Source organism: Oceanisphaera sp. W20_SRM_FM3, from assembly GCF_052119705.1.
Lineage (GTDB): Bacteria > Pseudomonadota > Gammaproteobacteria > Enterobacterales > Aeromonadaceae > Oceanimonas.
In genome coordinates this window covers 1-57,671 of record NZ_JBGQOP010000020.1, presented here as the reverse complement: position 1 = coordinate 57,671, position 57,671 = coordinate 1, and the positions used below count along the sequence as shown (strand labels likewise).

General features: G+C 50.9%; 48 protein-coding genes and 2 pseudogenes (1 of these 50 running past the window's edge). 20 read left to right on the top strand and 30 right to left on the bottom strand.

Annotated elements, in window-relative coordinates; translation table 11 throughout:
• Positions 1-370, top strand: the 3' portion of a protein-coding gene (locus ACEN2G_RS11095) for a LysM-like peptidoglycan-binding domain-containing protein (RefSeq protein WP_442021549.1). Its footprint begins 158 nt before the window's first position; only the last 370 of its 528 coding nucleotides appear in the window; the start codon falls outside the window, past its left edge; the stop codon is at positions 368-370.
• A 74-nt stretch (positions 371-444) separates the two neighbouring features.
• Here ACEN2G_RS11095 and ligA read toward each other — a convergent pair whose 3' ends face one another.
• Positions 445-2,478 (bottom strand): NAD-dependent DNA ligase LigA, encoded by a 2,034-nt coding sequence (gene ligA / locus ACEN2G_RS11090; RefSeq protein ID WP_442021548.1) that lies wholly within the window; start codon positions 2,476-2,478, stop codon positions 445-447.
• A gap of 284 nt (positions 2,479-2,762) precedes the next feature.
• Positions 2,763-3,983 (bottom strand): cell division protein ZipA, encoded by a 1,221-nt coding sequence (zipA, locus tag ACEN2G_RS11085; RefSeq protein WP_442021547.1) that lies wholly within the window; start codon positions 3,981-3,983, stop codon positions 2,763-2,765.
• A gap of 139 nt (positions 3,984-4,122) precedes the next feature.
• On the opposite strand from zipA, the gene ACEN2G_RS11080 reads away from it, so the two are divergent.
• The gene (locus tag ACEN2G_RS11080) at positions 4,123-4,326 is read left to right on the top strand and encodes a hypothetical protein (RefSeq protein ID WP_442021546.1); all 204 of its coding nucleotides are present in this window, start codon (positions 4,123-4,125) and stop codon (positions 4,324-4,326) included.
• A gap of 105 nt (positions 4,327-4,431) precedes the next feature.
• Positions 4,432-5,205: a sulfate transporter CysZ gene (gene cysZ, locus ACEN2G_RS11075; protein ID WP_442021545.1), complete on the top strand. Its 774-nt coding sequence runs from the start codon at positions 4,432-4,434 to the stop codon at positions 5,203-5,205.
• On the opposite strand, the gene ACEN2G_RS11070 is transcribed toward cysZ, so the two are convergent.
• Complete coding sequence (locus tag ACEN2G_RS11070; protein WP_442021544.1) at positions 5,169-5,792, bottom strand: DUF882 domain-containing protein; 624 nt, start codon at positions 5,790-5,792, stop codon at positions 5,169-5,171. The genes cysZ and ACEN2G_RS11070 overlap by 37 nt on opposite strands.
• Before the next feature lie 368 nt (positions 5,793-6,160).
• On the bottom strand, positions 6,161-7,915 hold the full coding sequence (locus ACEN2G_RS11065; protein ID WP_442021543.1) for a L,D-transpeptidase family protein: 1,755 nt from the start codon (positions 7,913-7,915) through the stop codon (positions 6,161-6,163).
• A 313-nt stretch (positions 7,916-8,228) separates the two neighbouring features.
• Here ACEN2G_RS11065 and cysK point away from each other — a divergent pair, with 313 nt between their 5' ends.
• The 6 genes from cysK to ACEN2G_RS11035 all read left to right on the top strand — a co-directional run bounded on the left by cysK (position 8,229) and on the right by ACEN2G_RS11035 (position 15,424).
• A complete protein-coding gene (gene cysK / locus ACEN2G_RS11060) occupies positions 8,229-9,197 on the top strand; it encodes a cysteine synthase A (protein ID WP_442021542.1) in 969 nt (322 codons plus the stop codon).
• A 169-nt stretch (positions 9,198-9,366) separates the two neighbouring features.
• Positions 9,367-9,876, top strand: a complete 510-nt coding sequence (gene crr / locus ACEN2G_RS11055) for a PTS glucose transporter subunit IIA (protein WP_442021541.1) — start codon at positions 9,367-9,369, stop codon at positions 9,874-9,876.
• A gap of 104 nt (positions 9,877-9,980) precedes the next feature.
• Positions 9,981-10,286: an HlyU family transcriptional regulator gene (locus tag ACEN2G_RS11050; RefSeq protein WP_442021540.1), complete on the top strand. Its 306-nt coding sequence runs from the start codon at positions 9,981-9,983 to the stop codon at positions 10,284-10,286.
• A gap of 31 nt (positions 10,287-10,317) precedes the next feature.
• Entirely contained in the window at positions 10,318-12,447 is a 2,130-nt protein-coding gene (locus ACEN2G_RS11045) for a tRNA(Met) cytidine acetyltransferase TmcA (RefSeq protein ID WP_442021539.1), read from the top strand.
• A gap of 120 nt (positions 12,448-12,567) precedes the next feature.
• Positions 12,568-13,911 (top strand): alanine/glycine:cation symporter family protein, encoded by a 1,344-nt coding sequence (locus ACEN2G_RS11040; RefSeq protein WP_442021538.1) that lies wholly within the window; start codon positions 12,568-12,570, stop codon positions 13,909-13,911.
• A 148-nt stretch (positions 13,912-14,059) separates the two neighbouring features.
• Complete coding sequence (locus tag ACEN2G_RS11035; protein WP_442021537.1) at positions 14,060-15,424, top strand: D-serine ammonia-lyase; 1,365 nt, start codon at positions 14,060-14,062, stop codon at positions 15,422-15,424.
• 100 nt (positions 15,425-15,524) lie between these two features.
• Here ACEN2G_RS11035 and ACEN2G_RS11030 read toward each other — a convergent pair whose 3' ends face one another.
• Entirely contained in the window at positions 15,525-16,115 is a 591-nt protein-coding gene (locus ACEN2G_RS11030) for a transglycosylase SLT domain-containing protein (protein ID WP_442021553.1), read from the bottom strand.
• 246 nt (positions 16,116-16,361) lie between these two features.
• On the opposite strand from ACEN2G_RS11030, the gene ACEN2G_RS11025 reads away from it, so the two are divergent.
• The 3 genes and pseudogenes from ACEN2G_RS11025 to ACEN2G_RS11015 form a co-directional block, all read left to right on the top strand.
• Entirely contained in the window at positions 16,362-18,620 is a 2,259-nt protein-coding gene (locus ACEN2G_RS11025) for an Orn/Lys/Arg decarboxylase N-terminal domain-containing protein (protein ID WP_442021536.1), read from the top strand.
• A gap of 146 nt (positions 18,621-18,766) precedes the next feature.
• Positions 18,767-18,859 (top strand): annotated as a pseudogene (locus tag ACEN2G_RS11020) (hypothetical protein); the annotation flags it as partial.
• 12 nt (positions 18,860-18,871) lie between these two features.
• Positions 18,872-19,147: pseudogene (locus tag ACEN2G_RS11015) on the top strand (transposase); the annotation flags it as partial.
• Between the two features lie 25 nt (positions 19,148-19,172).
• Here ACEN2G_RS11015 and ACEN2G_RS11010 read toward each other — a convergent pair.
• Positions 19,173-19,475, bottom strand: a complete 303-nt coding sequence (locus ACEN2G_RS11010; RefSeq protein WP_442021535.1) for a hypothetical protein — start codon at positions 19,473-19,475, stop codon at positions 19,173-19,175.
• 517 nt (positions 19,476-19,992) lie between these two features.
• Here ACEN2G_RS11010 and ACEN2G_RS11005 point away from each other — a divergent pair.
• Positions 19,993-21,048 (top strand): zinc-dependent alcohol dehydrogenase family protein, encoded by a 1,056-nt coding sequence (locus tag ACEN2G_RS11005; RefSeq protein WP_442021534.1) that lies wholly within the window; start codon positions 19,993-19,995, stop codon positions 21,046-21,048.
• Between the two features lie 28 nt (positions 21,049-21,076).
• Here ACEN2G_RS11005 and pbpG read toward each other — a convergent pair whose 3' ends face one another.
• Positions 21,077-22,009 (bottom strand): D-alanyl-D-alanine endopeptidase, encoded by a 933-nt coding sequence (gene pbpG / locus ACEN2G_RS11000; RefSeq protein WP_442021552.1) that lies wholly within the window; start codon positions 22,007-22,009, stop codon positions 21,077-21,079.
• A 744-nt stretch (positions 22,010-22,753) separates the two neighbouring features.
• Here pbpG and ACEN2G_RS10995 point away from each other — a divergent pair.
• The 5 genes from ACEN2G_RS10995 to ACEN2G_RS10975 all read left to right on the top strand — a co-directional run bounded on the left by ACEN2G_RS10995 (position 22,754) and on the right by ACEN2G_RS10975 (position 28,708).
• On the top strand, positions 22,754-24,097 hold the full coding sequence (locus ACEN2G_RS10995) for a hypothetical protein (RefSeq protein ID WP_442021533.1): 1,344 nt from the start codon (positions 22,754-22,756) through the stop codon (positions 24,095-24,097).
• Positions 24,098-24,121: 24 nt separating this feature from the next.
• The gene (locus ACEN2G_RS10990) at positions 24,122-26,335 is read left to right on the top strand and encodes an Ig-like domain-containing protein (protein WP_442021532.1); all 2,214 of its coding nucleotides are present in this window, start codon (positions 24,122-24,124) and stop codon (positions 26,333-26,335) included.
• A gap of 85 nt (positions 26,336-26,420) precedes the next feature.
• Positions 26,421-26,918, top strand: coding sequence for a hypothetical protein (locus ACEN2G_RS10985; RefSeq protein ID WP_442021531.1), 498 nt, complete (start codon positions 26,421-26,423; stop codon positions 26,916-26,918).
• 54 nt (positions 26,919-26,972) lie between these two features.
• Positions 26,973-28,295: a hypothetical protein gene (locus ACEN2G_RS10980; RefSeq protein ID WP_442021530.1), complete on the top strand. Its 1,323-nt coding sequence runs from the start codon at positions 26,973-26,975 to the stop codon at positions 28,293-28,295.
• 44 nt (positions 28,296-28,339) lie between these two features.
• Positions 28,340-28,708, top strand: a complete 369-nt coding sequence (locus tag ACEN2G_RS10975; protein ID WP_442021529.1) for a hypothetical protein — start codon at positions 28,340-28,342, stop codon at positions 28,706-28,708.
• Between the two features lie 59 nt (positions 28,709-28,767).
• On the opposite strand, the gene ACEN2G_RS10970 is transcribed toward ACEN2G_RS10975, so the two are convergent.
• From ACEN2G_RS10970 to ACEN2G_RS10875, 20 genes are all read right to left on the bottom strand, one after another.
• Complete coding sequence (locus tag ACEN2G_RS10970; protein WP_442021528.1) at positions 28,768-29,622, bottom strand: CsgG/HfaB family protein; 855 nt, start codon at positions 29,620-29,622, stop codon at positions 28,768-28,770.
• Positions 29,623-29,662: 40 nt separating this feature from the next.
• Entirely contained in the window at positions 29,663-30,076 is a 414-nt protein-coding gene (locus tag ACEN2G_RS10965; RefSeq protein ID WP_442021527.1) for a curli assembly protein CsgF, read from the bottom strand.
• Positions 30,073-30,444 (bottom strand): curli production assembly/transport protein CsgE, encoded by a 372-nt coding sequence (csgE, locus tag ACEN2G_RS10960; protein WP_442021526.1) that lies wholly within the window; start codon positions 30,442-30,444, stop codon positions 30,073-30,075. The genes ACEN2G_RS10965 and csgE overlap by 4 nt, the downstream gene beginning before the upstream one ends.
• 177 nt (positions 30,445-30,621) lie before the next feature.
• Complete coding sequence (locus ACEN2G_RS10955; RefSeq protein WP_442021525.1) at positions 30,622-31,104, bottom strand: type II secretion system protein; 483 nt, start codon at positions 31,102-31,104, stop codon at positions 30,622-30,624.
• On the bottom strand, positions 31,091-31,459 hold the full coding sequence (locus tag ACEN2G_RS10950) for a type II secretion system protein (RefSeq protein WP_442021524.1): 369 nt from the start codon (positions 31,457-31,459) through the stop codon (positions 31,091-31,093). Before ACEN2G_RS10950 ends, ACEN2G_RS10955 begins: the two co-directional genes overlap by 14 nt.
• Before the next feature lie 3 nt (positions 31,460-31,462).
• On the bottom strand, positions 31,463-31,936 hold the full coding sequence (locus ACEN2G_RS10945; protein ID WP_442021523.1) for a type II secretion system protein: 474 nt from the start codon (positions 31,934-31,936) through the stop codon (positions 31,463-31,465).
• A 26-nt stretch (positions 31,937-31,962) separates the two neighbouring features.
• On the bottom strand, positions 31,963-33,849 hold the full coding sequence (locus ACEN2G_RS10940) for a secretin N-terminal domain-containing protein (RefSeq protein ID WP_442021522.1): 1,887 nt from the start codon (positions 33,847-33,849) through the stop codon (positions 31,963-31,965).
• Positions 33,846-34,382, bottom strand: coding sequence for a hypothetical protein (locus ACEN2G_RS10935; RefSeq protein ID WP_442021521.1), 537 nt, complete (start codon positions 34,380-34,382; stop codon positions 33,846-33,848). The genes ACEN2G_RS10940 and ACEN2G_RS10935 overlap by 4 nt, the downstream gene beginning before the upstream one ends.
• Positions 34,382-34,930, bottom strand: a complete 549-nt coding sequence (locus ACEN2G_RS10930; protein WP_442021520.1) for a GspMb/PilO family protein — start codon at positions 34,928-34,930, stop codon at positions 34,382-34,384. The genes ACEN2G_RS10935 and ACEN2G_RS10930 overlap by 1 nt, the downstream gene beginning before the upstream one ends.
• Entirely contained in the window at positions 34,917-35,462 is a 546-nt protein-coding gene (locus ACEN2G_RS10925) for a hypothetical protein (RefSeq protein ID WP_442021519.1), read from the bottom strand. Before ACEN2G_RS10925 ends, ACEN2G_RS10930 begins: the two co-directional genes overlap by 14 nt.
• A gap of 1 nt (position 35,463) precedes the next feature.
• Positions 35,464-36,276, bottom strand: a complete 813-nt coding sequence (locus tag ACEN2G_RS10920; protein ID WP_442021518.1) for a hypothetical protein — start codon at positions 36,274-36,276, stop codon at positions 35,464-35,466.
• Positions 36,257-37,984, bottom strand: coding sequence for a GspE/PulE family protein (locus ACEN2G_RS10915; protein WP_442021517.1), 1,728 nt, complete (start codon positions 37,982-37,984; stop codon positions 36,257-36,259). The genes ACEN2G_RS10920 and ACEN2G_RS10915 overlap by 20 nt, the downstream gene beginning before the upstream one ends.
• 9 nt (positions 37,985-37,993) lie before the next feature.
• Positions 37,994-38,548, bottom strand: a complete 555-nt coding sequence (locus tag ACEN2G_RS10910) for a response regulator (protein WP_442021516.1) — start codon at positions 38,546-38,548, stop codon at positions 37,994-37,996.
• 219 nt (positions 38,549-38,767) lie between these two features.
• Positions 38,768-39,727 (bottom strand): peptidylprolyl isomerase, encoded by a 960-nt coding sequence (locus ACEN2G_RS10905; RefSeq protein WP_442021515.1) that lies wholly within the window; start codon positions 39,725-39,727, stop codon positions 38,768-38,770.
• Positions 39,724-41,271 carry an ABC transporter substrate-binding protein gene (locus ACEN2G_RS10900; protein ID WP_442021514.1) on the bottom strand — a complete coding sequence of 516 codons (1,548 nt, stop codon included), beginning with the start codon at positions 41,269-41,271 and terminating at the stop codon, positions 39,724-39,726. The genes ACEN2G_RS10905 and ACEN2G_RS10900 overlap by 4 nt, the downstream gene beginning before the upstream one ends.
• Before the next feature lie 26 nt (positions 41,272-41,297).
• Positions 41,298-41,927, bottom strand: coding sequence for an SCO family protein (locus tag ACEN2G_RS10895; RefSeq protein WP_442021513.1), 630 nt, complete (start codon positions 41,925-41,927; stop codon positions 41,298-41,300).
• Positions 41,924-42,583: an SCO family protein gene (locus ACEN2G_RS10890; RefSeq protein WP_442021512.1), complete on the bottom strand. Its 660-nt coding sequence runs from the start codon at positions 42,581-42,583 to the stop codon at positions 41,924-41,926. The genes ACEN2G_RS10895 and ACEN2G_RS10890 overlap by 4 nt, the downstream gene beginning before the upstream one ends.
• A gap of 32 nt (positions 42,584-42,615) precedes the next feature.
• Positions 42,616-44,631 (bottom strand): YncE family protein, encoded by a 2,016-nt coding sequence (locus ACEN2G_RS10885; RefSeq protein ID WP_442021511.1) that lies wholly within the window; start codon positions 44,629-44,631, stop codon positions 42,616-42,618.
• Between the two features lie 57 nt (positions 44,632-44,688).
• Entirely contained in the window at positions 44,689-50,520 is a 5,832-nt protein-coding gene (mnxG, locus tag ACEN2G_RS10880) for a manganese-oxidizing multicopper oxidase MnxG (RefSeq protein ID WP_442021551.1), read from the bottom strand.
• A gap of 373 nt (positions 50,521-50,893) precedes the next feature.
• Positions 50,894-51,496 carry a lytic transglycosylase domain-containing protein gene (locus tag ACEN2G_RS10875; protein ID WP_442021510.1) on the bottom strand — a complete coding sequence of 201 codons (603 nt, stop codon included), beginning with the start codon at positions 51,494-51,496 and terminating at the stop codon, positions 50,894-50,896.
• Between the two features lie 286 nt (positions 51,497-51,782).
• On the opposite strand from ACEN2G_RS10875, the gene gspG reads away from it, so the two are divergent.
• The gene (gspG, locus tag ACEN2G_RS10870; RefSeq protein ID WP_442021509.1) at positions 51,783-52,196 is read left to right on the top strand and encodes a type II secretion system major pseudopilin GspG; all 414 of its coding nucleotides are present in this window, start codon (positions 51,783-51,785) and stop codon (positions 52,194-52,196) included.
• Positions 52,197-52,213: 17 nt separating this feature from the next.
• Positions 52,214-53,404: a type II secretion system F family protein gene (locus ACEN2G_RS10865; protein WP_442021508.1), complete on the top strand. Its 1,191-nt coding sequence runs from the start codon at positions 52,214-52,216 to the stop codon at positions 53,402-53,404.
• A 51-nt stretch (positions 53,405-53,455) separates the two neighbouring features.
• On the opposite strand, the gene ACEN2G_RS10860 is transcribed toward ACEN2G_RS10865, so the two are convergent.
• The 3 genes from ACEN2G_RS10860 to ACEN2G_RS10850 all read right to left on the bottom strand — a co-directional run bounded on the left by ACEN2G_RS10860 (position 53,456) and on the right by ACEN2G_RS10850 (position 57,085).
• Positions 53,456-54,853: a sigma-54-dependent transcriptional regulator gene (locus tag ACEN2G_RS10860; protein WP_442021507.1), complete on the bottom strand. Its 1,398-nt coding sequence runs from the start codon at positions 54,851-54,853 to the stop codon at positions 53,456-53,458.
• Positions 54,835-56,316, bottom strand: a complete 1,482-nt coding sequence (locus tag ACEN2G_RS10855) for a sensor histidine kinase (RefSeq protein WP_442021506.1) — start codon at positions 56,314-56,316, stop codon at positions 54,835-54,837. The genes ACEN2G_RS10860 and ACEN2G_RS10855 overlap by 19 nt, the downstream gene beginning before the upstream one ends.
• 298 nt (positions 56,317-56,614) lie before the next feature.
• The gene (locus ACEN2G_RS10850) at positions 56,615-57,085 is read right to left on the bottom strand and encodes a GlcG/HbpS family heme-binding protein (protein ID WP_442021505.1); all 471 of its coding nucleotides are present in this window, start codon (positions 57,083-57,085) and stop codon (positions 56,615-56,617) included.
• Between the last annotated feature and the right edge of the window lie 586 nt (positions 57,086-57,671).

Genomic DNA, 57,671 nt, shown 5'->3' with positions numbered 1-57,671 from the left:
GATGTGGCAGCCGGCGCCTAAGCAAGAAGCCACGCCCATTACCGGCAGCTTGAACTTATCATTAGAGCCCACAGTCACTCGCGAAATCGTCATACCCGATGGCGGTAAGCGCATCGATCACACCATGGCAGCGGGTGAAACTTTAGCCGCCTTGTTTCGGGAGTGGAAACTGCCCGGCAGCGACTTAATCGCGCTGGTACGCGCCGAACCTTCTTATAAACCGCTCAGCCAGTTACGTGATGGCCAAGAACTGACCTTAGTGCTGAATAACAACGGTCAATTGCATTATTTAGAAGTGACCGACAAAGGCTTGTTGCTCAACGCCTTTCGCCGCATGGGCCAAGAGTTCTCGGTAGTAACGGCGCCTTAAGTGCGCGAGGCGTAAATAGGGCGGTGTGAGGTGTTTACTCATCACGCCCCTCCTCACTATGCTCCGCTCACGATTTACTGATGCTCGGCTAATAGCGCCAGCAGTCCGTCTTCATCCAAGATCTTGAGCCCTAACTCTTGGGCTTTCACCAATTTAGAGCCTGCCGCTTCGCCGGCCACCACACAGCTGGTTTTTGCCGACACTGAACCTGCCACCTTGGCGCCCAGCGCCTGCAGTGCCGCCTTAGCATCATTGCGCGACAATTGAGTTAGGGTACCGGTAAGCACGAAAGTTTGCCCCGCAAGCGGCTGTTCTGCCGCTATCACTGGGACTATCTCAGGCCAGTGCAGGCCACAACCACCTTGATCTTTGGGCGTAACTAACGACTGCACCACAGCTTGGTTGTCGGTTTGACGAAAAAAGTAATACACATGTTTGGCCACTATCTCGCCCACATCGGGCACAGTGAGTAAGGAGTCCACTGGGGCACTCATCACCGCATCCAGCGTTAAATAGTGCTGGGCTAAGTTATTCGCCGTGGCTTCGCCAACTTCGCGAATACCGAGTGCATATAAAAAACGCGACAAGGTGGTGGCTCGCGCCACATCCAATGAGACTAACAATTTAGTCGCCGACTTCTCGCCCATGCGCTCTAAACCCAATAACTGCGCTTGAGTGAGCGAGAATAAATCCGCTGGGGTTTTTATTAATTCAGCATCCACCAGCTGCTCGATGATCTTGGTGCCCAAACCGTCGATATCGAGGGCCTTGCGCGAGGAGAAATGCTTGATGGCTTCTTTACGCTGGGCGGCACAAAACAAGCCACCACTGCAGCGTGCCACCACTTCGCCTTCAATACGCTCTATCTCGGCACCACACACAGGACATGCAGCGGGAAAAACGATGGATCGGGCATCTTGCGGTCGCCTTTCTAATACCACGGCGGCCACTTGTGGGATCACATCCCCGGCGCGACGAATAATCACGGTGTCATTGATCATCACCCCCAAACGCTCAATTTCGTCTGCATTGTGCAAGGTAGCGTTAGAGACGATAACACCCGCCACTGGCACAGGATCCAACTTAGCGACCGGCGTAATGGCGCCGGTGCGGCCCACTTGAAACTCGACATTAAGCAGTCTGGTCAGCTCTTCTTGAGCCGGAAATTTATGAGCCGTGGCCCAACGCGGTGCCCGCGCCACAAAGCCCAACTCGGCTTGCAAGCCTAAGTCATCGACTTTGTAGACCACGCCGTCAATTTCATAAGGCAGTTGCTCACGGCGACTTAAGATATCGTCATGATATTGCTCACAGCCCGCCTGCCCCGTCATCAGCTTAACCTCTGGGCTCATGGGTAGGCCCCAGCTTTTTAAGCGCGCTAAGGTAGCAAAATGGCTATCTGCCAGCGGCGCGCCTTCAACTAAGCCCACGCCATAGCAATAAAAAGATAAGGGGCGCTTGGCGGTAATGCGCGAGTCGAGCTGGCGTAAACTGCCGGCGGCGGCATTACGCGGATTGGCAAAAATTTTATCGCCGCGTTCGCGTGCAGCCTCATTCATGGCCGCAAAGCCGCGGCTGGGCATAAACACTTCGCCGCGTACTTCAAACCGCGCCGGCCAGCCGCTGCCGCTTAAGGTCAGCGGAATGCTTTTAATGGTGCGCACGTTTTCTGTGATGCCCTCACCGGTGCGTCCGTCGCCGCGCGTGGCCGCCTGCACGAGGCGACCTTGTTCATACATAAGGCTGACTGCTAAGCCATCGAGCTTAGGCTCGCAGCAATATACGACGGCTTCGCTACGGTTTAAGCGGGTCAGTACGCGCTTTTCAAAGGCGGCTAGTTCTTCAAGACTAAACACGTTATCTAACGACAGCATAGGCTGAGCATGCTCGATGGCAGGAAATGCCGAAATTGGCGCGCCACCCACTTTCTGGCTCGGGGAGTCGGCATCTAACAACTCGGGGTGCGCCTGCTCTAGGGCTATCAGCTCACGCATAACACGGTCGTATTCTGCATCTGGCACGCTAGGCGCATCCGCCACATAGTATTGCTGGTTATAACGTTCGAGTAGCTTACGCAAGGCAAGGACTTGGCTATGAGCATCAGGCATGTGAAGAATCCGCTGAGTAATAAGTAAAGTGTGATGGGGAAAGAGTGAAGCGTAAAAAAACGATACAACACAACCTAACAATTAACGCGATTTTACCACGCTCTGTGCTAGGACAAACTAACAGAAGCCTATGTCTTGGGTGTAGCTCAGGTTTAGCTCAAAGTTAGGTGTTAACCCCTCACCCTTTACCCTTCAGCCTTACCCTTCAGGCCTGCCTAACGGCTTTAAACAAAAAGTGCGGCCTTAGGCCGCACTGTTATTGCATCTAATACCAGACTAGGCGACTAGGCTTGACTGTCAAAGTCGTTGAGCTGGGAGCGGCAACGTACTAAGTAATCAAGGCTTAGTGGCTGGCGCTGACCATCGAGCAATACCGCATCTAAATCTTCTTTCATATTATCCGCCGCTTGGATCATCATATTAAAATGATTTTTCGCCATACCCGGCTTAGGTAACTGCATAAAGATAGAGACACCCGGCGTGGTAAATTCACTCATGGCATCAGGGGTAAAAGTGCCAGGATTCACCATATTCGCCAAGCTAAATAATGGCTCACCTTGCGTGCTGCTGCCTTGGTAGCGGTGAAAAATATCCATGTCACCAAAGATAAAGCCCACTTGCGTCACGGCGCGTATTAAATCTATGCCCGCTATTGTTTGATTGGGCTTGGCCATCAAGTTAACCACATATACGTCTTGCCACGTCTTGGTGATGGCAGCGACGGGCTTGGCCGCGGCTGGGGCAATAGCCTCGGGTTCAATGTTTGGCTCGGGCGCAATAGGCTCTGCCACTGGCTCTACCTTAGCTGGAGATGGTGAGGCAACGGACGCCGCCGGTCGGTTAAACGCAGGCGCGGGACGATACACGTCTTTTTCGGCGCGTTCATAAGTTTCCAGCTCTGTATCCGCCGGTGGCGCAACCACAGGCTCGTGATTATCAAACAGAGGGTCAATCTCACCTTGGCGATATTGACGGGCACGCAGCTCAGCGGCGCTTTCACCCATCGGCGGCTGGCCTGCGTTGCGCTCTCGGGAAGCTCGAGCACCGTCTGTACCTTGAAGTGCCGCCGTTCTTTTTTGAGCTTCAATGTTTCTTTGCTCGGCACGCTGAGCCACGAAGTCGGGAGTTGGTTTAACTTCATCTTCAGGGTCTTCGGCAAACACGCTGGTCGACAAGGTCGGCGGCAAACCTAAGCTCGGCTCATCCGCGTCGTCACTCAGGCTCGAAAAATGCGAGCTGATTTGCCAATCATCTTCTATCTCATGATCTCGAGATAAAGAGGCTGCCTGATGGTTGCCCACTACTCGGACTCGGCCAATACCATCACTGTCAAATTCGTCGAATTTGCTATCGTTGGCGTCTGGCGTCTTACTGCTCACTTTAGTAAGCGGCTTATCGCGCAAGGGTTTTTGACGTCCTTTCTGGCTGGTCCACAAACCGTGGATCAGTAAAGCGGCAATGGCTACCGCGCCCAGAATGATCAAGATAATTCGCAAATCCTGCATTATCGTTTCTCTAAATATTTTTGCTTATGTTAAGCCGTGTCGCCGTCGCAAGGAAAAATAGCCCACCTTGGCGCCGCACTGTTATTGAAGACAATGACAAGGGTATGTTTCCCATCAGGGTTTGACAAGAGTCATCTGGGTGAGGAATGGAGAAAAAGCCGCATTTTGTGTATTTTTACGCTTACTAGCGGCCTTTATTGTCGCCAAATCGTCACCGGCCGATAAAGTTGTACAAAATTACCTCACCTCTGTATCGGCTGATTTGCGTCGTAGCCCAGACTCTGACTGCACCGTCAGTCGCTATTGGCCTAATGATACAGACCAAGCCACCGATAAAGATTGACTTGTAGCACCACTAAGACAGCGTTTTATGTTCAAGCAGCACCATAACTTGGCAGCGGCTCACTTGACCTCTACTATGCCTGTTTATTTACCAAGGAAGCCCTTAATGTCTGCATCTTCTTCCGCTCCTGCTCACTTAGCTCGCGGCCCGCATTATTTAGTTAGAGGTTTGTCGCTGATTGCAGAGCGAGATTTACGGCTGTTCGTATTGATACCGCTGGCGGTAAATCTGCTGCTGTTTGGTGGGGCATTTTATTTTTTATATCTGCAACTGGATACGCTCTTTGCCTGGTTTAACGAGTCCATTCCCAGTTATCTGCAGTGGCTTAAGTTTGTGCTCTGGCCCTTGGCCATTATTAGCGTGCTGGTGGTGTTTTCGTTGCTATTTACCAGCGTAGCTAACCTGATAGCCGCGCCTTTTAATGGCTTATTGGCCGAGCGAGTGGAGCTGAAACTAACGGGTGCGCCGCTGCCGGATACGGGCTGGTGGGGACTGTTGAAAGATACCCCGCGCATGCTGGCCAGAGAAATACATAAAATAAGCTATTACTTACCGCGAGCCTTGGGCTGCTTGCTGTTATTTTTGGTACCCGTGGTAGGGCAAACGCTAGCGCCGGTAATTTGGTTTGTGTTTAGTGCTTGGATGATGGCCATTCAATATTGTGATTATCCGTTTGATAACCACAAAATTGATTTTGCTGTGATGCGCCATGCTTTAGCAGAAAAACGCCAACTTAACTTAGGCTTTGGCGCCAGCGTAGCACTGTGTTCGAGCTTACCGCTGATCAACTTATTGATCATACCGGTTGCCATCTGTGGCGCCACCGCATTATGGGTGGATCATTACACCCAGCTGCGGACGGGCCCCGTGTCTAGATGAACGAAATTGGAGCTAGGGTAATAACCAACGCCACCTACCTTCATGTTTAAGGCGGCTTGGCGTACTTGAGCCAAAGAAACACCAGGGATGCGCAAGTCAATGGCTTGACCTGTCATATGATAGCTTTTCTTGGCCACGCCTCTCGACGTACGGCGTAACATGGCGTTGGTGTTGGGGGAGCGATACCCAGAGATAATTTGGATCTCCCCAGCCTTGCCTAAACGGTGTTGTAATAAATATAACTGGTCGAACAATTTAGGATCTATCTCCGACTGTTCACCGGCTCTGTAATCGCGCATCACGCGATTTAAGGTATTTAAACCTTCTTTAAGGTAGCTCCCTTCTTCCCAGAAACTGGCGGTCACTTGCTCGCCAGTATTAATGCTGTGCAAGCTAAGCTTGCGCACCGGTGCCGAACGGCTGGCAAGGGCGGGCATGGGCAAGAGTGCCGTCGCACTTAAGCCACCTAAACCCAGCAAGAAACGTCGACGCGCAACGCCTTGCGGTAATGTTTGGGTTAATTCGTCTGCTGTTAGTGCAAGGTGTTGCTGATCTAAGGCCTGTTTTTCTCTTTTGAAGTCAAACATAGTTCTAAACTCATTTTTTAAACAATAAAAATGCAGCAGCCGGTGAACCTGTGCTTATTACTCGCGCCTGCAAAACAAAAGTCGAACCGGCCGGTAACGGCCCCGTTCGACAGGCTGACAGTGAATAAATAAGTGGCTCAGCTAAAGGCTGTGCTACTGGGGGCTTTACATTTTATACTCGCTATTTGTTTACATTTACTGCAAATTTTTCATGCATTAATGGATAAAAATCAAGATTTAACCCATTAAGAAGTGTATAGAAACTACCCTATAAACGCCGATAAAACCAACTTCTATTTAAGATAAACGCCCTACATTAGGCCCAGTCAGCCGCTCACAGCGACGCTGAGCCTAGCGAGAAAGCGGCGTTAACCGGCTTTAAAGGGGCTGCTAATACTGGCATCAAAGCCATAGATATCACTGCGAAAATGCGGTTGCCCATCATGGCCTAACCAACCGGGCCAATACACCATAAATAATGGCAGAGCCTGATTAACTTTAATCCAACGGGTTTCTGGCGTGGATTTAAGTGCCGCTAAACGGTTACTACTTAACTGCCCTCCCACTAACCAATCGGCCAGTTGCTCGGCACCTTGGACCCGTACACAACCGGAGCTAAAGGCGCGGCTATCACGCGCAAACAGGCCACGGCCAGGGGTGTCGTGCAAATAAATCGCATCGTTGTTCGGCAAATGAAACTTATAGGCACCCAGCGCATTACCAGGACCTGGCCGTTGGCGTAAGCGATACGGAAAACCGCCGCCTTCTTCTAACCGCGTTTGCCATTCTTCGCGTGAAATAAGCTGAGTGCCTGAGCTATCTAGCACCTCAAAACCTTGGCGCTCTAAATAACCCGGATCCCGATACAACTTAGGCAAGATGTCTTTGGTAAGAATGGAGCGCGGCACGTTCCAAGGCGGGTTAAACACTACGCTGGTGATCTTACTGGCCATCACCGGCGTTTTGCGTGCATTTTGCCCCACTATCACGTTGCTCTCTAGCACCAAGGCCTGATTCTGGTATAAGCGCAAATAATATTCGGGAATATTCACTACCAGATAGGAAGCCGGTAATTCATCGCTGATCAAGGTGCGCATCATGCTGCGCATTAACAACTGCGCGCGCTTTAACGGCGAGGTATTTAGCCACGCATAGGTTTGCGGGCCAACAACGCCATCTACCGTTAAGCCATGACGCGCTTGAAAACGCTTCACGCCAGCCAATAAATCCGCATCATAAAGCTCAGGGTCGATAAAAGTAGGCGAGATGCCAAGACTATTAGAGGAGCCAGATAACGCCTGCATCACGGACTGGTTAGCGGGATTAGACAAGGCGAGATCCTGTTCTGCACTTGCGTTTAGCTCGTGCTCGACCATGCCCGCCGCGACTAAGTCTGCTTCTGTGAAGCCAAGCTCGCTCAGTTCCAGCTCAGTTGATGCGGGCTGGGCCACAGTAGTTTCAGGTTCAGTAGTTTCAGCTGCAGTCGTTTGATCAGGATGGCTGGCATTCAAGGTAGCATCGAGTACCGTGGTCTGCGCAATTTCAGGCGTATCTGGCATATCACCTAACAGCTGCAGACGTTCGCGAATGCTCACCACTTGCAGGTGGCGCTCGTTGGGTCGCACAGTAACACTCTGTAAGGTCGGCCAAGGCTGCTCTTTAAGCGCCACTAGCCGCGTTAATTGTTGGGCTAGCTGCTCGTGATCCCCATAGCCAGGCGTGAGCCGTTGCACTAATTGGCTCAGGCTGCCCGACTCATCAGCCAGCTGTAAATTGGTTTTATCAAGCTCAGAAAAGGATAACTTAGCCTTACTCGTGCGCAGGTATTGGCGATCATTAAAAGACAAGCTTGACCAGTGACGCCAAAAGCTCTGCAAGCCCAGCAACAAGCGGTCATCCGCTTGATCCGACGCCGTATCAGGAGACACGGCTTGCTGCCACCATAAGGTAAGATCTGGGTGCACATCCGCTAAAGCGAGCTCCAAGCCCAATTGATGTAACTGCCCTCGCGCCGAGGGTTCATCTTGCCAGTCGGCGGCATGAGCGTAGCTCTGCGTTAAGCACACTAATAGCCAAAGTCCGCTTGCAACGCGGCATACTGTTACCCACTTGCTGCCCATCATATCAATGTCCGCCCTTTCCTTGAATCATGCTGCTGACTGGCCTTAATGAAACGATTATCTGCCACTCACGCCACAATACCTTGCTCACAGAGCTCTTGGTAGCAAACTTATGAATAAATCTCCCTGCATGCTGTTTTATCTACCTTGAATAAAGGCATATGATTTTATCTTACAATAACTTATGGTTATAACAATTTGGCACTTCTCATTCTAATTTGTCATTTCTCATTCTAAATAGAATGGTTAAGCTGGCTACATATCAATAATGATGATGTTAGCGAACTGGATTTTAGCGAACTATAGGGATAGTCACATGAGCAAGATTTTTGAAGACAACTCGCTGACCATTGGAAACACTCCTTTGGTAAGGTTGAATCGCGTTAGCAAAGGCCGAGTACTGGCGAAAATAGAAAGCCGTAACCCCAGCTTCAGCGTTAAATGCCGCATTGGCGCCAATATGATTTGGGATGCAGAAAAGCGCGGTGAGTTAGTACCAGGTAAAGAGCTGATTGAACCTACCAGTGGCAATACCGGCATCGCCTTAGCCTTTGTTGCAGCTTCTCGTGGCTACCCTATTACCCTGACAATGCCAAACACCATGAGCATGGAACGTCGCCAACTGTTAAAAGCACTGGGCGCAAATATCGTACTGACCGAGGGTGCCCAAGGCATGAAAGGCGCCATCGAAAAGGCCATGGAGCTCAGAGACAGCGCACCAGAAAAATTTGTGCTGCTGCAGCAGTTTAATAACCCGGCTAACCCAGAAATTCACGAAAAGACTACCGGCCCTGAAATTTGGGATGCCACAGACGGCGAAGTGGATGTGTTTGTGTCTGGAGTGGGCACAGGCGGCACCTTAACCGGCGTGTCTCGCTACTTGAAAAACACCAAAGGCAAAGCCGTGATCACGGTTGCCGTTGAACCCGTTGAATCGCCTGTTATCGCTCAAGCCTTAGCCGGCGAGCCGTTGACACCCGGCCCCCATAAGATCCAAGGCATAGGTGCTGGCTTTATTCCTGGCAACTTAGACTTGTCTTTGGTGGATCGCGTTGAGCAAGTGAGCAGTGAAGATGCCATCGACATGGCGCGCCGCCTGATGAAAGACGAAGGTATTTTGGCCGGCTTCAGCTCAGGCGCCGCCGTGGTCGCCGCCAACCGTTTGGCTGAATTACCTGAATTTGCTAACAAGACCATAGTGGTCATTTTGCCAAGCTCCGGCGAGCGCTACTTAAGTACGGCTTTGTTCCAAGGCATATTTACCGAACAAGAGCTGCCAGCTTAAGTTCATGCACACTCTTTGTGCTAAGTGAGTTTACCGCGCACAGGCATAACATAAAGCGCTGCACTCAATGACGCCCTCTTTCACTAAGAGGGCGTCATTTTTTTCGCGTTTTCTCTTGTGCAAGTTCGTCTGTTATCATCGCCACTCATTACTGCAGGGAGCCTAGAGAATGAGTCTGTTCAATAAATTAAAAAAAATGGTGTCTGACGAGTCCGCCAATCAAGCCCGCATTACGCTACTCGCCCCCCTCTCCGGTGAGTTAGTCGCCTTAGAAGAGGTGCCCGATCTGGTGTTTTCGGAAAAAATTGTTGGTGATGGTATCGCCATCAAGCCCAGTGGCAATAGCGTTGTGGCCCCTTGCGATGGGGTGATCAGTAAAATTTTTGAGACTAATCATGCTTTTGCCATGAACAGTGACTCAGGCTTAGAGCTGTTTATCCACATTGGTATCGATACCGTGGAGCTGAAAGGCGAAGGTTTTAGACGCATAGCCCAAGAGGGCCAAGCCGTAAAAGCCGGTGAGGTAATTATCGAGTTCGACTTAGGCCTGCTGGAAGCCAAGGCCAAGTCCACCTTAACGCCGGTGATCATTTCCAATATGGATGATCTTAAAGAGCTGATTAAATCCAGCGGTGTCGTCACTTTAGGTACTGACACCATCTTAAATATCAGAAAATAATGGCCTACGGCAGCTGTCGGCTTTAAGCCGCCAGTGCCCACCAAAGAAAACATCAGTGCCCACACCTAACCCTGCCTTCTCCTCCTAAATTTAGAGTCATGCGTATGTTTAACTGGTTAAAAAACTGGCTTACTGGCTCAACTAGCAACGCCATCGCCATCAGTGCGGGTGCCGCCAGTACGGGCTTTGCGGTGGTTAATTATCAAGGCTACGACATACATCCAGAGCCACTGGCCGAGGGCGGCCAATATCGAATCAATGGCCACATCACTCAAGTCATAGATGGCACAGAGCACAGCTATGCCCTAGTGCGCGCCGACATGCTGCCCTCAGCCGAGCAAGCCGCCGAGTTAATGGTGGCCAAAGCCAAACGCGTGATCGACGAACATAGCGGACGGCTCTTTAATTGAAGGCCCGTTAACTAATATGGGGTTAACGGACATGAGGTTAACGGACATGGAGCTAACGGGCATGGCGCTGACGACACAGAACCTAGCTGACTGGCAACACTGGCGCCAACTGTTGCGTTTGTGCGGCGAACGGCGGTTATTCGTGCTCGCCGGCGAGCACGAATGGGCCATCACTCACGCTAAGCTGCTTACTCAGTCTCAGCCAGATACGCTCTGGCTGGGGCAAGCCGACTCAGTGACGCCCACCACGCCACTCTCTAAGTTTAAAACGCGGTTAGGCCAAGAAGTCGGAGCCCTGGTGTTTAACGCCTTTAGCGGTTTGCATCCCGATGCCTTGGGCGCGGTAGCCGGCACGGTCAAAGCCGGTGGCATATTAATCTTGCTCTGCCCGCCTTTGGCACATTGGCCGGCCTACCCAGATCCTGATCTGGTACGCTACGTGGCCGAGCCCGAGCAAGCGCAGGATCTGCATAGTGGTTTTTTAAGCCGCTTTATTCGGCTATTGGCGCAAGATACCCAAGTGCTGCACTGGGCGCAAAATACTGCGTTTCCGATATTGCCAAGGCTGCACTACACAATCCCTTGGCAAGTGCGCCCAGACGCCCAAGGCTGCTTAAATAATCAGCAACGCCATGCCTTGGCCGTTATCTTGTCCGGCGCCCGCAGGCAAGAGCCGGTAGTATTGACCGCCGACCGTGGCCGCGGTAAGTCCAGCTTATTGGGCTTGGCCGCGGCTCGTTTAATTAAAGCCGGCTTGAAGGTATTGCTCACCGCACCCAGCCCTCAAGCGGTCACTCAAGTACAAGCCCACTGCATACCGCCTTTGTCTTTTCTGGCACCTGATGCGCTCTTAATAGCGCGCCCAGCGGCCGATGTATTATTGATTGATGAAGCGGCCGCTATTCCGGTGGCACTATTACTCAACTTGGCCCGCCATTACTGCTGTGTGTTTGCCAGCACAGAGCATGGCTATGAGGGCACGGGCTTGGGCTTTCAGTTAAAGTTTCAGCCGCAGTTGTTACAGATGCATCCGCAAACCAGAAAAGTACACCTAGATCTCCCCGCGCGCTGGAGCACCACGGATCCTTTAGAGCCTTTGCTGTATCAACTGCTGGCCCTCAATGCCATCGCCGTCTTACCTGCCACTCAGGGCGCGCTGCAAATCCGCTGGGTCACCCAAACTGAATTACTCCAAAATGAAGTCTTATTAAACCAAGTGTTTGGCCTACTGACCTTGGCCCACTATCAAACCAGCCCCAGTGATTTGCGCCAGCTCCTAGATGCGCCTGAGCTAAAGCTGGCGGTAATGTTTCGCCAAGAAATACCGCTGGCAGTGGCGCTGTTAATAGCAGAGGGGCAGACCCAGCGTTATCCGCTGACGGATGAGCTAAGTTTAGCGATTTGGCGCGGTCAACGCCGACCGCGCGGCCATTTGCTCGCGCAGTCTTTGGCTTTTCACGGCGGCTTAATTGAGGCTTGTCAGTTTCGTTATCATAGGATCATGCGCATCGTCGTGCATCCGAGTTGCCAACACAGCGGATTAGGCCGCCAGCTTATCGCTTGGTTACAAGAGCAAAGCCAGCAAGCGGCACTTAATGGGGACTTTCTTGGCGCCAGCTTTGGTGCCAGTCCTGAGTTGTTAGCATTTTGGCAAGCCAATCACTTTTGCCCGGTGCGGGTCGGCCAAAGCCGAGATACCGTCAGTGGCCTGCAAGCTGTAATGCTACTGTGGCCAAGTTCAGTGGCGGCTAAAAAAATTCTTCCGCACTGGCAGGGGCAATTTAGTGCCAATGTGCACGGCTATCGCCAAACAGCGGCACTCAGTCACGAACAAGCCGCACTGTATCAGGCCTTGCGTTTGCTGCCCGCCCGCCATAACCCCGAACTGGATCGGCAAATCGCCCATGATTTTGCCTTTTATCACAGAGACTTAATATCCGACTGGGCGGCCTTAGCGCGTTTTATTGCCAGTAATGCGCCTCTCACGCCGTTATCAAGCACCCAGCTGCAACTGCTCAACGCCTTGCTCACCCATGGCTGCGAACCGTCGATGGTAGCCAAACAGATAACCAAAGAATGGCAATTAAGCGGTCATAAGGCCGTCATAGCTCATTGCCGACGGTTATTACAAACTTTTTTTATAGTTCCATCCGAAACATGAAGCTAGCGCGCACTTCTCACTTTACCCTCTAGGCTAATCAGAAAATAACGGGTTAACTAGTTGTTAAGTTAATAGTTAATAAAAAATAACAATAATACAAACGACAATGGAGTCGAACTCATGGAATGGCTAACCAATCAATTAACGGCGATTAATGGCGTGGTATGGGGTGTGCCCATGCTGGTGGGTATTTTAGGCCTAGGTTTGTATCTGCAACTTCGTATGGGCTTTATGCCGATTCGTAAAATGGGTACCGGCTTTAAATTACTATTTACTAAAACAGAAGCGGGCAGCGGTGAAATATCACCGTTTAATGCCTTGATGACCTCACTGGCGGCCACCATAGGTACAGGTAATATTGCGGGTGTGGCCACCGCTATTTTCTTAGGCGGCCCGGGCGCCTTGTTTTGGATGTGGATGACGGCCCTAGTGGGCATGGCCACCAAATATTCAGAAGCCGTGTGTGCGGTAAACTTTCGCGAAACCGACTCACTGGGTAACCACGTGGGTGGCCCCATGTACTACATCAAAAATGGCTTAGGCCCAAAATGGGCTTGGCTAGGGGTGGCGTTCGCCATCTTCGGTGGTTTAGCCGGCTTTGGTATTGGTAATACGGTACAAGCCAACTCGGTAGCAGATGCCCTCAGCAGTTCATTTGGCTTTTCTCACACCACCACCGGCCTGGTGATGATGGTGTTGGTAGGCTTAGTATTAATCGGTGGTATTCGTTGGATCTCTGAAGTGGCCGGTAAGCTAGTGCCGCTAATGACAGTGTCCTATTTTGTGGCGGGTATTGTGGTGTTGGGCGTTAATGCTTCCGCCTTGCCCGCCGCGTTTGGCACCATATTTGAACACGCCTTTACGCCGGTAGCCGCCCAAGGTGGTTTTGCGGGTGCCGCCGTATGGATGGCGATTCGTTTTGGTGTGGCACGAGGCGTATTTTCTAACGAAGCCGGTCTGGGTAGTGCGCCTATTGCACATGCGGCAGCCAAAACTGACAGCCCAGTACGTCAGGGCTTAATTGCCATGCTGGGCACCTTTATCGACACCATTATCGTCTGCTCTATCACGGGACTTGCGATTGTGGTCACCGGCAGCTGGACCAGCGGTGAAACCGGTGCCTCACTCACAGCACTGGCTTTTTCTACCTCCATACCGGGTGGGGAATACATAGTCTCGCTAGCCTTAGCCATTTTTGCTTTCACCACCATCTTAGGCTGGAGTTTTTACGGCGAAAAATGTGTACAGTTCTTGTTTGGCGTTAAAGCTATATTGCCGTTTCGCATACTTTGGGTATTGGCGCTGCCCATAGGCGCGACGCAATCGTTAGAGTTTATTTGGCTGCTAGCGGATACCCTCAATGCCATGATGGCCATTCCTAACTTAATTGCCTTGGCGTTATTAAGCCCTGTGGTATTTAGGTTAACTAAAGCCTACTTTGCCGAACAAAAAATCAAAAAATAATGCTTAATATCGAAAGTTGATGCCAACACTAAGTAAGCATTACCCCCACAACGCAGGCCTATAGGCCTGCGTTGTGCTTGATGGCCCAACTTGACACAAGAGACTGATATACTAAAGCGTGCTCAGCCCACTTTTAGGACTTAACGACATGATTTCTCATCCTCGCTATTCACCAGAGGCCATTAGTGAACTCTGCCAGGCATATCCTTTATTGGATCAACTGGTAGCCCTGCGCCCCGTCAGTTGGTTTAACCCAGAACGCTTACCCGCCGAGCAAGCACTCACAGCCGTGGGCCTGACTGCCGATGACGTGCAAGATGCGAGTCAGCGACTGGATCGCTTTGCCGCTTACTTTAGCGTCGCCTTCCCCGAAACCGCCACCAGCCAAGGTCGCTTAGAGTCGCCCATTCAGCCCATTGCGCGCATGCAGCAGGCTTTGAATGAACAATTCCAAACGAACCTAACTGGTGAGCTGTGGCTGAAAATGGATAACTTGCTGCCTATTTCAGGCTCCATTAAGGCGCGCGGCGGCATCTATGAAGTGTTGCAACACGCCGAAAAGCTGGCACTTAAAGCCGGTTTACTGCAAAGAACCGATGATTATGCTCAGTTACACAGTGAACCCTTTCGCACGTTTTTCAGTCAATACCGAATCGCCGTAGGCTCTACCGGCAACCTGGGGCTCTCGATCGGCATGATAGGCGCCAAGCTTGGCTTTCAAACTAGCGTGCACATGTCGGCGGATGCCAGAGCGTGGAAAAAAGCGCTGCTTCGCGAAAACGGTGTAACGGTAGTGGAATATAACAGCGACTATTCGGTGGCGGTCGCAGCCGGGCGCGCTCAGGCGGCAGACGATCCTTATTGCCATTTTGTGGACGATGAGAATTCTGTGCAATTATTCTTAGGTTATGCAGTCGCTGGCGAACGCCTTAAAGCCCAACTTGAGCAAGCGGGCATTATGATTGACCGTGCTAATCCTTTGTTTGTGTATTTACCTTGCGGCGTAGGCGGTGGCCCAGGTGGCGTAGCCTTTGGCTTAAAGCTGGCCTTTGGTGATGCTGTGCACTGTATCTTTGCCGAGCCCACTCACTCCCCTTGCATGCTACTCGGCGTTTACACAGGCTTACACGATCAAATTTCGGTGCAGGATTTAGGCATAGACAATCTCACCACCGCCGATGGCTTAGCGGTAGGCCGCCCTTCCGGCTTCGTCGGCCGCCTTATGTCGCCTATGCTCGATGGTTTTTATACCTTGAGTGATGAGGAGATGTTGTCATGGCTAGGCTTATTAAACGCACAAGAAGGCATTCAACTTGAGCCCTCAGCGCTGGCTGGCATGCCCGGCCCTTGGCGACTAATAGAAGACGAGGGCTATCTACAACGTCTGGGCTTAACGCCCGAGCGCTTAGGCCGAGCCCATCATTTGGTGTGGGCCACCGGCGGCGGCATGGTACCACCAGCCGAAATGGCGAAGTATTTAGCGCAAGCGGCCGCTTTAGATTGTGAAGAATAAAGGGTGAAGGGTGAAGAGGAAAACACTCAGACTTCAGGTGCAGTGTGTTTTCTGTAGTTCTGGTGTTATCTCGTCCTCTTCACCGATTACCCTTCACTCTTCACCAAAACCAGCCTTTATTTAAATCATCTTTACACTGCCAGTATTGCTCAGCGTAGCGCTTAGATCTGTTATCCACTTTGCGTGAAACATTGAGTAACCACCCTTTTTTGTTATGGGTGCCACGGCGGTAGCCGCCCCAACCATCGTGATAATTTAAATATTGGTTATAAGCATCCCATTTAGATATGCCATTAATCTTGCTGGTTTTACTCATATACCAGCCCATGAAATCTACAGCATCATCAAAGTCGCTACGACTGGCCCAACCGTTACCGCTTTCGCGTTGGTAGTCGGCCCAAGTGGCTTTTTTAGCCTGTGCATAGCCGTAGGCATCGGAGGCGCGACCACGGGGAATGAACAAAAAATAGCGCATCGGCGGCTGGGCATCATGTTTGAAGCTACTTTCTTGATACATAACCGCCATGGTCACGTGTGCAGGCACACCCCATTTTTTACGGGATTTTTCGACTGATTTATGCCAACTTTTATGTTCTTTAAAGATGGCGCAGATATTTTCCGGATTGCGCGGCGGTGACGTGGCACACCCAGAGAGCAACGCCAAACCTAATAGCCAGACAGAGACTTTCATTATTCTTTGCATGGAGAAGAACACCAAGATAGCGATATGACCTCGCATAGTGCCTGTTGAGCCTCTATATTTCCAGCCCAGAGCTATGCGCCTAAGCTGACTTATCTCATTTAATAAGCCATTCAAGATAAGCATTTTTGTCAGCTCGCAAATGAAACAGTAGAATGGCCACAGTACCCGCTCGGCTAGCGAGCTTCTTTACCGGAACGTCCGATACCGGCACGTCCTGCAACCAAAGGAAATGCGATGCGCTTTTATTTTCCCATCATCATTATTGATGAAGACTTTCGCTCCGAAAACACCAGTGGCTCAGGTATTCGTGAGCTGGCAGCCGCCATCGAAAAATCCGGTATGGATGTGGTGGGATACACCAGTTACGGTGATTTAACCTCGTTTGCACAGCAACAAAGTCGTGCCGCAGGCTTTGTGTTATCGATTGATGATGAAGAGCTGGCCGGCAGCCCAGAAGAAGCCGCACTGGTGTTGGATCAATTGCATCGCTTCGTCGAGCAAATCCGCCATCGCAATCCTGATATTCCTATTTATCTGTATGGTGAAACCCGCACCGCGCGCCATATTCCCAACGCGATTTTACGTGAATTGCACGGTTTTATACACATGCACGAAGACACACCAGACTTTGTGGCGCGCCACATTATTCGTGAAGCCAAAAGCTATTTAGACAGCCTAGCGCCGCCCTTCTTTCGTGCGCTCACTCACTATGCCCAAGATGGCTCTTACTCTTGGCATTGCCCTGGTCACTCGGGCGGCGTGGCATTTTTAAAATCACCGGTCGGACAAATGTTCCATCAGTTTTTTGGTGAAAATATGCTGCGCGCCGATGTGTGTAACTCGGTCGACGAGCTGGGCCAGTTGCTGGATCACACGGGTCCCGTGGCCGCCAGTGAGCGCAATGCGGCACGTATTTTTAACGCCGATCATTTGTACTTTGTGACTAACGGCACTTCCACTTCAAACAAAATTGTTTGGCACTCCACAGTTGCACCCGGCGATATCGTCGTCGTAGACCGTAATTGCCATAAGTCGATTTTGCACGCCATCATGATGACAGGCGCGGTACCTGTGTTTTTGATGCCAACCCGCAATCATTACGGCATTATTGGTCCTATTCCACGCAGTGAGTTTGAGCCGGCACGCATTCGTGAAAAAATGCTCGCCAATCCTTTCTGCCGTGAGCTATTAGCGAAAAACCCCGATCTTAAGCCAAGAGTGTTGACCATTACTCAGTCCACTTACGATGGCATCTTGTATAACGTTGAAGAGATCAAAAATCTGCTTGATGGCGAAATCGAAACCCTGCATTTCGATGAAGCTTGGTTACCCCATGCGGCCTTCCACGATTTTTATGGTGACTATCACGCCATAGGCGAACATCGTCCGCGTTGTAAAAAGTCGATGATTTTCTCGACTCAGTCGACCCACAAAATGCTGGCGGGATTATCACAAGCCTCACAAATATTGGTACAAAATGGCACTGAAAATATTCTAGACCGCGATGTGTTTAACGAAGCGTATCTGATGCACACGTCCACCAGCCCACAATACGCCATTATCGCTTCTTGTGATGTGGCCGCGGCCATGATGGAAGCGCCGGGCGGCACCGCCTTGGTAGAAGAGTCATTATCGGAAGCCTTGGAATTTAGACGAGCCATGCGCAAAGTTGGCGATGAATATGGCAGCGATTGGTGGTTTAAGGTGTGGGGCCCCGACGACTTAACCGACCATGGTCTCGATGATCGCGATGCTTGGATGCTGCACGCCGGTGAAAGCTGGCATGGCTTTGGCGAAGTAGAGCCCGGCTTTAACCTGCTGGATCCTATCAAAGCCACAATTTTAACGCCTGGCTTAAATATGGAAGGTGACTTCTCAGACAGCGGCATGCCAGCCGTGGTGGTTACTAAGTACTTAGCAGAGCACGGCATCGTTATCGAAAAAACTGGCCTGTATTCCTTCTTTATCATGTTCACCATCGGCATCACCAAAGGTCGTTGGAACAGTATGGTGACCGAGTTACAGCAGTTTAAAGACGATTACGACAACAACGTACCTTTGTGGAAGGTATTACCGAAGTTTATTCAAAGTAACCCTAGCTATGAGCGAGTGGGCTTGCGTGACTTGTGCGACCAAATTCATCAGATTTATAAAGAAAATAACGTCGCTAAACTGACAACCGAAATGTATTTGTCAGACTTGATCCCAGCCATGAAGCCCGCAGATGCTTTTGCCAAGATGGCGCACAAGTTAGTGGAGCGCGTGCCGATCGACAAGCTATCAGGCCGCACTACCTCTGTGATGGTCGCACCGTATCCACCTGGAATTCCACTGCTGATCCCAGGTGAGGTGTTTAATGACACCATTATTAGCTACTTGAAATTTGCGCGAGAATTCAATAATCGCTTCCCTGGGTTTGAAACCTATATTCATGGTTTAGTGGCCGAAGAGCAGCAAGGCCGAACAGAGTACTTTATCGACTGCATCATCTAAACTTAGCCAAATAGCTTACATAAGGCGCTTGTATAACAAGCGCCTTTTTTATGCGCGCAGCGCTGTGGGCAATGCAGAGCAAACAGATATTAAATTTTCGCCACAGGAAGAGGTAGAGAGCAAAATAAGAGGTATCTGCTTTAGCGAAAAGATGGCCTTTAGATGCGGTTTATCCCATCGCCTATCTTGACAGCATTGTGCTCAACATCCGCCAAGATAAACGTGTGATCAATCAAGCTATGTACGTCGCCCGAATTTCTCGCTCTTGGAATAGCCATGGGGATAACCTGCGAATGCTAATCAGAAAGGTCATCTACACCACCAATGCTATCGAGTCCCTGAACAGCCTAATACGCAAAGCCACGATACGTAGCAAGCGGCTTCCTAGCGATAACTCTGCGATGAAAGTCGATTATTTAGCTATCGTTCAGGCGGCGAAGAAATGAACCATGCCGATTAGGAATTTAAAACCTGCGCTCAATCGTTTAATTCTAGAACTTGGTGATCGCCTAGACGATCACCTTTAACAAATGGGCAGTTACCCATAATTATTTACAGGTTCGACATTAATTCTTCATGCTCCTCAACGACTTCGTTAATCATTTTGCACAACTCCATCGCATCTTCACGCGACAAAAGCAGTTCTTGATGCAGTTCATTTTCTGCGTCGTCTTGATCAACCACTAACATCATGCCTTGGTTACACAGCTTAAACTGCAACTGCTCTAGGCTTGGGCTCAAGTACTGACTCTGCTCGGGAATTTCAATCTCAATAGTGCAGCAAGGGTGAACCCTAACATTAACGTTAAAGTCAGCGCCTTTTTGTAGAATACAGCTCTTTTCTCTGGCTAACATAATAATCTCCTTAACGACACAATCGAAGATACGCATCGGTTGTGTACAATTTATAATGCGTAATTTTTATACCGCTTATTAAGGCTAGTCCAGTTGGCACAGCTTGCAAACGAACAACCGTTTAATACAAGCAATATAAAAAATAGCTAATTAAATTAAAACGTTGAAGTAATTTTAAATCAAAATACTTACTGATTAAGCCTAGATACTCAGATGTTGGTTATTTAAGCAAAATAATAGGAGCCAAGAGAACACCCTTATCTCGAACAACGACTAAAGATACAGAACAGGCAAAAATGGACACAATAAATGCTTCAACATAGTCAGCAGCCGTATCGCTGAGGGGGCACCGACAAGCACAGTTATCACAGTTAAAAATGTTATCACTGTTAAAAATGAGTCTGATTGCATGTTATAGGATAGTGACTAGTGTTAGAGCATACGCAGGGCGCGCATAATCTGATGACTAAGTGCGCCTGTTCGATAGCTTGAAATAAGGATGTAACGAGGGATTATCATGACGATGCCAGAAAAAATGCAGGCTTTGGTGTATGGCGGCCCAGGTGTTAAATCACTGACCACAGTCGTTACCCCAAAAGTGTTACACCCCACAGATGCCATTGTAAAAATCGTGAAAACCACGATTTGCGGCACCGACCTGCATATTTTAAAAGGGGATGTGCCGACAGTCACTAAAGGTAGAGTTCTTGGTCACGAAGGTGTAGGTATCGTAGCTGAGGTTGGCACTGGCGTTACCCGTTTTAAGAAAGGCGATAGCGTACTGATCTCCTGCATAAGCGCCTGTGGTAAATGTGATTACTGTAAAAAACAACTTTACGCTCATTGTGAAGATGGCGGTTGGATTTTAGGTCATTTAATTGATGGTACTCAGGCTGAATATGTCCGCATCCCGCATGCGGATAACAGCCTGTATCATGTCCCTGAGAGTACCGATGAAGAAGCGCTGGTAATGCTGAGTGATATTTTGCCTACCGGCTTTGAAATAGGCGTGATCTATGGCGCGGTCAAACCCGGTGATACGGTCGCTATTATAGGGGCCGGACCGATAGGTATGGCAGCCCTATTAACGGCACAGTTCTTTTCACCGGCTCAGCTTATCATGGTGGACGTTGACGACTCACGCCTCGCTATGGCTAAAACTTTTGGCGCCACTCATATCATAAACAGTGCCACTCAAGATGCGGTGGCAGAGCTGCAGGCCATGACCAAAGACGGGGTCGATGTGGTGATGGAAGCCGTCGGCGTACCGGAGACCTTTGATCTCTGCCAGAGCGTGGTCCGCCCAGGCGGCCACATAGCAAACATAGGTGTACATGGCAGTAGTGTGGATTTGCAGTTGCAAGAGCTGTGGATTAAAAACATTACCCTCACCACCGGCTTAGTAAACACTAACACCACCGCCATGCTGCTGAAAAACGTGCAGTCGGGTAAATTAAAGCCCGCCGAGCTTATCACCCACAGATTCCCCTTTAATGAGCTGATGCGCGCCTATGAAGTATTTGGCAATGCTGCAAAAGAGCAAGCACTCAAGGTGATCATAGATAACAGCTAATACCCTGCTGATAAGCAGCGAGTACAGGTTACTGACGGACTAAAGCCTGTTTTTGGCGCTCCTGCTGCTTGGCTTTTTTGTAGTCCAGTGCCGCTGCCGGTACGGGTGTTACCGTGCCGGTTTCTAACCATCTTTTTAGACGATTGGCATCGGCCATGTGAGTATATTTACCAAAGGCATCCAGCACCACAAACGCCACTGGCCGTTGATTCATTTCGGTGCTCATCACCAAGCAATGCCCTGCACTATTGGTAAAACCGGTTTTACTTAGCTGAATATGCCAATTATCTTTGCGCACCAAGGCGTTAGTATTACGAAAACCAAGGGTGTAATTGGGTTTAGTAAAGGCGATGGTTTTCTCATCCGTGGTACTGAACAGGCGGATCAGCGGGTAGTCACGAGCCGCTTTGATCAGCAACACTAAATCATGGGCGCTGGACACGTTATTTTCGGATAATCCCGTCGGTTCAGCAAAGGCGCTATGCTGCATACCCAGAGCTTGCGCCTTGTTATTCATGGCTTGAATAAAAGCCGCATGCCCGCCACGATAATGGTGCGCTAAACTGGCGGCAGCGCGGTTTTCCGAAGCCATTAACATGATCTGCAATAAATCACGGCGACTAAGCTCGCTACCGAGGCGCACCCGCGAAAACACACCCTGCATCTCGGTCGTATCACTAATGATAATAGGCAGTTTTTCATCGAGAGACTGCTGCGCATCAATGGCAACCATAGCCGTCATTAACTTGGTCACAGAGGCAATGGGGGCCACAAAATTCTCATTGCTAGCATAGAGAACTTCATCTGTTTCCAAATCTACGACTAACGCACTGCCTGCGGCAAGCACTTGCTGAGCTGTGTCTTTTTTCGCTGGTGAGGGTACGGGCGTAGTTGCTGCATGACCGTATCCGGCCAAAAATGAGCTGGCTAGCACAACGGCTTTAATTAAATTAGAAATCATCACAGTCAGTACTCAAGTTGAATGGTTTTACGCTGCTATATGTAGCTCGCCTTCCCTGTCGTTAGCAACAATATGACCATATGATGACATATTCGTTGCTCTGCCCCTAGCTGTTGACACTATTTTTTACTGGCAGAATATGTCAGCTAAAACGTGACCTCGACGTGCTTGCTCGGTGAAAGTCGCTGAGGTTATCCGGTATTAAACGTAGATATATACCTACTTGAAAAAAGGCCTAGCTGGGTTATAAAAAATAACACTCAAGACGAGCACACTGCTGGCTACAGTCAGGTGGATATTGGTCGCTGCATCTTTAACGGTTATCGCTCACTGCCACATTCAGAATTTCACTCATAAAGTAAGAGTAAGGTGTGTCCGGCAGCCGTCTATTTTATTGTGAACATAGCACTGTAAAAGGTGTGCATGTAGCACTTTTTAAGCAGACGTTGCTAAACACATCGCTGATTAAATCAAGGCCAGCAAGACTCTATGCCGCGATATTTTAGACGTTTCCCCTTTTCCCACCAAATACCCCAAAAAGCCCACCCATTCCCCGAACTTGGGCATATTTCCCCAAATTTAGTTGACGTAAATACATACCGACTAGCGGAAATACCCAGTTCCAGCACCGTTTTCGCCAAAAAACAAGAGTGGTATGAATATTGCTCCTTATGCTTGAAGCCTCTTTGCGGTTGAGCCAGACACAAGGATGAGGGGCGCCATTTATGCTCGGAGGAATAACAAATGCTGAACATTAAAGTGAATACGGCTACCTCGCTGCTACTTATGATGGTGGCAAGCCAGTCGGCGCAGGCGGCACTTAATGATGTAGACCCTGGGCCTTATCTGCAGGTAAACGGAGGCTTTGCCGCTTGGTATCAAGATACACACGGTCGGGTACTCGACCTGTGCCTGTCCAAGGCAATTAGCTCGCGCGCCCCGGGGGCTGCGGGCGCGCCCTCCTATATGTGTGGCCTGCTACCCGAGCCGGGTTTCGATACTACTCAAGCGGTCAATTTTCCCACTAACTTTCCGGGCGAAGCCTTCTGGTTTACCGGTGATGCCAGCATAGTGGATGCCGCCTCGGGTATCGATTTGACCTACATTTCGGCCCTAGAAGCCGCCTTCGCCGCCGAGGAAGTGGTTGAAGGGGATCAAGTCAGCTTTGCCCGTATTCGTATTCGGGTCGATGTGCCCACCGCAGGTACTTACATAGTCACCCACCCTTATGGCGTTGAAGTTTTCGAGGTTGATGTAGCGGGTGGAAGGGCCATTAACATGACCCGCGATATCGGCATTGGCACTCCCAAAACCTATAACGGAGCCCTGACCGGTGATGTGGGACCATTTCTGCGCAGCGTAAACGGGCCCTATAGCGAAACCAACCCAGACACCGGCCTAGTGGAAAGCTTTATCGGTGATCCCAATCTGCTGGAAGAAGTCACTGGCAGCCCCTTCAATACCAACTTCATTCGCATTCAAGGCCCAGGGGGCATCGACTTAAGCACCAAGCTGTTCGCCGTAACAGGCAAGCTGTCTACCGTTGCTCTAGCCACACCCGCCTTGGTCGAACGCGCCACCTACTCCCGCAAGAACGGGGATAACGGTGTGGTTGCCCAGCAAGATGTGTTTTTGCAAGCCCCACCACCGCCGGCTAGCGCCAGCTTTACGGATTCATCCAACCTAAGCCTAGAGATGACCGAAGCCAACACCACCGGCAACTGGTACGGACAATCGAGCACCAATCCCACCCTGCCCGCAACTCTGAGCCTGACTGTCGACAACCAGCTTGCCATCCCCAACAGTACGGCAACCACAGTCACTACGCCCTTAGTCGATCTGGTGCAGATCCACAGCGCCGAGTACAGCCTAGCTAACAGCATGATCACCATCACGGCCAGCAGCACCGACGAAACAACCTCACCGACACTGACCGTCACCAGCAACGGAGACACTATCGGCACCCTCACAGGATCCGGATCGATCAAGTCTCTGTCGACCAACATCACGCCCATTCCCCCTGCACAAATCAGGGTGGAGTCGGAACATGGCGGCAGTGATCTCGAAGAAGTCATTATTCAGCCCTAAGCATCCAGTGAGCCAGGAGGCATCATGAACAAATGGACAAAATACATCATCACTCCCCTAGGGCTGCTCGTCGCCACCGCCGGTCCGGCCCAGGCCGAGCTGTCGGCGGTTGACCCTGGTCCCTACACGCCTAACTCCGGCGGTTTTCCGCTCTGGTATCAGGACGATAACGATTTGCAACTTGAGCTGTGCAGATCTAAAGCCGTTAGCGGGGGGGCTGCCGGCGCCTACATGTGTACCTTAATTCCCGAACCTGGAGTATTTAACGATGCCGACCCTCTCGTTTTTCCAGGCAACTGGCCCGGCGAGCTGTTCTGGTTTCTGGCCGAGACCTCCATCCCCGAAGCCGCAGTCCCCGGCTATGAGCTAGAGGTGTATGTCGCCGCTCTGGAAGCGGCCTTCGCTACAGAAACCCCTAGCGCAGGCGATCAGGTGGGCTTTGCCCGTATTCGTATCCGCGCCTCGGTGCCAGTGGCGGGTACCTACACAGTCACTCATCCTTATGGTGTCGAGACCGTCGAAGTCACCACTCCTGGGCGACGCGCTATCAATATAACCCGTGATATAGGTATTGGTACGCCAGGCGACTTCACTGGCGCGCTCGCAGGAGACATAGGCCCCTTCCTGCAAAGTCAGAATGCCCCCTACACCGCGACCAATCCGGAAACCGGAGTAGTAGAAACTTTTATCGGCAATCCCAACCTGACCGAGCTGGTTACTGGCAGCCCCTTTAATACCAACTTTGTACGCATCGAGGGGCCGGCGGGGATAATAGAAAACAATCAATTCACCCTTGCCGGCAAAGTGCGTGATTCCAGCCCATCGACTCCGCTGGCCATCGAACGCGCCAGCTACCAACGTACCGCAGTACAGACACGAATCGAAGTTTTTGCCAGCTCGGCAACCGATGCTGAGGTGTGCTTTCGCGAGACCCTGGCGCTGGTGGGTGGCACGTCACCCTGTCAGACCGATCTTATATCGGACAACAACGGCCGCTTCTTCGTGCAACACCCTCATGCGACAGAGCTGCCCAACTTAATCGTGGTAACCGCCAGCAACCCCACCGGAGCAACGCAACCCAGCTCGCTGTCCAGTGGATTGATTGATATCGTCAAAATCAATAGCGCTACCTATTCATGGGACGACCACACACTGCGTATAGAGGCGACATCCAGCGATGAAATTCAGGTACCGGATCTGGTGGCCACCGGCTTCGGTAGGTTGAGCAAATCTTCTAACCTGCAGACATTGATCATATCTGATCTGAGCCAGCCTCCTGCCAGCATCACGGTTCAATCCGCCGCAGGCGGCAGGGATACAGAGATAGTGACTGTTACGGGTAGCGCTCCTGCTACGCCCGACAATCAATTACCTCTGGCTCAGCCAGACAGCGGTACTACCACTATGGGCGTACCGCTAACATTGCAGCTGCTGGCTAACGACAGCGATCCAGACGGTGATACCCCGCTCAGCGTAGTGCAACTGACTCAACCCGCCGTCGGACAAGGCAGTGTCGCGCTGAATGGCAGTACTTCCGTGGTCTATACACCGCCCACCACCACCAATAACGCGCCCTTAGTCGCGACCTTTACCTATCGGGCGCAAGATAGCCGCGGCGGCCTCTCTGAGCCGGCAACCGTCACTGTCACTGTGGGTGCAAACCAAGCCCCCATAGCAGTTAATGACAATGCCGCAACGCTTGGCATTCCGCTGACCATAGCCGTACTCGCCAATGACAGCGATCCAGAGGGCAATACGCCGCTAACTGTGGTCAACCTGACACAGCCAACCACGGGTCAGGGCACTGTGTCTACCGACGGCACTACAGTGTCTTATATCCCTCCAACCTCGGTTACCAGCGCGTTTAGCGCCAGCTTCACCTATCAGGCGCAAGACTCGTTGGGCGCGCGTTCTATCCCAGCCACAGTTTCCGTCTCGGTGTCGCCAATACCGAATACCGCTGAAACGCTGACAGTGACAGAGGCAGAGGCCAGAGGAAGGCTTAACAGGCTCACTTGGAGTCTTCAAGGCCAAACATCACTGGCAACCGGTAATACCATTACCGTCGAGGTATCGACTACCAATGGCCCTGTCATTTTGGGCACGGCGACACCAACTCAGGCTGGCAGCTGGCGGTTGGTCACTCGGACAACCGACGTGGTACTGACCGCTAACCCCACCGCCACCATCAGATCGGCCTTCGGGACCGTCACCACGATCCCGGTGAACGTCAGATAGTTTTACCCTGCCTTTGCAAGGTAGCAGAGGCAGGTCTTACTACTAGGAAAGTAGTTAGGAAGAAAAATCAGAAGGAGCTGACATCATGCTACGACTGTCAAATTGGCTGCATTACTACACCAAGATTGCGCTTGCTCTTTGGCTCTGCTTGGGCAGCGTTCAGTCGCAGGCGGCTGATTTGATGGACAATTTTGATTTGGCTGCACAGCCCCACTTACTCACGCCAGCAGAGTTCGAGTTCAACGACACGACCACGGCACAGCTGGCAATACACCAAGTTGGTCAAAATAATTTAGCGCAGCTAAACCAGTCGGGCCAATCTCTGCTGGGGAGCATAGTTCAGGTAGGCACTGATCAGGAAGCCTATATCTTGCAACAAGGAGGGAACCACATGGCAATCATCGATCAGTCTGGGTATGGCAATTCAGCCCTAATTTCACAAGCGGGTTCAGATAACCAAGCAGTGATAATACAAGCGGGTATCAACAACGGCGCCCGTATCGAACAGTTTGGAGTGGGACTGCGCAGCAGTATCACCCAATACGGCAATAACCAGCATATACAGGTTCACCAGTACCAGTAGTAGTCACTGCGTTCATTTGTGATGGGCGCGAAAATATTCTTTGGAGGTAATACCATGTTGAAGATAAGCCAACTTAAGATCACCCCTGTCGCGGCTGCCATAATGACGCTGCTTAGCGTGCAAGTGCTCGCCGACGACAGCACATCCAACCAAAACCAATATGGTGATGGCAACATCGCCAATGTCAATCAGAGCATGGCCAGTCTCAGTAGTGCGAATCAGGTGCAAAGCGGCACCATTAACTATGCGAGTGTCGAACAACAAGACGACATGAGCAGCAGCTCATCGCAAAATCAGTCAGGAGCGCTAAACGACGCTCTTAGTATACAGAGCGCCAGCGATACGGGCTCGTCTTATCAGGCTCAGGGTGGTAACGGTAATAAGTCTCGGAACTGGCAAGAGGCTCAGGTGAACAGTTATGCCACCACTGAGCAATATGGCAATAAGAACGACACCTCCATTTATCAGGAGACGACCGATAACAGCAAGGCTTACATATATCAAAGTGGTGATGAAAACCGGGCGGCGACATACCAAGTTTTCGAAAATAGCAGCATCAATGTGCAACAAGCTGGCGAATTGAACGATGCCTATGTTGAACAATTCGACGGCGTAGATAACAGCGCCAATGTATTGCAGTCAGGTGCCGGCAACTACGCTGAAACCTGGCAGTGGGAGCAGCTGAACAGTGCCTCCTATATCAACCAAGCCGGCATGTATAACGAAGCCATCGTCGACCAAATTAGCGGCGAGAACAACCTAGCCACCGTCTGGCAAAGTGGCGATAGCAACGCCGCACTGGTTGAACAATACGATGCGGCTGGAATGAATGCTTACGTCAGTCAAAACGGCAGTCTTAACTTCAGTGCTATTCAACAAGAGGGGGTGAGCCATAACCTGACCATTACCTCGAACGGCACGGGTAATGAGCTTTATGCTGGTACCGAGTATGATGCCAAGGAGGGAGGCCAGTTTGGTAATAACCAGACTGCCAGCCTGAATCAAAACGGGGTGAATAACAAAATTAATCTCAGCCAAACCGGCAGTTATAACGAGCTGTATTTCAACCAGAATGGCACAGGCAACACGCTGACTGCCAAGCAAGAAGATGGCGGAAACCTTGCATCGGGTTACAGCGTCGGCACCGATAATAGCGTCGATCTGGCTCAATCGGGTAGCGGTAATATCGCTTGGGTTGAACAGCAATATGGCGATAATAATCTATCCCAGATCACTCAATCTAACAGTGACAACTACGCATCCACCGTTCAGGGCGGCTCCGGCAACCAAGCCTATATCACCCAGTCTGGCTACAGCCAAACCGCCTATATTACCCAATACGGCAGCGGTAACGTGGCAACCAGCAACCAAAACTAAGCAAAGATTTAATTAGCGCCGCCCAAAGGGCGGCGTTATTTTTTATGCAGAGTTTATTACCGGAGGTAAAAACCATGTTAGCCATCTTGCTCTCCACCGCCCTCTTGACTGGCAGCGAGCCACCCAGCCCCCAATTATATATCCAGCGGCTTGGCCCCAATCAAGCGCAAGTCAGCTTATGTTTTGAAGGCACAGGTCAGCAGGTGCGTTTCGACCTAGAGCTGCAGTCATACAGCCCTGCTGGGCAAAGCCGCACCAGACAAAGCGGTCAACTAACGGCTCTAACCGAGCCGACATGTCCCGTTAACAATCAGATAGTGGCACCGACGCCGAGCAAAATTGAAACTAGCCTGCAGTGGTGGCTGGATGAGGTAGAGCAGACACCTGAAGTTCGTATCATCGAATGGAAGTAAGCCAAGCCGCAGTTTCTCTCTACTGCTAGCTTGGCCATTATCTCGATAAAATAATGCTATTAGATACTTGCGGGACTCTTTGGCATCTCGCTTAGGTATTTGGGTAACGATGACTGATCAAAGTTACTTGTATCACCTACTTGCCACAATCGTTGCTCTATCCCCTGAGCCACCAGATGAGCCACTGCCGCTTCAATCGCCGACAACACACAGAGTTGCGCCGGCTCATTGGTGGTGTAACCTACTTCGGCTTCCAGTAGTTCTTTAAACTCGATAAATTTAAACACGCCGGCTTGGCGACCGACCGAATATATGGTTTTACTGGTCATCACATTGGCCAGCACCCGACCACTGCGCACATCGACCGCCCGTAAATTAACCGTCACCTGATCGACTCGATATTCATGAGAGAGGCTAATACCCAGATAGGCCGCGCCCTCTCCACCACTGCGCACGTTGGTGTCGTAGGCAATAATACCGCCTTCCAGCAGTAAATTAGCGGCTTGTAAGGGGGGCAAGTCATCTAAAATATTCACCGGCGTATTGGGTTTACTTTGCGAAGCGCGGATAATTTTGCGTTCAGTCAGCACGTTCTGCAATCCCTCTCGCTCCAGCACGTGAAACCAGCCACTGGCGTGTAGCGCATCCATGAGCATACTGGCTGCCCCCTGAGTCACACTGGTCGAAAAAGAACTGGCCGGAGTGGGTTTATACTGGCCGGTCTGATCACGAAAACCATAAACAGCGGCGACTAATCGCCCCTTAGGTTTAGGGAGTGCCAATAAATCATAATAGGTCGACGCTCTGGGCGTCAGTGTCGGCATTTCCGGCTCTATTTCAGCGGGCATAGTCTCACGCAATGCACATCCGGATAACGCCACTGATACGAGTGTCAGCATAATTAATTTGTTCATGGGCTCGACATCCTTGTGGGGTCTTGAACAGTCTGTAGACTTAAAAATTGTCAACGATAATTTCCGACACTTCGCCGGTTAACCTGTCGGTAATGACAATGGTCAAGACACCGTCATTATCCTGGAGGTTGATAATAAACGCATCCGTGGTCAGGCTGCCGGTTTCGCCATTCTGAATATTGGTTAATAACTGCGACAACAAACGGGACTCCAACTGAGAGGTGAAGCGCTCCAGCGCCGTCGGCGTATTATTTTTCAGTCTGTCTTCTAATTCGGGATCTTTGTACTTATTTTGGGCTTGAGCATTACCCAGTAAAAAAGAACCGTTTAATGGATTACCGCCAAAGGTCGGATTTATGGGGGTGTAAACCAATTCGCTGGCCTGTAGGGTGACAGTAAAGCAACTGGCAACCAGCCACAGACAAACCGGAGTAGACGTCATTCTGGTCTTCATAATTCATCCCTCTCTAAATCGAATGTATCCTGAAACAGATTTTCCAGCTTCTGCCGCGCCACTTCTTCACGTACTTGATCCGCAGCTAAATGGGCAACCGCCTGCAACTCTGCCGTATTAGGGGCAAGAAAATTACGATAAAGCGTGCGCCCTTCATACTCAACCCACACCAAGCTTCCCCAACGTGCCGAAGGTCGCTCGCGCACCACCAGATTGAAGTCCATCTGGCTCGTATCCCGTAAACGCTCAGTAAAATAACGATAAAATTCATGCCCGACGCGAGAAATACTGTTATCGACGACAAAGCCCATCATCTCGTCTTCGTTCGCGCTAACCGCACTCGACAGTAATAACAGCATGACGCCCATAAGCAGCGTTCGGCTTCCTTTTTGTCTGACGCATTTTTCTTTATCCCTGCACTCGGCCCCAATGTCGATGGCCCCCCCCTGTTCGCCGAAAGCCTCTGAATTGCTGTACGCCTGATGTCTCATCTCGCTTCCCTCATCCTCAATTGACATTCCATTGCACAACCGCGTGGCGGTATTTCAATATGTTAAAAACGATTTTTCCGCTACAAATTGCCAATCCCGATAGCTGCTCATCCCCTCAAACTCACTCCATTGAGCAGGAAAATGAGCCTGCATTAACGGCTTGCTCTGTAGGCGGCTATATACGCCGGCAATACGGCCATCGACAGATAAAATCAATCCCCAGTCGTGGCTGCCGGTCATGGGATCCGGATAGAGACGACGCAAGTGGCGGTAAACTTGGGGAAATCGAGGATCCTCCAGCAAGTCTTCCAACCGTTGTGGGTAAAGAGCAACACCCGGCGAGCTACGGTAATAGCTACGTAACGCCTGCGCATACTGAGTGCCCACCCAGAGCAATTCCCGCTCCTTGGCGCGCTGACTACCCAGTGACCAGAGCTGCCCCGTTCCCGCCAGTGCCAAGCCCATTAACACCACCAGAAATAGCACCCCTATATAGGTAAATCCTTGTTGTGCGCCGATGCCGTTACCATTGTGCATACTGACTTCCATCCCGAGCTTGGCCCGGGGCGCCACTTTTAATATCCCACACCCCATCGCCTTCTGGCGGGGGGACTATGACCCACAAATCACTGCGCTCTATGATGGGATCCTGCGGTAACTTGCGCAGGTAACGCTGCTCGACCAATTGCGCTAAAGAATCCGGATAACGGCCCGTATCACCATAATATTGATCCAGCGCCTCGCGCATCACAGATAAGCTCTGACGGAGCGTCGTTTCCTTCGCCTTTTCCAGACTGGTGAAATAGCGTGGCCCTGCCACCGTCAGCAGCATGGCGATAATGCCCATCACCACCAGCAGCTCGATTAGGGTAAAACCTCGGCTTCGTTTCATAAGTCACCATGCCTGATAAGGAACACCATTGAGCCCTTGCCCTCGAGCCAACGAATAAACATCGAACACATCCTCTCCCGATCTGGGATCTTCTGCTGGGCTATCATAGGCACGCAGCCCCCAGTGTTCGATCGCGGCTCGCTGCTGATCGGCAAAAGGATCTCGCGGTATGCGTCGTAAAAAATAGATTTTCCCACCTTTGACATCCCGCACATCGCGCACGCCTTCAACCAATATTTGCAGAGAAGGCGGATAACCACTTTCGTTCGCCGCCGTTTGGATATACCCCGCAGTTGCCGCCATCTTGTAGGCATCAATGGCATCACGCAGTTGATATAAAGCCGTTCTCAACTCCTGCTCGTGGCCACGACGGATCACAGTTTCTGTCATAGGTAACGCCATGCTGGCAATCAAAGCGACCAGTGCCATGGTAATCACCATTTCGATCAGTGAAAAACCCCTCTCTCCCTGTGACATAACGCCTCCTCACATGCCGGCGAACACTATTCTGTTTCACTGAAAGAGGCCGGTACCACCACGGGCTGCAGCTGAAAATGGCTTTCGGTACCGCTCGCAAACTCCATATCGCTAGGGCTGCGGTATGGCAAGTTACGCACGATGCGCGGCGTAATCGACAACACCAGTTCAGACTTGCCAACGATATCTTGGTTACTGCCAAACAGGCGCCCCAAACCTGGTACATCGCCAAGACCTGGCACCTTATTACCGCTGGAAGAATGATCATTGCGCATCAAACCGGCCAGCAGTTGAGTTTCACCATCGCGTAGTCGCAAAGTAGTGGTCGCATTGCGCGTGTCTATCTGCACCGGAATGGTTCCTGAATTGGTGGGCCGCAGCGGCGTGGCATTACTCACTTCCAGAGATATTTTTATGCCCACCTCATCGTTAAGGTAAATAGTCGGCTGCACGTCTAATTTCAGACCCACATCTAGATAGGTGATACTTTCGGTGATGACAGGGCCCTGTGTGGAGGGGGTAGAGGTGGCACTGACAATGGGTACGCGCTGACCGATATGGATCTTGGCCTGTTCTTTGTTAGTGACACGGATCACCGGACTGGCCAAGGTGTTCACGTCTTTATCCTGCGCATTAATCTTTAACTCAGGAGAAGGTGAGATACTAATGCGTCCCGCATCTATACCGCGCAACTGATCCAAAATCCTGATATCTGAGCCATCAGCATTGAGTACACCAAAGGTATTAGGCCATTGCAGCCCCAGATCCAGAATGCGCTGCTGGGAGATCTCCATCACTTCCAGCTCCAGCACCACTTCAGGACTTGCCTGATCTTGTGCTAGCAACAGCATTTCGGCCATTCGCACCGCCTCTTGCGAATCTCGCATGGTCAGTGTGTTGAGCCGCTCATCGATAAAAACATCACGAGTTTTAAGCATGGTCTTGATTAAATTGAGTGCCGAGTTAGCATCGGTACTGGTCAGATAAAAAGTGCGCATTACCAGTTCTTGGTAATCTTTCAGTTTTTGTGGCGAGTCAGGGTAAATAAGAATGGTGTTATCGTTGACCACCTTCTGATGCAACTGATTCTGTTGTAATAACAGGGCAACGGCATCTTCGATACTCACTTGACGCACAAAGATCGAGGCCTTGATATCCGGTCTGATATCTTTATCAAAGATAAAATTCATGCCCGCCGTACTGGCCAGCACCTCAAAAATCACATTAAGATTAGCGTCTCTGAACTCCAGCGTAACCGGGCGATTTAAACGTGATCGCAACTGGGGATAAGGCGCATAGGTGCGCGCTCTTATGGTCTCAATATTGCGCTGTAATTGCTGTGCACCTTCATGTTTAGGATCCAGCGCGAAAATAGCCCGCACCTGCTGCTCGGCACCACTCACATCACCTCGCCTAAGTGCCGTTTGCCCGTTGCGCAGCATATCGACGATGTAATGCATCTGATCCAACTGGCGTAGCCCTTCTTCGGCTCGAGCGTTATAGGAGTCAAGATTCAATACTCGTTGGTAACCCAGCCGCGCCGCGCTGAAGTTTCGCTCCTGCAGCGCCATATCAGCCTGACTTAATAACGTGGTTAATACTTTTTTTCGCTGGGTAGCCAGCGTGAGCTGCAAGCCCGTGTCCCGAGGTGCACCAGCGGCACTTTTCTCCAGCATCGCCAGCCCATCTTCGTAGCGACCAGATTCAATTAAGGCCACTCCTTCGTGTCCAGCCGAGCCCGCACAGGCAGCCAGCAAAACCAGCATGGGCGCCATCACTAGCCAGTAACGCCACGAAGACCCCACCAGTAACTTCTCCACCCACACCTTGTCACCAGCCACTGCTATCACAGTCGATAACAGCATGCCGGCTAACGTCATTCCGTCGTCATTAACCTTGGCGCTTACTATCATGGTTTGCTCCCCACACTCAGAGACTGAGTCACTTGCAAAGGCAAATAGAGCAATGTCATCCCATCATCGGTGACCCCGTCTACTCGGTAAGTACCGTCAATCACATCCCCCTGACTAACAACATGCACTTTTTCTCCTTGTTGTAAGAAAACGCGTATTTTTTGGCTGTCATCCAGTTTGCCAATAAAGCGAAAAGGTAAAGGCGGAGTCATGGGCTTGGCCGGTGGTGGTGGTAAAGAGACGGGGACCAGGGCGACAGGTGCTCGCTTTGGTGCCACATACCAACTATGTGCGGCAAACAGATCGGCATTGACCGCCCGGTTGTTAGAGATGGCAGCACTTGGTTTGCTGCTCTTTGTCGACTCAGAGCCTGAACGCAATGCGGCCAATGGCCCTTGCTTAGTCATTGATAAATCTGCGGATGATACTGTCGTTGTATCCGTTTCATCCGTAAGAAAATACTCGGGAATAATGGCCACCACGCCGGCCACACTCAAAAAAATTATCCAATACAGCCGTTTGCGGTTATGCATCACAACCTCGACAAATAGAGCGTCATGCGAATTCGGCCCTCGAGTTGAGAGTCGGCAATCTGCTTACGCCTAAACTCCACTTCTTCCAATACCACAGCAGGCAATTCGGCCAATAAGCCATGGAGAAAGCGCCGCAGCTGAGGGTAGCTGCCACTCACCGGCAACACTATCTGGTAGCGTGCCAACTGGGTTTTAGGATCCACTCCCAGTGCATATTCACCACGAGACAGAGCAATGCGCTCTTGCTTGGCAAGCGCGTAGATGCGGTCGATAGCCGCCGTGGCATCCAACTGCGCGGGCAGAGTTTGATAGAAATCATCCACTTGTTGCCCAGGCGCCGCCACTGCTATATCTAATCCTTGATCCAGTCGCAAACGGTATTCAACGGCCTGAGTGGTACGTCGTTCAAGCCCTGCTAGATGTTGCCACTGTGGCAATAACACCAAGGCAGAGTAAGCGAGTGTCAACAGTAACAAGAGACTACCCAGCCAGCCTGGCCGACCTAATCGTTGCCACTGCTCTTGCAGGATCAACTTAGGGATATTCATGATTCACCTCCCAGGTCGCCAGTAGATTAAATCGGATTGGTTGCTCGGCAACGCTCTTGACTATCTCGTGACTGAGCAGAGAAACATCGCTGAGCTCATCGCTTTGTTCCAGCTGACGGTGAAAGGCCAGCATAGCCGGCAGATCACGAGATTCCGCCGAGATCCGCAATTGCCGTTTGTGCGCATCCGGCGCCAGCAGCAACAGAGATACGTTCTCACGTGAAGCCTTTTCAAGCATAGTAAACAATCCTTCCCAAGGACGGTTCATCTGCTCAGAAACACGACGAATTTCTTTCAGTTCTGTCTCCTGAATCACACTTAGGCCAACAGTGCCAACGCCGTTGACCAAGTTAGTCCCCGGTAATGCCTGCTCAACCCTCGCCAATTGCTTTTGCTGCTCGGCGGTGGCCACAGTTAACTGCCATTGATAGAACAGACCCACCATAACGGCGAGTGTACCCAGCACCAGCAGACTCCAACCCAGCGGGCTCGCTTGGGGTTTGGAATGAAAATCGAGTTCGAGTGTACGCATCTCAGACTACCGCCATGGCCATGGTATAGAGGTGATCCTCACTGGCCTCTGATAATGGCCAGCCAAGAGGATAGATAGGGATTCCACAAACGGGGGCGGGTGGCGCCTTGAATCGGTCTGGGGCATGTAAATACACGGGGGCCGCCGACATGCCCTCGAGTTTTTGCAACTCAGTTTCTCGCGCAATCAGGGTCGCCAGCGCCTGATCGGAATCAAGACTCGACAGCGAACGCACATGGACCCAGTGCCCTCCCAGCGCCAGCAACAAGGTACTGCGTTGCGGTTCGGCGAGAATAAATAAGAAATCCTGCTTGGGCAGTGTTTTGGCAAAGTGGTTGAATGCACTCATCAGATAAGGCTGTATCGACCTTAGTCGCCACCCTCTTTCACTCGCGATCTGCTGCAAATTGGCAATCAGCGCCGCTGGCATTGCCGCAGATAACCGCGCTTGGCCGCGGGCTTGGGGGGAAAAACGAAAGTGCCACTCGTTGCCTAAGGAGCCATAGATTTCTTCAAAACAGATACGAGCATAACTCTCCAACTCCCGAGGCGAAGCTATGTGCTCGCTCCAAGGCAGCAGGCAGTAACGGATAAAATGATTGGAAACCAGTATGCAAAGCTCACTTTGGCGCTGACTTGACACCATCCCCAATAAGTCCGTCAGCGCCGCTGTGGCCGCGGGCCAGTTCGAGCGCTCTCCTTCTTTGCTATTCACTCGGCCCAACCACTCTAGGCCATCCTTAGAGCGCCGGCACAGACCCACACCGTCAGCCCCCAAGATGGCGATATAACGTTCAGTCGACAAAAGTGACACGGTTGATCTCCTCCAGAGTGGTTCGCCCCTCACGCACCAGCGCCAATGCCGAACTGCGCAACAAGTGCAGGCCACGGCGGCAGGCAAGTTCTTTGAGCTCGGCTATCGGTTTGCGATCAATAATCAGCTGGCGTAGCTCATCATCTAATTGCAGTAGTTCGGCGATGGCAGTGCGGCCGTAATAACCGGTACCACGGCAATGGCCGCAACCCGCCCCTTGCACGAAATGAAAGTGCTCGACCTTGGCTCGATCCAAGCCTGAAGCCTGCAGCTCGTCATCGCTTGGCATCACTGGAGCGGCGCAAGAGGGGCACACCAAACGCAGCAGGCGTTGCGCGAGTACCGCATTCAGAGCAGACACAAAGCTATAGGGATCCACGGCCATCTGAGTAAAACGGCCAATGACGTCAAACACATTGTTGGCATGAATGGTGGTAAACACCAAGTGGCCGGTCAGTGCGGACTGCACGGCGATTTGCGCGGTATCGGGATCACGAATTTCGCCGACCATGATCTTGTCTGGATCGTGGCGCAAAATAGAGCGCAACCCACGCGCGAAGGTCAGGCCTTTTTTCTCATTAACCGGAATTTGCAACACGCCAGACAATTGATATTCGACCGGATCTTCGATGGTGATGATCTTATCTACACCATGATTAATCTCAGTCAACATAGCGTAAAGAGTGGTGGTTTTTCCGCTGCCGGTGGGGCCTGTTACCAGCACCATGCCATAGGGTTCGGCTGCCAACCGTCGCAGATGCCGCAGGGTAGTTTCTTCAAAACCTAAAGACTCAAGGCGAACGCCCTGTGACTTGTCCGCCAGTTCCTGTTTATCGAGCACCCGCAACACAGCGTCTTCACCAAAAATGCTCGGCATAATAGAGACGCGAAAGTCAACCTGTCGGCCTTTGATGGCAATCTTGAAACGGCCATCTTGAGGCACTCGTTTTTCGCCAATATCTAATTCGGCCATAACCTTAACGCGGGAGATAACCTGTTCCGCAATGTCATTACCTTGCACTCGGTTGATGTTATTCAACACCCCATCGATACGATATTTAATGACCAGCCCTTGGCCTGTCATGCCAATATGAATATCACTGGCGTGTATTTTCAGCGCATCATAGAGAGTGGAGTTAACCAGCTTGACCACCAAACTGGGATCTTCGCTAATACTGGTCAGCGATAAGTTTTCCAATAAACTGTCGCTGTGATCAGCAAGCTCAGTCTCGGTATGTAAGGTATCAACCGCTTGATACGTCTCTTCGTGGCGAGCGAGATAAGCAACCAGCGCTTCTCTGTGAACCAGATACAAAGGAGCCCCGTCTAGGCAAGTGTCAATCCAAGCTAGGCCTACATCATCGAACGGATCGGCAAACACTCCCACGCGCTGCTCTTCCAGCTGGATCATGACAAACTCTCGCTTGAGCGCTTGTGCCAGTGGCACGCGCTCGAAACAAGGTGAGCATGAAAACAAGCATTCGCCATCCAGCACCGAATAATGCAGTGTTTTACCCAAGCGCTGGGTAAATTCATCGCCCGTGAGCTCGGCTAATTCTTCTAGCTCCACCAAGAGCCGGCGCCCACTGGCATCTGACAATACTCGGGCCTGACTTAATAACCCGGCATCGAGACGAGACATGATGCCGGCCGTCGAGGCGGTAAAATTATCTAATTCATGTCCCATCATTAAAGACCGTCTATCCATGACCGTACCTCACATCTTTGTTCGGCAATTATTCTTAAATAACTCCTGTTGCTGGCGGCTTACATCTAAACGCTCATCTTGTTGAGACTGACGTCTATCAACCTGTATCCAAGTGCCGTCATACATCTGTAATGGAAAGTGCTCGTTCTGATGACGTCTACGTTCTGGTGCTAGATCTGACTGAGCGGCCTGTCCCTGCTGGCTGCTATTGATCAAAGTTCGAATTGAACGCATCAGCTCCGCTAACGGAAAGGGTTTAAATAACAGGTGTTTTATACCGTGCTGAGCCGCCAGCTCACTCACTTCACTGCTCGGGTTGCCAGTCATTAGCACACACTGCCCCTGCCAACATGAACCAATTTGATCTAATACCTGCAATCCGCACATATCGGGTAAACGAAAGTCGAGTACGATAATGTCAGGCGTAAAATGTTCCTGTACCAAGTTAATAGCACAGGCTCCGTCTCTGGCAATTCGAATATCAAACTGCTGTGCCTCAAGATAAAGCTGGAGGTTCTGTCCAAAAATAAGCTCATCCTCGACGATCAACACTTTGTTATTCATAAAGGAGAATTCCTATTTGTATGGGATCTTTTCCTGTTAGAAGATCACACCTGCAAACATGAACATGCATACTTCAGGCCAGAAAAAATAGTTAGCTGGGCCGCTATTTCATAGCAATAGCCGAGGTTTTGATAAGATATGGCAAGCGTTTCCCCAAAAGTGAGGAAAAGTCGGGGAAGCTAAGGGGGAATTCCCCAATACTGGGGAATTAATTCACTATCAACGGGACAAGACAACAAGCTCACTATCAGAGCGCAACCGCGTGAGGGCCTCGGCACGCGCTTGGGTGACTTGCTCGGTAGCCAGCTGGCGTTTGATCAGCGCCTTGGCTTCTTGCTCGGGCATGGACACCGCAGGGTGGCGTTGTTCGAGTTTGATCAAATGCCAACCATACTGGGTCAGTATCGGCTCGCTGACGGCTCCGGGTAGCAAAGCAAAGGCCGCCGTTTCAAATGACGGAACCATGTCACCGCGTTGAAAGTTATCCAGCAGACCGCCCTGCTGCGCCGTGCTGTCTTGTGAATAACGGCGCGCCAACGCGGCAAAGTCGGCACCTTGATTTAATTGCTGTTGCAGGCCGATGATCTGCTGACGCACCTCGGCTACAGACTCCTTATCCGACGCAGAGCTGACGTTGAGCAATATGTGTCTGGCCTGTATTTGCTCTGGGCGTTCAAACTGTTTCATGTTCAGCTGATAAAGCCGATCCACTTCTGCGGCTAGTGGCGCAGACACAGGAGTAAGCGCCTCCAGCATCATCATGGCCGCCAGCTCCTGCCCTAAATAATCCGTATAACTTGCTTCGTCAAATCCCTCTTGCGCTAGCCGTCGAGCAAAATTCTCCGGGCTGCCAAAGGCGGCTTTTAATTTTTTCAACGCGGTCTGCACCCGCGCCGGATCCACGTTAAGGCCACGTTTTTGTGCTTCCTGCCACAATAGCTCCTTATCGATCAGCTGCTCCAGCGCCTCTGTCTTGAGCCGCTTATACACATTCGGACTGCGAATGGCGCCCACACTGCGCCCCTGAGCCAACAAATAATCGGCAAAATGACGCTCGAGTCGAAAATTGCTGATCTCGACCCCGTTCACCTTAGCAGCCACGCCCACCGCCTGAGCCCATACGGAGCCAACTTGTGCACAACACCAGAGGATCAATAAGCCTCTTTTAATGTTCTTCATAGCGAGTCCTCTATACGCAGATAAGGCCCGACCGGCCGAAAACGCCGTTGTTCAAGGTCTACCGTCACCACATGAGCGCCGGCAGCACCGACTCGTTTACCGGGTCCAAAATTCAACGCCGGACTCAAGCCTGTATTAAAACCATGAAGCGCTTCCAGTGCCGCTACCAATTTTTTTCGGCTGGCATCACGACCTGCACGCTTAAGGCCTTCACCCAGTAACACAGCAGCACAATAAGCCTGTACCTGCAGTGTGGTAGTTCGGCCACTGAGTTGGCGCTTTTGTCGAATCGCAGCCAGCTCAGCAGCCCCCGCGGGGCTCCAATCACTGGGTAAAAAAGGATAAGCAAGAAACACCTGCTCGGAGAAAGATGCCGGTAGATTAAAGACGTCACCGGCGACCTGAGTCGAAGCGGCAAACAGATAAGGGGCTAGCCCTGACTCATGCCATAGCGCGGCCAAATTAACAAAGTCTGCCGAGGTGCCAATAAAAAATAACGCCTGGTTGGTGGTCGCAGTGGGGAGCGCCGTAATGCCGACTATCTCTTGCTGTTGGCGGCCATCCAACAACTGTACCTCAGGCCAACCAGAGCGGTGCAGCTTGTCTGCCAAAGACTCAGCTAGCTCGCGTTGGTAAGGGACATCCGAATAAGCAATGAAGGCGCTGCGTCCATTGGCGGGCAGCATGTAGCCGGCAAATTCGCCCAAGGTAAGTAATTGGTCACGCAAGCCTGCCAAGGGATGAAAGACCATGGCATTTTGCTGGTACGCCACCTGCGGGCCAAGTGGCCCTATGAGGGGAATGCCCATCGCCGCTGCCCATTCTGCCAACTCCTCGTCCAAAGTCAGCGCCAGTGGTGCGAGCAAGGCAAAAAATGGTCCCTGCTGCTGCAACTCATCTAAGGCCGCTTTGGCACTCACTTGGGTGGCACCGAGATCCATGGTAATCAGCTCCAGCCGACGACCATGAATACCACCATTGTCATTAATCCGCGCCAGTACCTCTTCAAGCACAGCCGCCACTGTGGTGCCCATTTCTGCAAAGCTTCCTGTCAGAGGAAGCAAACTGCCGATCCGCAGTTGTTCATCTTCAAGTCCTAAATCATCGTCTTCTTCCAAGCGTTTCAGATAAGCGGTCAAATTGTTCATATCACGTTGTGACATCACAAATCTCGGCATGGACGGATCCAATTGCTTACCTGCCGAGTCTCGCCCTTCGCTCACTGCACGAGCGAACGTTTGCTCATCATAAGGTGGCCGAGTGCGGCCATGGCTTAGGCGAGCACCATAGGACAAGGTCAAACGCCGCCAGAGAATAGACGGGGGCCGCACGCCCCCCTCCGGTCGGCCCCGCCCGTCTGCGCCATGGCAACTGGCACAAGGCATGACTGACGCTGGCAATAGCGTGCTCGCCGCCCCGACTCGGGCCTGAATGATACTGTCTCCCGCGCCAGTACCGTGCAGGAACAACTGTTTACCAGCCGTTTCTTGCGGGTTCAGTTCAAGGGCGCCAATCTGCCCACTCAGGCACAGAAGACTGACCATTAGCCAGCGCCGATAATCCACAGCGATCAGAGCCTAGGCTCGGTTAACAACTGCAAACGCTGGGCGATTGCCGGTACGGCTGCATCGGGCTGGATCTTGTTCCACCGTTTATTGGCCACATCACCGGCAATCAGCAAAGTAGAATGAGCCTCAGGGCTGGCAATAAAGTGCCCAAGACGCGCCAGCACGAGATCGACATCCGCCTTGTCGCCGGTTAGAAAGGTCCAATTTGGGCTTGCTATTTCATGCTTGCGTATAAAGGCCTGCAGCACTTCCGGTTTATCGTTTAAAGGGTCGCTGGTGATAGAAATAAAGTGCACTTTTTCAGCGGTCTTTTCGTCCATGGCTTCCCGCACCTCCTTCAGCTTACGGGTGATCAAGGGACAAGCATCATCGCAATGGGTAAAGATCACATTGAGCAGCACGACTTTATCTTGTAAGACATCGCTGTAAAAACGCACCGTTTCGCCATGCTGATTCAGCAAGGCCGTATCGGTAAAGTAACTGCGTGCATCTTGGGGCGCGCGCACTTCAACCGGTTTAATCTCAGCCCCCTTACTCTGCCCTGCAATATGAGGAACACCATGGTTTTCATGAGCATAAAGCGGGCCTGTCATCAGGCCCAGCATAACGGCGCTAGCAATAATAAATCTCATGGGTGCGCTCCTGCATGTATAGCCGGATTATGTTGAGCCAGCGAATGACGAGCATGACTGAGCTCGTTAACCTTGGCGACCAAGACTTCGGGGGCAGTAAAGCCATAGAAACGTGACCAGTTATCACTGCGCCCATCACCAACCATGATCAAGGGCGGATGGGCATCATAATCGGCGGCCCAAGCACCCAATCCCTTTAGGGTCTGGTTTATCGATTGCGTGGTGCCGGTGAGCCAGCTCCAGCCGTCACCGGCGTTAAAGCCCTGCGCGTACTGCTGCAATCTAGTTGGGGTGTCACGTAATGGATCCACGCTGATGGACACCAGCTGCACCTCAGATCCAATTCGTTCGCCGAGCTGGTCTTGTACCTGTTTCATTAATCCGGACACTACGGGGCATACGGTGGTGCAACTGGTATAAACAAAGCTCATCACTACCAGTTTATCGGCGACTAAATCCTCTTTAAGGTTAACCGTTTGGCCATGTTGATCTAGCAAGGGCACGGCGGCGAAATGCACAGTGGCATCTGCGGCCTCAGTAGGTTTGGCATGAGCATGTGCGTGTTGTTCTGGAGAATGCGCCTGCACTGATGCACTCAGCAGAGTCAGGCTCAGCAGCGTAAATAATTTAGCGGCTCGGGTGTTGCATCCCTTCATGATCATTACTCCTGTAACGTTAAATCACCTCATCAACGAGACTGTACCGTCTTCAATGCGGCGGCTTGTGTACGTAGGCTCGTATAAGGCAAGTCATTAAATCCCAACCCCAGAGAGGCGGAAGCCAGATGCAAGTAATAGGCTCCCGTTGATTCTAGTTCAATTTTGGCCTCATAGAGGCCCTCACCCACCTCTACCACTGCCACTTCGCGCGGGCGAGAGGAAGGGGCGAGAAAATAACGTAGCCGTAGATCCGCAACGCCACTCAGCGGCTGATTGTCTCGCCCCTGCGTCAACCGCACTCGTATTTTAGCCGGTGAGCCCGCCTGTAAAGGCTTATCCCACAAAAACTCCACTTGGGGTTTTTGTGACTGCTTCACCAAGGCCGGATCCAGAGCCACCTCAGTGCTAAAACAGTGCGTCAGCTCCGGCTGATTGAGCATCAGTGCCACATCAAACTGGCCGGCCGGCGGCAGCTTGACTCGGGTGCTGTAAACTCCGGGTTCTACTTCACGCAGACTACGATCTATCACCTTGGCGGCTCGCGCCGCATGCCCACGATTTAAATAACTGAACATGGGGGCGTTCATCCCCTCGGTGTAGAAGTAGGTGCTGTTGTCCACGGGATTCACCACGAACACGGCGGCGTCTTCTCTGGCAGGAGCCAAGCTGGTGGCGATGGGCAGATCCCCAGCCAGCTTGGGCGCCGCAGGGCCCGCTTCAAAGCTCTGGACTGTGGGTGTTTTTCCTTCGCCCAAAGATACCAAACTAATCATGGAGACTTTGGATGAGGCAAGTCCGCGGATATAAGCATAAGAACGCGTGAATACCAGTTGATAGGGTTCGGCCGCCACCTCGATACTGTGCAGAACCTCGTCGGTTGCCGCGTCTATGACAGTCGCGCTGTCTTCCATGGTGTTGAGCACTATGCCAAAGCGTCCGTTCTGGCTAAACCGCAAGGGCCCGATACCTTGGCCGATTTGCATGACCTTACGCACCTGCAAGCTACGCGCATCGACCACGGTCACAGTACCATCCTTACCATCGCTAACATAAACCGCCTGCGACAAAGGCGAGAAGGCCACCGCCAAGGGATGTGATCCGGTATTAATTTTCGCCACTTCTGTGAGCGTCTCGACATCGAATACCGTCAAGGCACCCGCATCCCGATTGCTGACAAAGGCATAACGAGAGTCGTCGCTAAAGGTAATATCATGATGCCCAGCCCCCGTGATCAGCGTTTTTACCCGCTCCAGACTCTGGGTATCAATAACGGTCACTCCGCCCTGTTCCGCATGGCGGCTGTCGTTACCGACCCACAAATAACGCTGGTCCGGCTGTAATGCCACCCGTACCGGATCGGGGCCGGCGGCTATATTGGTTAATACCTTAAAACTGTTGGTATCTATTACCGCCACTTCTTCAGCATTGGGCATGGAGACATAAAGTCGTTTGTCATCCGTACTCGCCACCCAGTCCATGGGGGCACGTTTGAGTGCGATTCGACTTAGGGTGCTGGTGATGCCCCCCACCGAAATTGACGGGTCTATCACAGTTAAACTGGCATCCTGATTGAGTACCAGCAGATAGTAACTATTAAAGTCAATTAACGGACGCGCTCCCATACGTCCCTTGAGGTAATAACCGATTCTAGACTTACACTGCTGTTGATAGTCCCCCCCTTCTGGCACACTCTGCGCCGCATCGAGCCAAGCGCCGGGTACCTGACCAGAAATGGGTTGACCGGTGGTCGCATCGCGCAACCGGAAACGGACATCGGCAAGTTGGCCTTCTACCAATGCGGTGCCTTTGCCAAGGGGGCGAATTTCAAAATCTATGGTGACGCCATCCCGTTGCCATTGATTGCTGGCCTTAGGCTCAAGCTGAACTGTGCTGACATGACTTGTACTGGCACGAGCTGTACTGGCATGAGGCGCCTCGCTATCCTTAGCCGCCAAAGCCGGATTTTCCTCCAGCCCATACACGCGAGATTGAGTCATCAGCAGCACAAGACAATAAATCACATACAATATCGATGATAATTTCACAGGCGAATCCCTCCCATCAAATAAGCCCGGATTCCATTTCCGGGCTTATGTTGGCTGCTACCTTCTCAGCCGGCCTGGCTGAGGAGCTGGGTTATTTACTGGTGGCGGGGCTACGGGTGCAGCCTGAGGGCTGCTGACCCGCAATATGCCCCATAAGCCGTTGGCATTACCGCCTCCCGCAGAATCCCGGTACAGATAGTCTCCAGACACCGCATTACCACCACCGGCACTCGGAAACATCATGCTGAAGTGGGCAGCCGGCAGAACACTTTCCTGAACACCGGTATAAATATCCAGCGGGTTATAACCAAAGGCCACAGATCCTATCCCTGGATATTTCATCGGATAGCCATTACCGTCCTGTTTCTCGGCTATATAAGGCATGCGCCCCCACACATGGCCCGTCAGCTGGAAGCTTCCCGAGCGACCAGCAGAGCTACTTTGCAGCACATGGGTACGGAACGGCTGGCCAGGAGTCACCGTCAAGACAGGCGTTTCTGGGTCAGCACCGGTTAAGGCATTGCTGTAAGCCATATGAGCGTTAGGAATATCTCCCCAGCCATGACCACCTGCTCGGCCAAAAGGAGCATCAGGTGCCTTGGCAAACCGGTACCAGAGCGGCTCACTCTTATAGTTAATCGCCATGCCAGAGTTATCTTCTGGATCTGCGGGTACTCCAAAGCCTTCCGGTGCCATATTCTCCACCGGTCTGCCATTGGCCCAACGCATATTCAGCCCCCGTTGCCAAAGCAAGGTAAAGTCACGATAGGCGGGTTTGCCCAGAGGCTGTACGGTTGCCGCGGCGCGCATGCCCACATCCTCGGTCCAAGTAGAGCCTAGAGGGCTTATCACCATGGCCGCCGACAAGCCTTTTTGGGGCTGCTTAATGGGATCCGCTTGCATCAGATTCAAACCACCGAACTCGATAGGCTGCGTCATAATGCGATCGAGATTACGTCCCAGGCGGGCAATGGGTCGCCCTTCTCGTTCGTAATGTCCCGCATAGTACTGATAGCTACGGCTCGGATATTCAAGGGCACCCGTGGCACGCGGCGGCACTGTTTGTATCGGGTTAATACCCACGTTGGCACCGTCTCCTTTGGTGATGTCATAAGCCAGCAACTGGGCATGCAGACCCACGTGATTGGATGGGCGCATCAGGTTGTTGTTAAACGCCGTCACGCCTTTACTCGCAAAGCGATCGCGTTTCACCACACTTGGCATCACTGAAAAGTTAGGTAAATCGGGCATCTCCATGGGTAACCGATTTTCCAGTTTGACGTTAACACAATCACCGGCGGCGGCTCTCAGCATCAGCGGCTCAATAGGTACGCCCGCTTTCAGCTTACCGGTCTGAGGATCCAGATCGGACTTATGTACATACATGATGGCGGTGGGATCGTGCAGCGGCCCAGATTGACCACCAATCACGCTGATTTCACCCGTTTCATCATCTATTACCGTCGCCTCGGGTATGCTCACTAGGCGTGAGTTATACACCAAGGTGCCGCCAGCAGAATTAAGCGGGCCGCCCACATGCAAACCGTTACCACTGGGGTCACCTATGGTCAGTCCCAAAGGATTATCCAAGATATCGTTGGCCAGCACCGCCACTACTTCGTAATTGCGCTGCGGTGTGGCTCTGGTGCCAATGCCGCTAGGGTTAGGCCCATATTTCGGGCAGGCACCATCAAAGTCCGCGGTGTTGCGCATCGCCAACGGTTTTTGGTTATTCGGTAAGGGGAGTAAATCACTGCGGCTATTGGTGTAATTACGCATGATCCCCCACATACCATTCCAGTAACCTTCCGCTGATGCACTCATGGAATAAAGGTAATCACCGGTGTCGGCATCCGAGCTTGACAGCATGGCCACGGGAGCTGCAAAACCGAATTGCTCCGATAAGCCCACCATCTGCGAGGCACGCCAGCCGGAGTTAGAGCTAGAGCCGTAACCGGTACCAGTTCGCAGCCATTTAACCCCGTGCAGAGCAACGTTGTGTGCCTCCTCATACCCACCCGCATGTATTCTTAACCGTACATTATCCCCAGAATAGGTACGCAGCAGTGGAGTAAAAGGATCTCCCGGCTGATCGCCACCCGCGTTAATATGAGGCGGGAAGTGGGTCGTACCACCTGTTGGCCCCACCGCCGAAGTAATAGCACTGGGCGCTAGGTTTAATGCCGGTATGGCACGGTCGGTACGGCTTTGCAGCGCATGCGATAAGTCACCCGCCAGTCCTGCAGCCTGCATGCCCGGTTTACCATCGGGCGCCAGCCGTTCTGGATCATAGATACGCAGCCCCAGCGGCTCATTACGATAATTGACAGTGTAAATACCGGGGTCTTCAACCGAGATCGCCTGCGGGCAGGGTCGGCTCGGACAACCGGGTACTTGGCCGCCTTCAACATCCACCACAGATTCCAGTAAAGAACTGGCTGCTTGGCGCACCGGCGGGTTGATGGCATAGCGGAAGCTGTCGCTGGTCGCCGGATAGGCGCCAGGATTAGGCACACCATCAGGGCCCGCGCCAACATAAACACCGGCCTCATAGGCATGTTGGAAATCACTGTACTCCAAGAAAAACTCACGGAAGCTGTCGTTCTTACCATCACCGTTAAGGTCACCGGTGGCAATTACCGCCTGCCATGAAGTAGGCCCGCCATCTTGGCGCGTCGCCGTATCATACAGACGCGCACCCGTCTCAGAGTGAAACCACTCTGAACCTGCCGGCTCAGTTAACACTGTGGCATAAAGCCCCAATTGTTGATGGGTTGAAGGAGCGAAATGGTCATGGGTAAAAATATTGCCCAAGCCGCGATCGATATTATGCACATTCACCACAGGGTCGGCGAACCAACGCTGCATGGTGGTTCTGGCTCCGACCCAGTCGCTGCGATTAAACTGGCCAAAATAAGGATGCACCTTGGCCACGGGGCAGGCATCTGTCCCTTCGCGTGGGTCATTACTCAGGCATTGGTTGTATTCACGAATCGCTGCGATACGCTCAACCACTGTGGTGGGAGACAAAACACCATCTTCATAGTTCCAGCCGTTGGCTGAACCATCGGAGGCCGTCTGATCCCACTTGGGTAAGTGAATATGCTGTCCCATCACATCGGTCGGGGTGCGCACCTGATAGTCGTCCAGCTCGAAAAAGGCGGGGATCAGGTTGGTTTGCTGATACATGGCGCAATCGAAGGTGTTCAATCGCATTACCAGCGGCTCTGGCGGCTGTTGTTTGTTGATAATGGGCCAAGCATCTTCCCACAACGCCAACATTCGTGTTTGCGGATAGTGATACCCCACCTTGTTGAACACCGCATCAATTTGAATATTGGCAGCTTTATAAATACGTGGCTTGTCGGCAGTAAATTGCGATGAGCCAGTAAAAGACATGCCATCCGCCCGCTCACCGCTGACAAATTCACCGGGTCCAGACGTTTGAGTTAAGCGTTTTTGCCGATCATCGATACAAGGTTCAAAGAAAGGAGCCCCAGATACTGGGGGGGAACCGTTAGTCAAGAAAGGCTTCGGCTGTACGTCACCATTTGGCAACACAGAGAAACTGGCGTGGTTAGCCATGGCATGGTATGCCATGGCAGCCTGTTCGACATCTGTGCCTTCTTCGGGGAAGAAAACCGGCTTGGCACGGGTGATGACCTTAGTAAAATCCAGCGCGCTGGTGATCACTTCGGCTTCTCCGCCGCTCGACCACCCTTCCAGCGCGTGACGAGGCAAACCGCCATTCCAACCATCGACCTGTGCTGGGTCTAGCGAAGCCCACAAGCTATTACCGCTGTCCTTTAATGCTTGAGCGGTAGCCGGATCCAACATATCCAAGGGTGGCGTAGGTGCCCGCTGGCCAACAGTGTGCTCAATCCCACCAATCCAGAACGGGAAACCTGGGTTTTTCAGATTACCGTCTGCGTTACGATTGGCCTCGCTACGATCCACTAACGCCACTGAGCCCACAGCGACCGGTTCATCATCATGTTCAGGGTCACTGCCGTACTTGGTCACCACAGTCACCTTACCCGGCATAGGCGGCATTGCTTTGCCTGGTAGAGGCACGATGGCAGGTATAGGCGTACCGGCTATGATTTCACCATCGGGCAAGGCGCGCGCGTTAGCTGCGGGCAGACCACTGCGCAAGGCAAAAGGCTCTGAGTGATAACCATCATCTCCGTCTTCTGAGACCTGGAGACGAGTACCTTCTTCAAACACATCATGTACCCGCCACATGGCCCACATACCTTGAGCAAAATGCGGATAAAAATGGCAATGATAAATGGAGTCACCGGCCGAACGGTTACGGTTACCCGAACCACCATTGGCAATTTCATAGGTATAACCCGATCCTGGGCCTATACCCTGAGCATCTAAGTAATCGGAGTTATCATCATTGGGGTTGAACAGCCACTGGTGGCCATGTAGATGGAAAATATGATTTTCAATACCCGAGTGAGTGTTACGTATTTTGACAAAGTCCCCCTGATAACTGTGACTGACGTTAGAGGGTTCGGCTGGGTACAAGGCCATGCTGGCCTTAATGCCGATATCATTTTTCGACGGTACTTCTCCTGGGCGTATTTGTTCCAGACCCACGTTGGCAGGGACATCCACCAGCATGGCCACATCACCAACGGTATGCGCACTGAGGAAAAATTCCTCGTAAGAACACGACAGACAATCATGCATGGGACCAACACCGAGCCGATTGGCAATCATTTCAGAACCCACGCCACTGGCGCCGTAATTGATCATGAAGGCATCGCGCACCGGCGCCAGCACATGACCGAATACCGGATCGGCCCAATAACCGGGGAATGCCTGCGCGACAGCAGCTTCATCCTGAAAAGCCGCGGTAAAGTCGCGAAATGGCTCTAGTCGATTGGGCAAGGCAGGATTACGTTTGCCGATGCTTTCCAGTGGATAAGTCGCCGGCGGAAAACTGCCGTCGCTATTAGGCCCAACGACGACGGTATCGGTATGGCTGGCAATAATCTCGTTACCGTCAATCAGGTTCAGAATCGGTAATCCGGCCTTGCCTTCGGTCAGCCAAGGTTCCGTCATGGGATAACGGGCTTCGTAGTTGATCACCGGCTGCCCCATCGGTGTTCTGGCGGTGGTGGCTAAGCGCATCTCTTCTTCGGTCAGCGTATTACGATAGATCTTGGCTCTTTTTGGCAACACAATAACTTGCGCAATCAGGCCATTTCCCACGTTACCACTAGTACCCTCACCGCCTAAGGTAGCTCCGTAGCTAGTTGCGGCAAAGGCCCCCTCATGTTCGGCATAAAGCGTATAACTGCGTCTGGCACCGGGGGCAAGCAAGGCGCTGTCGTTACGACCAACATAAGTGGCAATATCGCCAATCGTGTTCACCGCCTGCATACCGGCCACTTCGAATCCGACATGTCGATCGGCGACCTGATCATCAATCTGCAGCTCGGCTACATCGGCATTATTCGGGTTGGATTGATTCGCTAGCAGGTTTTGCAGGTTTACCGTCAAACAGTCACCAGCAGCGACCTTCAACACCAAGGGTCGTGGTCGTTTATCGGCTCTTAAGCTTACAGCTCCGGGCACTGCTGCGCCCCCCATGGCGAGGGGAACATCGTTGTCGTCCACCACATCTCGGCGCAGGGCGAACATCATGCCGTTCACATTCTGTGCCCCCAAGCGGTTAAACATCAGGGGTTGGTCAAGGGCAACAATATTAGCTTCTAGATTACGGGCGCAACTAATACTCGCCTGTGCTTGGTGTGAGAAAAAAAGTAGGGCCGCCGTTAATAATACGTGCCCGGAAATTGAGGTTAAGGACCCCGAAGTTACACTACAGGGAGCTAGGGTATCGGGTGTTTCCGAATGGCTGTTCCGTATCATCATGACAAGCCTCCAATATGCTCATTACCGTCATTCCTATTCTTAGAAGCAAAACGCATACCAACAATTAAATCCTTTAAATACAAAAACTTAATTTAATTTTTACATTTATTGGGGGTTATTCCCCACCCACTTACGGGGCGTCAGCACCACATGCCAATAACAACGTCCATAACAAGCGAGCAAGGGTGGCCACTACAACTCTTCAGCTCATAATTCAAGAAAACGAGTAATCCGGCTCATACACATATTTAAACGCTATTTATGATTCACTTATCAGTTTGGCTGCCGATTGAGTTACCAATTTGGCTACCGATTGAGTTATCTAAATGTGGGGGAAAAGACCCAATAATGGGGAGAAAAAATGGGGGACTCAGTACATCAGGGCCTGTAACTGTTGATAATGTTCGGTTACTTTAGCCACATAATTCTGAGTCTCAGGAAAAGGAGGGATACGGTTGCCACGTGTTTTAACCGCGCCAGGACCCGCGTTATAGGCCGCTAGCACCAAAGAAAGATCATTATCGAACATCTTCATCAGCCGTTTTACATAACGCGCACCGCCGCGGATATTCGACAACGGATCCCAAGCATCAGCAACACCCAATTCTAGCGCCGTGCCTGGCATCAACTGCATCAGGCCAATGGCCCCTTTTGGGGAAAGTGCGGATGGATTGTAGTTAGACTCAGCGCGAATAATGCCATGCAACAAGTTTTCCGGCAGTTTTTGCTCCTGCGCAACCTGAGCAATTAAAGCAGCAAAAGGACGCCCTTGTAGGCTAGGTAAAGGCGCTAATGCAGGCGCAGCTTTGAGCGTGATGGCGGCGGGTTCCCGCCGTAACAAGGTGTAGCCTTGCCCTTTAGCTGGAATATTCGTCAGTGTAATACTGCCGTCACTGGCGGTTCTCAGATAGACATCAGCATGGACCCATGTAGGCAAACTCAAAACCAGCCAAATCAGCATTGATACTCTCATCCTTGATCCTTTCATCCTTGATCCTTTCATCCTTGATCCTCCCCTCCGTGGTGAAGCATGGGTCATGGACATTCCCTGCCATGCCCCATGCTCATCTGCCGATCTAAGCCGTCAATGCGCAAGCAATAAGTAAGCCAACATAAAAAATCAAGATCCCGAGTAACGTGCATAGTTCTTGCATCATGCTCACTATGATTACCGCGCTATGGGTTATCGAGCTGTGGGTTGTCGAGCTGTGGTTAACACATAGATACGTTTCATCGCCAAGGAATGGGGAGAAAAAGAGATGCTAAAACATAGGCAACGAGGTTTTACTCTGTTGGAGCTACTCGTGGTACTCGTGGTGCTCGGCCTACTCGCCGGCATAGTAGCCCCAAAATATTTCGGTCAGTTAGGGCGTTCTGAAGTCAAAGTAGCGCGCGCCCAAATAGAGGGCTTAGCAAAGGCATTGGATCTCTACCGGTTAGATATAGGCCGTTATCCCACCACCGAGCAAGGCTTAGATGCCTTGGTTTTAGCACCGAACAACGAACTTAAATGGGGCGGACCTTATCTACAGAAACAAGTGCCTCAAGACCCATGGGGGTTAAGCTATATCTATCGTTCCCCTGGTGAGTATGGTGACTATGACCTGCTGTCTTTGGGCAAAGATGGCCAGCCCGGTGGTAACGACGAAAGTGCTGATATTGTCAGCTGGTAATAACACTGTGAGGTCATATGCGTTTTCATATCAAAGGGGTTAATAAACAAGCGGCCATTGTTTCCCTGACGCTAGAAGCTGCATCTAAAGCGGATGCCTTGCTACTGGCCGAGCAGCAACAGCTGCGTGTGCTCGCACTTCATTCAGCGCAGCCTTGGTCACTGAAACCTTGGCGTCCCCGCGAGGCTTTTCAGCTACTGTTATTCAGTCAAGAATTGGCCACCTTGCTAAAAGCTGGGCTGGCGCTGATTGATGCGCTAGAAAGCCTAGCGGAGAAAGAATCGGCACCTAGAGCAAACAAGATCCTGTCCGGTCTGGTGCGCCAGCTCTACGAGGGAAAATCATTTTCTTCGGCATTAACACAATTTCCTGTGGAGTTTCCTCCTCTCTATATTGCCTTGATACAATCCAGCGAAAAAACCGGCACCGTCGGTGAATCGTTGGATCGTTATGTCAGTTACCATCGTCGGATGGATGAAATCCGGCAAAAGGTACTCAGTGCCTCACTCTATCCACTGCTATTATTTATTGTCGGTTGCGGAGTCTTGCTGTTTTTAATCGGCTATGTTGTCCCCCGCTTCAGCTTAGTGTTCGAGGGCGTAGGGACTAATCTACCCTGGTTATCACAATTACTGTTGAAATCTGGACTACTTCTTAATCAACACATGATCGTTATTCTGGGTGGCCTACTACTGGTTATTCTGACCTTGGTCGTGCTGCTCAGACAAGAGAAAGTACGACGCGCTCTTATCATTACGATTAATAAAGTGCCCGCCATCCGCCAACGCTTGTTCGCCTATGAGCTGGCGCGTTTTTATCGTTCACTGGGTATTTTGCTGCAAGGGGGTATTCCCATTCTGACGGCCATGGCTATGGTTCGAGATCTGCTTGGCGTCATGTCTCGTCCTCGACTCGATGAGGCCAGACAGAGCATACAAGAAGGGCATGCTTTGTCTGCTGCGCTAGCAGAAAAAGGACTGACCACCTCCGTTGCCCTGCGCATGCTACGCGCAGGTGAACAATCGGGAAAATTAGGGGAAATGATGGAACGTACCGCAGATTTTTATGATGAAGAAAACAATCGATGGGTCGAATGGTTTGTGCGTTTGTTTGAGCCTTTACTGATGACCTTTATCGGCCTGCTAATCGGCGTTATTGTTATTCTGATGTATATGCCCATCTTCGATCTAGCTTCAAGCATTCAGTAAGATTATCGCTAACCAAATGCTACACCGCCGATGGGCTCAATAGTCGGCCTCTTAACGCTCTGGTCGTATCAGGCCAAGCCGCTCTATGCGATAACGTAGCATATCTCGCGTAATACCGAGTAGGCGAGCCGACTTAGTCACGTTCCAGTCTGTCTTGTTCAATGTTTTTATAACTAGAATACGCTCCACTTCTGGAAGATTTTCTTCATGCATCTCCCTTTCAGTAAAGCTAACACTCTCATGATAGACAGGAGCAGCAACAGGCTGGATCGCCAGCTGATTTGGCACTATGATCGCGGCTTGTGTCAGCAACACAGCCTGTTCTAATATGTTACGTAACTCTCGCACGTTACCCGGCCAATGATAGGCTTTGAGTAAAGCCTCTGCATCTGCGGAGAAAGTTAATCCCGATTTGCCATAACGCTTACTGTGCAGATTAAGAAAATAACGTGCCAATAATAATATGTCGTCACCCCGCGATGACAGGCTTGGCACCTTGATAGAAATAATTCGTAGGCGGAAAAACAAATCACGACGAAAGGTCCCCTCTTCTACCATTTGTTCGAGATTGCGATTCGTGGCACTGATAATTCGTAAATTAATTTTTCGCTCTATAATCGAACCGATCCGACGAATGGTACGATCTTCAAGTAATTTAAGGAGTTTGGCCTGCAGAGCCAAATCCATTTCACCCACCTCATCCAAAAATAAAGAGCCTCCATCCGCAGCCTCTACTAATCCTATTCGACGTTCCTTGGCATCGGTGAAAGCGCCTTTTTCATGGCCGAATAATTCAGCTTCCAATAAATGCGCCGGAATTGACGCGCAATTAAATTCGATAAAAGGCTCTTTACGCCGGACACCATCAACATGCAATGCTCTCGCAACGAGTTCTTTGCCGGTTCCCGTATCACCCTCAATCAATACACTGGGCAGATCCGTATCCGTCATGCGGCTTTCCGCATCAAGTAACTGCCGTATAGTCTGCTTGACTTGTAGCATGCCGGATGAATTGCCAAGCATTGCATCCAGCCCGGCACTCTGTACATCTCGACTCTGATAAAAAGACAGCTGATATTCCATACGCTGAGCTGCCAAGGTCTTGTCGAGCAATAATTTAAGCTCGGCCAATATCACAGGCTTGGTCAAATAATGAAAAGCACCCACTTTCATCGCAGTCACAGCATCTTCTATATTGCCAAAGCCGGTCATCATGATGACTTTAAGCTGAGGGTCACTAGAGTGAATGTGTCCAATTAAGTCTATGCCATTCATGCCTGGCAGCGAGTTATCCGTCAATACCACATCTGGATGATGAGTTTTCAGCAACTCAAGTGCCTCTTCGGCCGAGTGACACACCAAGGCTTCAAATTTTTTGAGTTTAAGGTATGCCTGAATATTTTCCGCCAACGTTTGATCGTCTTCGACAATTAATATGCTGTACTCCATGGTTTACCTCCCGTGGCGACCTTGAAACGCAGGCTTACTTTTGTACCTTTCTGCTCACAAGAACTTAGCTCAACCTGCCCGTCAAATCGCTCCATCAGCCGTTTGACCAGCATTAATCCCACGCCAACTCCACCTTGCTTAGTCGTATAGAAAGGTTTAAAAGCCATCATTTCCTGTCGCTTGGTCATTCCTCTTCCGGTGTCACTAATGGTCACATTCAAACAACGCTGGCTAACGTCCTGTTCCGCTACTATGCTCAGCAAGCCGCCATCAGGCATCGCCTCAATAGCATTTGCTATCAAGCTATTTAATACCTGTGTGAGCAATGCTTTTCGGCTGACGACTAAAGAGATCTGTTTTATCTCGCATTCGACTTGAATATTCGAGCGTTTAATTTGCGTCTCAAAAGCAAGCACAGCTTCTCGGATCACAGTCACGGGATCAACAGCTTCACTCTCGCCAGTAAGAGAGGGGGAAGATACCAACAATTCACGTATCCACTGTGACATACGATCAACCTGATTGATGATATCGTTGATATTTTTGTGAATAGGCGGATCGGATAACTCCAGTGTCAGTTCCGCACTCGAGCGAATTGCGGCAAGTGGATTACGCAGACTGTGTGCTATCGCTGACGACATTTCTCCTAATACCACAAAAGTTTCATTGGCAATCAATTGCTGCTGTTGCGAGGCCAGTTGAGCAGATGCCCGATATACGATCCAAAACAGCCCCAGATACATTAGGAAACCACCAAGAGCCACCGCCTGCCAAATCAACACATAACCACGTTGGATACGAGTGTTAAGATCTCTGGGCTCTTTATAAATTTCTACAACGGACAATACGTTTTTATCGACATCAAATAATGGGATATAATTTTCTATATATAAACCTTTGGGTATCCAGTGCAATTGTTTTTCCGACCTATGATCATCGGCATCATAATGACTATTAGCAATATAACGTTTAAGATTAAATGCACCATCAAGCTCTTCATTATTTAAAACTTTCTCACCAATCAACTCTGGATTAGTTGACCAAATAACAACTCTATCGTGTGAGTATATATTAGCCAAGAGTAAGTCTGGCAAATGAGAAATATGATCAAGAAACTCATTCCGCGCTTTATTTATTCGATTATCAGCGACGAAAACTTCATCATAAGAAACTTGATCCAGCGAAGACAAAAATAGCTTACCCATAGTTGCCAGTATCGGCACTCCAGCATGGTCTATTTCTGCCTCCGCAACAGCTTGTATAAACTGTGCGCTCAACATGGAGTCGCGGTCTATGCTTTCTTGCCGTAGAAATTGAGTAGTGATGGCCCCCACACCGATGGCAACCGCCGCAATTAACAAGGCACTGAGTAATGAAAACCAGCGAAGAAAGCTAAACCTTGATGTATGTCGCCCAACACCAAACAGATTTATAATTCTAGTATTTTCAAATAGATGGCTCATAGGACTTCCTGTCCTTAGTTTATTATCAAACCATATTGTTAGTGTTGACCACTGAAAATTTAGTTTAATACAAAAAATTAAAAATCTGGTTTGAAGAGTCAACTAGATGACATATAGTTGACTCTTACTTTGATTCTAGAACAGCTTTATATTTTTGTAAAAAATACTAGTTAAGCTTTTTGATTGTGACTATTTTTATCATTTAAATTATTATTGTGACATCAATCACAAATTAAACACGTAGATATCAATAACGCTAGAGATAAGCAACATCCCCTGTAACTAATAAGATGGAATATTATTTAAATACCGTCTTTATTGCCGCTTCAGCACAAGTCTGATCTAAGTGTCCCCCCGGAGCTCCGCCAACTCCAATACCCGCTACCAGCTGTTCATCAATACGTATAGGTACCCCACCACCTAAGATCAAAATGTCTGAATGCATATCACGCAAACCGGATAAAGCCGGTTTATCTGCAATATTATTTGCCATGTCCGCAGTGTTCACTCCTAGTGATGCAGAGGTAAAAGCTTTCTTACGTGCACTTTCGACCGTATGTGGACCAGCTAATTCATCCCGGCCCAAAGCCTTAAGCACACCAGAACGGTCAACCACAGCTACTGTCACATGATAGCCATCTTTAGCGCATTGCTTGAGGCCTGCGCTCACTAATTGCAGGGCTGTATCTGTATTTAGTGTCATGCTATTCACAGTTTGTGCCTGTGCACTCATGCTGGCAAAAGCCAGTAGTAACAAAGGTGTCTTCATCCATTTATCTCCGTATAAAAGTCATGTTCACTATAGTCATTCTAACGCGCACTTGCCTTTCGTTTAGCTACATCTTTGCGCTAATGAGAAAATTGAATAAAGCTTACATGCTTGAATTATCGACTGAATAATCTAACGACCTCAGCTTTCTCGTGATATTAACTAGTACAAGAAGACACTTATTGAGCAACCTTTATTAGTATAGGCTGAGTATCCTATTCGGGCAGATAACAATAGTCTTTTGACACCGATCAAAGCAGGTGAGTGGTCACCAAATGGTCACGGTTTAGTCACGGTTTGGTCACGGAGGTGGATTTGACAGAGTCAAAATGAAGAGTTTAACGAGGATAAAAAGAAAAAATCCCTGCTCGTTAGCGCAGGGCTTTTGAATGATGGCAGAGTGGTAAATGCGCCGCGTTTGAAGGTTGGCGCGCAGCGACACCATCCCGACTATCCGCGAAGCCATTAAACGAAAAAAACCCAGCATTTCTGCTGGGTTTTTAAGATTAATGGCGGAGTGGACGGGACTCGAACCCGCGACCCCCGGCGTGACAGGCCGGTATTCTAACCAACTGAACTACCACTC

Coding starts and splice junctions, on each gene's coding strand:
- ligA (WP_442021548.1), bottom strand. CDS start 2,478: ATGCCTGATGCTCATAGCCAAGTCCTTGCCTTGCGTAAGCTACTCGAA.
- zipA (WP_442021547.1), bottom strand. CDS start 3,983: ATGCAGGATTTGCGAATTATCTTGATCATTCTGGGCGCGGTAGCCATT.
- cysZ (WP_442021545.1), top strand. CDS start 4,432: ATGTCTGCATCTTCTTCCGCTCCTGCTCACTTAGCTCGCGGCCCGCAT.
- ACEN2G_RS11070 (WP_442021544.1), bottom strand. CDS start 5,792: ATGTTTGACTTCAAAAGAGAAAAACAGGCCTTAGATCAGCAACACCTT.
- ACEN2G_RS11065 (WP_442021543.1), bottom strand. CDS start 7,915: ATGATGGGCAGCAAGTGGGTAACAGTATGCCGCGTTGCAAGCGGACTT.
- cysK (WP_442021542.1), top strand. CDS start 8,229: ATGAGCAAGATTTTTGAAGACAACTCGCTGACCATTGGAAACACTCCT.
- crr (WP_442021541.1), top strand. CDS start 9,367: ATGAGTCTGTTCAATAAATTAAAAAAAATGGTGTCTGACGAGTCCGCC.
- ACEN2G_RS11050 (WP_442021540.1), top strand. CDS start 9,981: ATGTTTAACTGGTTAAAAAACTGGCTTACTGGCTCAACTAGCAACGCC.
- ACEN2G_RS11045 (WP_442021539.1), top strand. CDS start 10,318: ATGAGGTTAACGGACATGGAGCTAACGGGCATGGCGCTGACGACACAG.
- ACEN2G_RS11040 (WP_442021538.1), top strand. CDS start 12,568: ATGGAATGGCTAACCAATCAATTAACGGCGATTAATGGCGTGGTATGG.
- ACEN2G_RS11035 (WP_442021537.1), top strand. CDS start 14,060: ATGATTTCTCATCCTCGCTATTCACCAGAGGCCATTAGTGAACTCTGC.
- ACEN2G_RS11030 (WP_442021553.1), bottom strand. CDS start 16,115: ATGAAAGTCTCTGTCTGGCTATTAGGTTTGGCGTTGCTCTCTGGGTGT.
- ACEN2G_RS11025 (WP_442021536.1), top strand. CDS start 16,362: ATGCGCTTTTATTTTCCCATCATCATTATTGATGAAGACTTTCGCTCC.
- ACEN2G_RS11010 (WP_442021535.1), bottom strand. CDS start 19,475: ATGTTAGCCAGAGAAAAGAGCTGTATTCTACAAAAAGGCGCTGACTTT.
- ACEN2G_RS11005 (WP_442021534.1), top strand. CDS start 19,993: ATGACGATGCCAGAAAAAATGCAGGCTTTGGTGTATGGCGGCCCAGGT.
- pbpG (WP_442021552.1), bottom strand. CDS start 22,009: ATGATTTCTAATTTAATTAAAGCCGTTGTGCTAGCCAGCTCATTTTTG.
- ACEN2G_RS10995 (WP_442021533.1), top strand. CDS start 22,754: ATGCTGAACATTAAAGTGAATACGGCTACCTCGCTGCTACTTATGATG.
- ACEN2G_RS10990 (WP_442021532.1), top strand. CDS start 24,122: ATGAACAAATGGACAAAATACATCATCACTCCCCTAGGGCTGCTCGTC.
- ACEN2G_RS10985 (WP_442021531.1), top strand. CDS start 26,421: ATGCTACGACTGTCAAATTGGCTGCATTACTACACCAAGATTGCGCTT.
- ACEN2G_RS10980 (WP_442021530.1), top strand. CDS start 26,973: ATGTTGAAGATAAGCCAACTTAAGATCACCCCTGTCGCGGCTGCCATA.
- ACEN2G_RS10975 (WP_442021529.1), top strand. CDS start 28,340: ATGCAGAGTTTATTACCGGAGGTAAAAACCATGTTAGCCATCTTGCTC.
- ACEN2G_RS10970 (WP_442021528.1), bottom strand. CDS start 29,622: ATGAACAAATTAATTATGCTGACACTCGTATCAGTGGCGTTATCCGGA.
- ACEN2G_RS10965 (WP_442021527.1), bottom strand. CDS start 30,076: ATGAAGACCAGAATGACGTCTACTCCGGTTTGTCTGTGGCTGGTTGCC.
- csgE (WP_442021526.1), bottom strand. CDS start 30,444: ATGGGCGTCATGCTGTTATTACTGTCGAGTGCGGTTAGCGCGAACGAA.
- ACEN2G_RS10955 (WP_442021525.1), bottom strand. CDS start 31,104: ATGCACAATGGTAACGGCATCGGCGCACAACAAGGATTTACCTATATA.
- ACEN2G_RS10950 (WP_442021524.1), bottom strand. CDS start 31,459: ATGAAACGAAGCCGAGGTTTTACCCTAATCGAGCTGCTGGTGGTGATG.
- ACEN2G_RS10945 (WP_442021523.1), bottom strand. CDS start 31,936: ATGTCACAGGGAGAGAGGGGTTTTTCACTGATCGAAATGGTGATTACC.
- ACEN2G_RS10940 (WP_442021522.1), bottom strand. CDS start 33,849: ATGATAGTAAGCGCCAAGGTTAATGACGACGGAATGACGTTAGCCGGC.
- ACEN2G_RS10935 (WP_442021521.1), bottom strand. CDS start 34,382: ATGCATAACCGCAAACGGCTGTATTGGATAATTTTTTTGAGTGTGGCC.
- ACEN2G_RS10930 (WP_442021520.1), bottom strand. CDS start 34,930: ATGAATATCCCTAAGTTGATCCTGCAAGAGCAGTGGCAACGATTAGGT.
- ACEN2G_RS10925 (WP_442021519.1), bottom strand. CDS start 35,462: ATGCGTACACTCGAACTCGATTTTCATTCCAAACCCCAAGCGAGCCCG.
- ACEN2G_RS10915 (WP_442021517.1), bottom strand. CDS start 37,984: ATGGATAGACGGTCTTTAATGATGGGACATGAATTAGATAATTTTACC.
- ACEN2G_RS10910 (WP_442021516.1), bottom strand. CDS start 38,548: ATGAATAACAAAGTGTTGATCGTCGAGGATGAGCTTATTTTTGGACAG.
- ACEN2G_RS10905 (WP_442021515.1), bottom strand. CDS start 39,727: ATGAAGAACATTAAAAGAGGCTTATTGATCCTCTGGTGTTGTGCACAA.
- ACEN2G_RS10900 (WP_442021514.1), bottom strand. CDS start 41,271: ATGGTCAGTCTTCTGTGCCTGAGTGGGCAGATTGGCGCCCTTGAACTG.
- ACEN2G_RS10895 (WP_442021513.1), bottom strand. CDS start 41,927: ATGAGATTTATTATTGCTAGCGCCGTTATGCTGGGCCTGATGACAGGC.
- ACEN2G_RS10890 (WP_442021512.1), bottom strand. CDS start 42,583: ATGAAGGGATGCAACACCCGAGCCGCTAAATTATTTACGCTGCTGAGC.
- mnxG (WP_442021551.1), bottom strand. CDS start 50,520: ATGATACGGAACAGCCATTCGGAAACACCCGATACCCTAGCTCCCTGT.
- ACEN2G_RS10875 (WP_442021510.1), bottom strand. CDS start 51,496: ATGAGAGTATCAATGCTGATTTGGCTGGTTTTGAGTTTGCCTACATGG.
- gspG (WP_442021509.1), top strand. CDS start 51,783: ATGCTAAAACATAGGCAACGAGGTTTTACTCTGTTGGAGCTACTCGTG.
- ACEN2G_RS10865 (WP_442021508.1), top strand. CDS start 52,214: ATGCGTTTTCATATCAAAGGGGTTAATAAACAAGCGGCCATTGTTTCC.
- ACEN2G_RS10860 (WP_442021507.1), bottom strand. CDS start 54,853: ATGGAGTACAGCATATTAATTGTCGAAGACGATCAAACGTTGGCGGAA.
- ACEN2G_RS10855 (WP_442021506.1), bottom strand. CDS start 56,316: ATGAGCCATCTATTTGAAAATACTAGAATTATAAATCTGTTTGGTGTT.
- ACEN2G_RS10850 (WP_442021505.1), bottom strand. CDS start 57,085: ATGAAGACACCTTTGTTACTACTGGCTTTTGCCAGCATGAGTGCACAG.